This is a genomic window from Nocardia exalbida NBRC 100660, from assembly GCF_000308575.1.
Classification (GTDB): domain Bacteria; phylum Actinomycetota; class Actinomycetes; order Mycobacteriales; family Mycobacteriaceae; genus Nocardia; species Nocardia exalbida.
On record NZ_BAFZ01000061.1, the window covers coordinates 167,924 to 225,594 of the forward strand.

22 protein-coding genes and 1 pseudogene (2 of these 23 running past the window's edge) are annotated in these 57,671 nt (G+C 69.4%); 10 read left to right on the plus strand and 13 right to left on the minus strand.

The annotated features are described in order from the left end of the window. The 5 genes from ON29_RS14800 to ON29_RS36405 form a co-directional block, all read right to left on the minus strand. Positions 1 to 126, minus strand: partial view of a hypothetical protein gene (locus ON29_RS14800; RefSeq protein ID WP_040866820.1) — the 5' portion only. Its footprint begins 75 nt before the window's first position; 126 of the gene's 201 nt are visible here — the first part of the coding sequence; the start codon lies at positions 124 to 126; the stop codon falls past the left edge of the window. Positions 127 to 299: 173 nt separating this feature from the next. Then, positions 300 to 725 (minus strand): MerR family transcriptional regulator, encoded by a 426-nt coding sequence (locus ON29_RS14805; protein WP_040866821.1) that lies wholly within the window; start codon positions 723 to 725, stop codon positions 300 to 302. Between the two features lie 9 nt (positions 726 to 734). Further along, positions 735 to 1,289 (minus strand): class I SAM-dependent methyltransferase, encoded by a 555-nt coding sequence (locus tag ON29_RS14810; RefSeq protein ID WP_040866822.1) that lies wholly within the window; start codon positions 1,287 to 1,289, stop codon positions 735 to 737. An 87-nt stretch (positions 1,290 to 1,376) separates the two neighbouring features. Beyond that, positions 1,377 to 2,135, minus strand: coding sequence for an SDR family oxidoreductase (locus ON29_RS14815; RefSeq protein WP_040866823.1), 759 nt, complete (start codon positions 2,133 to 2,135; stop codon positions 1,377 to 1,379). A gap of 248 nt (positions 2,136 to 2,383) precedes the next feature. Continuing rightward, positions 2,384 to 2,551, minus strand: coding sequence for a hypothetical protein (locus ON29_RS36405; protein ID WP_169332575.1), 168 nt, complete (start codon positions 2,549 to 2,551; stop codon positions 2,384 to 2,386). Positions 2,552 to 3,100: 549 nt separating this feature from the next. Between ON29_RS36405 and ON29_RS14820 the strand changes: the two genes are divergently transcribed. Beyond that, positions 3,101 to 3,859 carry a hypothetical protein gene (locus tag ON29_RS14820; RefSeq protein WP_157172782.1) on the plus strand — a complete coding sequence of 253 codons (759 nt, stop codon included), beginning with the start codon at positions 3,101 to 3,103 and terminating at the stop codon, positions 3,857 to 3,859. A 114-nt stretch (positions 3,860 to 3,973) separates the two neighbouring features. Continuing rightward, positions 3,974 to 4,621 (plus strand): annotated as a pseudogene (locus ON29_RS14825) (dienelactone hydrolase family protein); the annotation flags it as partial. Here ON29_RS14825 and ON29_RS14830 read toward each other — a convergent pair. Genes ON29_RS14830 through ON29_RS14840 form a run of 3 tightly spaced genes read right to left on the minus strand, consistent with a single transcriptional unit; the run spans position 4,602 to position 7,979 of the window. Beyond that, positions 4,602 to 5,705, minus strand: coding sequence for a CapA family protein (locus tag ON29_RS14830; RefSeq protein ID WP_085994881.1), 1,104 nt, complete (start codon positions 5,703 to 5,705; stop codon positions 4,602 to 4,604). The pseudogene ON29_RS14825 and the gene ON29_RS14830 sit on opposite strands and share 20 nt — an antisense overlap. A 53-nt stretch (positions 5,706 to 5,758) precedes the next feature. Continuing rightward, on the minus strand, positions 5,759 to 7,414 hold the full coding sequence (locus ON29_RS14835) for an enoyl-CoA hydratase-related protein (protein WP_040866826.1): 1,656 nt from the start codon (positions 7,412 to 7,414) through the stop codon (positions 5,759 to 5,761). Between the two features lie 34 nt (positions 7,415 to 7,448). Further along, positions 7,449 to 7,979 (minus strand): hypothetical protein, encoded by a 531-nt coding sequence (locus tag ON29_RS14840; protein WP_040866827.1) that lies wholly within the window; start codon positions 7,977 to 7,979, stop codon positions 7,449 to 7,451. Positions 7,980 to 8,801: 822 nt separating this feature from the next. Here ON29_RS14840 and ON29_RS14850 point away from each other — a divergent pair. After that, a complete protein-coding gene (locus ON29_RS14850; protein WP_040866829.1) occupies positions 8,802 to 9,578 on the plus strand; it encodes an MHYT domain-containing protein in 777 nt (258 codons plus the stop codon). A 160-nt stretch (positions 9,579 to 9,738) separates the two neighbouring features. Next, complete coding sequence (locus ON29_RS14855; protein ID WP_040866915.1) at positions 9,739 to 10,707, plus strand: TIGR03557 family F420-dependent LLM class oxidoreductase; 969 nt, start codon at positions 9,739 to 9,741, stop codon at positions 10,705 to 10,707. Between the two features lie 108 nt (positions 10,708 to 10,815). Here ON29_RS14855 and ON29_RS14860 read toward each other — a convergent pair whose 3' ends face one another. Together ON29_RS14860 and ON29_RS14865 are read right to left on the minus strand one after the other, a co-directional pair. Further along, positions 10,816 to 12,447, minus strand: coding sequence for an FAD-binding oxidoreductase (locus tag ON29_RS14860; protein WP_040866830.1), 1,632 nt, complete (start codon positions 12,445 to 12,447; stop codon positions 10,816 to 10,818). 33 nt (positions 12,448 to 12,480) lie between these two features. Continuing rightward, positions 12,481 to 13,563, minus strand: coding sequence for a cupin domain-containing protein (locus ON29_RS14865; RefSeq protein ID WP_083863504.1), 1,083 nt, complete (start codon positions 13,561 to 13,563; stop codon positions 12,481 to 12,483). Between the two features lie 307 nt (positions 13,564 to 13,870). Here ON29_RS14865 and ON29_RS14870 point away from each other — a divergent pair, with 307 nt between their 5' ends. The 4 genes from ON29_RS14870 to ON29_RS14885 all read left to right on the plus strand — a co-directional run bounded on the left by ON29_RS14870 (position 13,871) and on the right by ON29_RS14885 (position 50,757). After that, a complete protein-coding gene (locus tag ON29_RS14870) occupies positions 13,871 to 22,978 on the plus strand; it encodes a non-ribosomal peptide synthetase (protein ID WP_051175209.1) in 9,108 nt (3,035 codons plus the stop codon). A gap of 160 nt (positions 22,979 to 23,138) precedes the next feature. Beyond that, positions 23,139 to 24,506 (plus strand): wax ester/triacylglycerol synthase family O-acyltransferase, encoded by a 1,368-nt coding sequence (locus tag ON29_RS14875; RefSeq protein WP_051175210.1) that lies wholly within the window; start codon positions 23,139 to 23,141, stop codon positions 24,504 to 24,506. A 186-nt stretch (positions 24,507 to 24,692) separates the two neighbouring features. Beyond that, complete coding sequence (locus ON29_RS14880; protein WP_157172786.1) at positions 24,693 to 25,145, plus strand: pyridoxamine 5'-phosphate oxidase family protein; 453 nt, start codon at positions 24,693 to 24,695, stop codon at positions 25,143 to 25,145. A 1,153-nt stretch (positions 25,146 to 26,298) separates the two neighbouring features. Continuing rightward, the gene (locus ON29_RS14885; protein WP_051175211.1) at positions 26,299 to 50,757 is read left to right on the plus strand and encodes a non-ribosomal peptide synthetase; all 24,459 of its coding nucleotides are present in this window, start codon (positions 26,299 to 26,301) and stop codon (positions 50,755 to 50,757) included. Positions 50,758 to 51,185: 428 nt separating this feature from the next. Here the strand turns inward: ON29_RS14885 and ON29_RS14890 are convergent, their stop codons facing one another. Continuing rightward, the gene (locus ON29_RS14890) at positions 51,186 to 53,021 is read right to left on the minus strand and encodes an acyl-CoA dehydrogenase (protein ID WP_040866831.1); all 1,836 of its coding nucleotides are present in this window, start codon (positions 53,019 to 53,021) and stop codon (positions 51,186 to 51,188) included. Between the two features lie 216 nt (positions 53,022 to 53,237). Continuing rightward, a complete protein-coding gene (locus ON29_RS14895; RefSeq protein WP_169332576.1) occupies positions 53,238 to 54,467 on the minus strand; it encodes a TetR/AcrR family transcriptional regulator in 1,230 nt (409 codons plus the stop codon). A 217-nt stretch (positions 54,468 to 54,684) separates the two neighbouring features. Here ON29_RS14895 and ON29_RS14900 point away from each other — a divergent pair, with 217 nt between their 5' ends. Together ON29_RS14900 and gnd are read left to right on the plus strand one after the other, a co-directional pair. Continuing rightward, a complete protein-coding gene (locus tag ON29_RS14900) occupies positions 54,685 to 55,206 on the plus strand; it encodes a MarR family winged helix-turn-helix transcriptional regulator (RefSeq protein WP_051175212.1) in 522 nt (173 codons plus the stop codon). Positions 55,207 to 55,576: 370 nt separating this feature from the next. After that, positions 55,577 to 57,022, plus strand: coding sequence for an NADP-dependent phosphogluconate dehydrogenase (gene gnd, locus ON29_RS14905; protein WP_040866833.1), 1,446 nt, complete (start codon positions 55,577 to 55,579; stop codon positions 57,020 to 57,022). Positions 57,023 to 57,086: 64 nt separating this feature from the next. Here gnd and ON29_RS14910 read toward each other — a convergent pair whose 3' ends face one another. Then, on the minus strand, positions 57,087 to 57,671 hold the final stretch of the coding sequence (locus tag ON29_RS14910) for a heavy metal translocating P-type ATPase (protein WP_040866834.1). 1,374 nt of this gene lie beyond the right edge of the window; the window shows 585 of its 1,959 coding nt (coding positions 1,375–1,959); its start codon lies off the right edge, out of view; the stop codon is at positions 57,087 to 57,089.

The following is a 57,671-nucleotide window of genomic DNA, read 5'->3' on the forward strand; positions in this document are numbered from 1 at the left end:
AACCGCGACCACGAGGTCGCCGCCCGGCTGGACCACTCCCGCTTGGGTGAGGGTGCCGTACCCGACGACGGATTCGCCGACATGATCGGCGAGTTCCGCCGCGGGAATTCGAATTGTCCTGCTCACGGGGCACCTCTATCGAGTCGAAGTGTCACTGGCTGCTGTGTGACTGTTCGCAGGAATCGATCCTAATCCGAGAAAGCGGACGCAGAACCCTTCGGTCGCCACCGAAGCGCAGCGCGCCGACCCCGCGGGCGCAAACTCCGTCGTCAACGCGGAATTCGGTGCGCCATAACGATTTACCCCCGCGGCCTTGACCGGTTCGTGACCAGTGCGAGCGCCTCGGCGACCTCGGCCTGGAAGTGCGGGCATTCGCGAAAGTCCTCGGAGGCGCAATCGAGAGCGTGCGAGACGGTCTCCAGCGCGGCGGTGGCCGCGGCGATGCGGCGGACGAGCCGAGTGCGGTGCGCACGCAACAGCTCGCGGCGAGCGGCCCGGTCGGACGCCCCGGCGAACAGCGCGGCGAGTTCCTCCAGCGACAAACCCACTTGCTTGCCGAGCAAGATCATCGCCACGGTCTCGTCGTCGTCGTCGTGATATCGACGCCGGCCCGCGCCGTCCCGCCGCGGCGCGAGCAATCCCACCTCCTCCCAGTGCCGCAGCACGTGGGGGGCCAGACCGAAGCGCGCCGCGAGTTCACCGATGGACATGTCACCGCCCGCCATACCCGCACTCTAGGCGGCGCGGGCGCTGAGCCGCACGTACAGCCCGATCGGATGCCACCGCGGACGTACCGGCTCTCGCCGTACCGTCGCGGCCTCGAACGACCGGCGCAACGCGCTCTGCGCGGCCGCCGAGCGCACGAACCGGAAATCGTAGATCGCCGCGGTGCCGCCGGGGCGCAGCACGCGTGCCAGCTCGGCGCTCGCGCGGTCGACCTCCGGCCACTCGTGCATGCTGAGACTCGAGACGACCACGTCGAAGCTGCCGTCCGGGTAGGGCAGCGCGGCGACGTCACCCACCGAGAGCTCCGCCGCGCCACCGGGGAGCGCCGCATCGGCGAGCTCGATCATGTGCGGTGACAGGTCCACGCCGTGCAGCCGCAGGTCCGGCCGTCGAGAATGGAGCTGCGCCAGCAGTTTTCCCGGCCCGGTCCCGACGTCGAGTATGCCCGCGCCCGGTCGTGCCGCGGCGTCGATGTCGGTGGCGATCCGCCGGTACAGACCCCCGAGCAGGCGAGAAGCCCGCTGGTCGTAGTCTCGGCTCTGCTTTTCTCCGAACGTTGTCATGTTTTCCTCTCTCGCAATGCGTTCAGCTTGCGAGTTGAGGTCGACCTGAAGTCAAGGGAAAGCGAGCCCGCGGTCTGTGCGCGCAGGTTACGGCTGTGCCGGGTACTTCTGCTCGAGCCATTGCTCGAAAGTAGGCCCGGCGAGGATCGCGCCAGGCCCGGCCAAGAGCGCACCACCGGCCAGCAATTCGTGATCCGGGTCGCCGGTGTCGACGATCTCTTCCACCCGAGCCGGTTCGCCCCGCCGAGCGGCCACCTCGGCTACGGCTACGGCCAGGTCGAACTCCTCCGGCCCGGCGATCTCGACGCGCTCGGGGGCGGTCTCCGCGACGGCCAGTCGCGCCAAATGCTCGGCGACAGTTCGGGCGGCGACGAGCTGAGTCCGGTACTTCGGGACGTAGGCGGTGTCGCCGCGAGTGGTCCAGTCGAGCATCATCTCGGTGAATTCGTGGAACTGGGCCGCGCGGAGGATCCGCACGGGCACCGGACCCTCGCGGTAGGCGTTCTCCTGGGCGAGTTTTCCGGCGTAGTGCCCGGCGGTGAAAGAATCGATGCCGATGATGGAGACCACCGCGATCCGGCGCACCCCGGCGGCGGCCGCCGCATGCTGCACGTTTCGCGCGATGGTGCGGAAGAAATCGGTCACCGCATGGGTCTCGGTGGTCGTGGCGTTCACCGCGTCGATCACGACATCCACCCCGGTCAGCGCCCCCGCCAAACCGTCTGCGGTGTAGACGTCCACGCCGGTCGCTCGGCTGATCCGCACGACCTCGTGACCCTGGTTCGCCAAGACGTCGATCACGTCCCGGCCGACCCGCCCGCTTGCACCGATGACCGCTATCCGCATCGCCTACTCCTTCGTCTCACTGGTTCATCGAGTGGACGAAGTGGCGAGGCGGGGTGTGACACAAGGGGCGTGCGTCACAGTGCCGCCGCGACGGTCGATCCACGTGCGGCGGCAACTACTGTGCTGTGCCTCCCTACTTCGATTCGTGCTGGAGCCGACGGGACAACGCCGGTTGTCGAGATGGAAAGAGGCCTCGGGCCGAGGAGTGCGACCCGCCTCGCCTCGGCGCGGCCGCACACCAGGCGCTGTCAGATGCACCAGACGACGCTGCCGAGCGGGAAGCAGAGCACGACGGAGCCCCAAACCGGCGTCGCCAGATCCGATGGCGTTTCGGCGGAAGCGGCGGGAGCCGCGAGGACACCCACGGAAACGGCCATTGCGGTCGCGGCGAGAACTTTCGTGATTCTGGTGGTCATTATGCATCCTTTGACTCGAGTGAAACTTATCTCTGACTCACGGATTTCATGCTTCACCTTAAGGCCGATGAGCACCAGGCAAAGAAATGTCAAGGTCCCCGGCGTTGCGTAACAGGAAGATCACCATTGGTGCGCTTTTCGGGGTAGTGGACCCGAATGTCGGCCTGAAACATACCGCAAGATTTCTAGGGCCCCATCCAGCGCCCTAATTGTGCACGCCATGAACATACGCGGATGTTCGCACAATGGAGACCGGCGTTGCCAGGTGGTGGCGTGTGCGCGATGGTCTCCGGTCGGTGCGGCTGCTGCGGTCGGCGTCGGTGGATGGCTGATCGGCGAAGGGGCGACGCACGATAACGGGGATCGTTACCCGACCGATGCGGCCCGCGCCCCTGCCGTACCGTTTCAGCCTGGGTGCGCCCCAGTTCGCTGTCGACGCCGGAAGCCGGAACTCTCGGTCGGTAGGTCGGGGGCACCGCATTGCGACACTTCCCACTGGCGGTGAGCCGTGCCCGAAATCGTCCGGTTGCGCGACCCTAAACTGAGACAATGGTGCAGCCAACGCCCTGGCAGTCGAAGGAAACTCCAGACGGCCAGCCCGCCAAGCAGAACTGGGCGGAGAGGGGCGCCGTACCGGCAAAGGCGATTTCGGTCGCGCTGCGCGGGTATTGGGGCTACGTTTGGGCCGCGGCCGGAAGCCTCGTGACGCTGATTTTGCTGTTCCAGCCGTGGATGACCGCGCGCGGCGCGGATGGCAGCGTGAGCACCAACGCTTTCGGCCGGATGCAAATCACCACACGGTTCATGAACGTCTGGTCCCGCTCGGGGCCGCGTCCGGCCCAGATCACCGGCTTCTGGGCCCTGCTGGCCTGTGCCGCCATCGTCATCACGATTCTGGTGATCGTGATCAACCTGCGTCTGCGCCTCGTCGCCCTCAGCCGGCTCGCGACGCTGTCCTCGCTGGTCTCCGCGCTGCTCGTGTTGTTCACCGTGCTCTACATCAACAGCAAGGGCGGCGACATGAAGGCCATGGTCGGACGCCGTACGGACCTCGGCGGCCAGATCGGATCGCTGATGAGCTGGGCGTTCGGCAACGGCAGGCTCGTCGTGCCGGGAATCGGGCAGGTCGCGTACTCGTCGGCGGGTTTGACGCCGTGGGCATTGATCGCCGGCGCGACGTCGCTCGGCTCGGCGGTCGCCGCGCTCGCCCAGTGGATCCGCAACAGATCCGGCGGTCTTTTCGCTGTCCCGTGGCGTGTCCAGGTCATTTCATCGAAGCCGGCGGCCGAACCCGAAGACACGGAATAACCGTCGGCTGTCGGCGGTAGCCGAGCCGTCCTGCGATTCCTCCTCTTGCGTACGACGGGCCTGGGGAGTACCCCGGATACCAGGAGGTGTTCGATGCCGTCCGCACCCCGGTTCCCGACGCGGACAGAAGAAGTCATCGTGCCGTCGGAATACGCCCGATCGGCCGGGATACTGGCCGTGCCTGCGGACAGCACCGCCGTGATCGCGTTCGCGCACGGCAGCGGCAGCGGCAGGCGAAGTCCGCGAAACCGGTTCGTCGCCGAGGAACTGAACCGGGCGGGGTTCGCGACGATGCTGGTCGATCTGCTGACCGCCGAGGAGGAGGGCGACCGCGCGCGCGTCTTCGACATCCCGCTGCTGGCACATCGCCTGGTCGAGGTGACCCACTGGTTACGGACGCGGCCGGACGTCGGCGGCCTGCCGACCGGGTATTTCGGGGCGAGCACCGGCGCGGGCGCGGCACTGTGGGCGGCGACGGAACCCGGGACCGAGATCGCGGCGGTCGTCTCCCGGGGCGGTCGACCGGACCTGGCGGGTTCGCGCCTGGGGTCGGTCCGCGCACCGACGCTGCTGATCGTGGGCGGTGACGACAAGTGGGTGCTGGAGGTCAACCGGGAGTCCCAGCTGCGGATGCCGTGTCCGAGCGAGCTGGATATCGTCCCTGGCGCGACACATCTGTTCGAGGAACCCGGCGCACTCGAACAAGTCGCCGACCTGGCGGTCCAGTGGTTCCACCGCCATCTCACCGTCGTGCTGCACTGACCACCACAGGCAGACCGTCGGATCGGGGCGCTACGCGGGTGCCGAAGCCACGGCTGATGTCCTCGATCTTCTCGCACAACCAGCGGGATTCGCTGCGCGGAGCCCATTCCAGGCGCATGTGCCGCACGCGCAGCGGAATCAGCCGGACCTCCGCCGAGCCGGTATCGAGTGATACCAGATACAACGGATGCAGGTCGGCGTGGTAGCGCTCGTGGCCGCGGATGCCTTCGTAGTCGTCGATAACGTCGCCGCACCCGTACAGGATCGGTTTGCCGCGGTAGATCTCGATCGGACGCGGGTGATGGGCGGAGTGCCCGTGCACCACGTCGACTCCGGCGTCGATCAATCGATGCGCGAACTGTATTTCGGTTCGCGTGACGTCGTAACCCCAATTCGGTCCCCAATGCACGGAGACGATGCCGATATCGTTGTCGCGCTTGTGTGCCGCCACCTCTGCCGCGACATCCTCGGCGGCCGCGGCCCCGGGAGAGTAGCCCACTCGCCACAGCCCCGGCCGGTTGTCGCGTGCCGACCAGGATTCCGGCACCCCGCTCGAACCGGCGGCGACCGAGACGATCACCACGCGGCGGCCATCGGTGAGTTCCACCGTGGCGGGCGCACGGGCGCCCGCCAGGTCCGCCCCGGCTCCGGCGCGGCCGATATTCGCGGCGTCGAGCGCCGCGAGGGTGTCGGCCATCCCGGGGATTCCGAAATCGAGGACGTGATTGTTGGCCAGCGCGCAGACCACCGGTGCGATCGCGGTCAACGCGGGCATGTTGTCCGGATGCATCCGGTAGTGGATGCCTTTCGCGGGCGCGAACGCGCCGTCCGCGGTGATCGAGGTCTCCAGATTCAGCAACCGCACCTCGGGGGCGATGCGGGCAAGGATGGGCAGGACATCACCCCACAGTTGCCCGTAGGCGACCGGATGGGTGAACTCGCCGTACGCGCGTTCGGCCAACTCGACATAGGTTCGCGCGTCGTTGACATATCGTTCGCGCAGCCTCGGGTTGCCGGGGTGCGGCAAGATCTGGTCCACACCCCGCCCCAGCATGACGTCGCCGCCCAGCAGCACGGTCGCCATAGATACCATTTTCGATCATCGCGATGGCGATGTGAACGCTTGCTCGTCGATTTTCACGAGCCGGTTCCGGCTGCCGTTGGGTGATGTGACTTCTTGTAGACGAACTCTTGCCGCTTGCGGCGGAATTCGTTCCGGTCGAGAAAGATGTCCTGCGCCATTCGCCGCAGCTCGGCGGCCTCGACGGAATTCAGGTCGATCGAGCGAGGTCGTTTCGCGGCCATGATCGCCGCCCACCGGGCCGGATGGGCGCATTCGTCGGCGAGTTCCGCCACCCATTCGCCGAATCGCCCGCTCGGCGCCACCGCGTCGATCATGCCGAGGTCGACGGCGCCTGCCGCGTCGAGGGGCTGACACTCGTTCAGCAGCCGATGAGCGGATGCGCTGCCGACCCGCCGCGGCAGGGTGTAGGTGTGGAACTCCGAGCCCGACAGTCCGATCGTCCGGTAGTGCGGGTTGAACACCACTGCTTCGGTGGCGACAACCAGATCAGCGCTCGAGGCGAGCATGACACCGCCCGCGCCGGCATTGCCGGACACCGCGGCCACCGTGACCTGGGTCGAACAAGTCAGGACCGCCCGGCAGACGTTGTTGATGGCCAGCAGGTTGCGCCATGTCTCGCCCTCGGGATCGCCGGACCATTCCACCGCGTTCAGATCGATGCCGTTGCTGAAGTACGGGCCGGTGTTCGCGAGCACGAGCACCTTCGTGTCCCGCGCCGCCGCGTGGGTGAACGCCGCGAGCAACCGGTCGCATCGGGCGGTGTCCATAGCACCGTTGTAGAAGTCGAAGTCGAGGTATCCGATGTCGCCCTCGCGCCGGTACCGGATCTCCCGGCGAGGGCCGGTCGGCGCGCACGGTATCGCCTGCACCGGGAATCCGGTCGCGGCCAGGACCCGAACCGCTGGTCCTTTACACGACGGCCGGTCACCGGTGCGGGGCTGCAGGCGGCCGATCCAAAGGCCCGCGTCGCCGCAGGCGACTTCGATGGCGTGGTCACTGCGGCCGATCACAGTGCCCGGTGGCGCTTGGGGATCGACCTGCCCCAGGAAGGCGTCGTAGACGAGCACCGGTGCGCCGCCGATGATCGCCCCCGCCCCAGGTGAGCCGTCACCAGCGTGCACGACGCTCAGTATCTCGACGGCGGCGTCGCTCCAGCGGATCGCGCGGTCGTTTCGACGCATCGCGGGCCGGGGCCGGGCCCGGGCCACGGGACGCGGTGCCTCGGCCTGCGGAATGGGGGAGCGGGGTGGCCCTGCGGCCTTGTCGAGCGCTTCGAGCAGGCACTCGATCGCGGCGTCCGCGACCACGGTGTTGTAGACGGCGGACTTGCGTTCGGCCGGTAACGGGAACACCCGCGTCGACCAGATCGGCCCGGCGTCCATTTCCTCGACCGCGGTGAGTGCCGTGACGCCCCACAAGGGTTGGCGTTCGCTGATCGCCCAGTCCAGGGAATGGGGGCCGCGGTCGCCCACCGGTCCGGGATGAACGATGATGCACGTCCATTTCGAATGGACGTCGGCGGGTATTTTCGTCGTCAGATAGGGGCAGACGACGATATCGAAGCCGTTCGATTCGACCGCCGCGCGGATATCTGTTGCGCAATGCACGATTTCGGTCCGGATGGGGCGGCCGGACCGGCGAATCGCGAGTGCGGCCCGTTGGGTCAGCCCATTGTTCGCACTGGCGAGAATCAGTACTCGCTGTGTCATCGCGGGGTCTTCCGGGCCCGCGTCGCCGGGTGGATCACCTGCTGGACATCGAGAGCAGCTGTTGCGGGTCCTCGGCGTAGACGGTGGCGATGACGTTCGCTCGTGCGGCGAGATCCCGGGCGAGATCCCGGATCTCGTCCGATGCGTCCGGGTCGGTGTCGATCCGGGCCAGTAGATCTCGGGTGTGGATCGCCGTTGTCTGCGCGCAGCGCCGCAGGCGCGCTTTCGCGACGGTGTCGAGCGCGACGGGACTGAGGTAGCGCTGAATGTGCTCACCACGGTCGGTGATCTGGTTGACGACCGGTTCGGTCGCCGCGTCGGTGAGCCATCGTTCCGCGTCGGCCGTGATCTCGAAGACGAGATCGTGGTCTCGGATGTCGGTGGGATTCGCGGATGTGGTCAGCAGGGCCATGCTCGCTCGCCCGATCGCCAGGAACCCGCTCATCGCGTGCGCGAGCAGGACATGCGGGTTTGCTGTGGGCAACTGATGTAGACGTTGCCCGACGACGGTGACCCAGCAGGCGAGGTGTTCGGCTCCGGTGTCGATCGACGTCGCAGTCGGCATAGCGCGACAATACGCCGTTACCCGGGTGAGACATACGAAGAAACGCTGAAAGTTCGCCAGATGTCGTTGATCGCATGAAGGAAAGGGTTCGGGCGACCGCTGAGTCCGCTTGTCGCACGGCGGAACCAGCGTCTCGCTCGCCCCCGCGTTCGTGTCTCCGCCCGACGACGGCCCAGCGCGTTCCGGGGTGTGGCAGGAAGTGCCGGAGCGGTCGCGGGCTATCGCGGCGAGGTGATGGCAGTGCTCCGCCGATGGGTTAACTGCGATTGTGCCGGTCGCCGTCTGCCGAAAGAGTCGGCCGCTGTTCACGAATCGACATGTGCACGTGCATCCGGAAACGGGTTCGTCTGCCGTTCGCGGCACTTCGACGTATGACCTGAGGCCGGTGGCGGGCTGTGCCGGGGTCGGATGCGGCGAGAAACCGCGACAGTGGTGGATCGTCGGCCGCCCTGCGGCAAATTTCTGGTTCTCCCGGGGCAACCGGATCGACAGCTGTGGTGTCGTCGCAGATCTGGTCGTCATGCAAGTGCCGGACCGGCGGCCGTGTGCGGTGGCGGGCGTGACCCTCGACCGACATGCGCGCTCGTGATGGCACTCGGAAGCCAGCTGCTAGCTGAATGGAGGCTTCCGCGGCCGGGTGGTGCAGAGTGGATCGGCAGGCGAACGTTTCGGCCGAGTTTCAACGCATTTCCCGCTATCCGAGACTCATCCTATGTTTTTAAAGAGGATAGTAGTACTCTAAACCATCTACCTGCAGTTTCACTATGTGAGATTCGGGCGTCCTCCGGGCGATGCTCGAATCTATCCAGCGAGGAGTGTCGCGTGCTGGAAATCGACCACTTCAGCCACGGATGGCTCACACCCATCGTCGCCTATGTCATGTCGTTCACCGGTTCATTGCTGGGATTGCGATGCATGGCCAGGTCCCGCAGCGGTTCCGCCCGGGACGGCTGGTTGCTCGCCGCGGCGGTCGCGATCGGCGGCACCGGGATCTGGGTCATGCACTTCATCGCGATGCTGGGTTTCGCCATCGACGGCGCATCGATCCGGTACGACGTCCCGATCACCCTGATCAGCGCGCTGATCGCGATCGGGGTGGTCTGGATCGGACTGCGCATCGCCCATCAGCGGACGCTGGGGCCGCTGGCGCTGTTCTCCGGCGGCGCGGTCACCGGTCTCGGCGTCGGTGCGATGCACTACGCGGGCATGTACGCGATGAAGTCCGACGCGATGATCGGCTACGACGGACGGATCGTCGCGTTGTCCATGGTGATCGCCGTTGTCGCGGCGACCGCCGCGTTGTGGTTCACGTTGCACGTCCGAGGCACGGCCGCGACCGTCGGCGCCGCGCTGGTGATGGGTGTCGCGGTGTCGGGCATGCACTATACGGGCATGTTCGCGATGCATGTCCACGAAACCCAGCACATGCATCCACCGTCCGGGGCCGGCGCGACGCAGTTGCTCACCCCGCTGATCGTGAGCATCAGTCTGGTTACCGTGCTGCTATTGCTCCATCTCGGCGTCACCGAGGTCGACGACGAGAACACTTATGTCCCGCAGGGCAGGCATGCCTCCAGCTACTGGCCGACTCGCGATTGAACGAACCCCGGTCTCCTGTCGGGTGACGCGGTGGCTGCCGCCGGGAGCGGACCTGCCGCGTACGGGTGCGGCGAGGTTTTCGCTGCCGGATGCGGGGTAAGCGCGCCGAGAGCCGGTTGCCGAGATGACCGGCCGCTCCCAGCCGAAGCAGGAGGTGGCGATGCGCATCGGGTACAAACTGGCGGCCGAGGCTTTCGGCCCGAACGAGCTTGTCCGCCAAGCTGTCAGGGCGGAGGAGGCCGGGTTCGACTTCGTGGAGATCAGCGACCACTTCCACCCCTGGCTGGACAACCAGGGGCATTCGCCGTTCGCCTGGAGCGTGCTCGGAGCGATCGCGGCGAAGACCGAGCGGATCGAGCTCGCGACCGGCGTGACCTGCCCCATCCTGCGATACCACCCCGCGATCATCGCGCAGGCCGCGGCCACTTTGGCGATCATGTCCGGCGACCGTTTCACCCTCGGCGTCGGTTCGGGCGAACGTCTCAACGAACATGTCGTCGGCCGTGAGTTCCCACCCGTGCGTATCCGGCAGCGGATGCTTCGCGAGGCCCTCGAGATCATCCGTTCGCTCTGGAGCGGCGGCTACCGGTCCTATGACGGGGAGTTCCTGACCGTCTCCGATGCTCGCGTCTTCGACCTGCCCGAGACGCTCCCGCCGATCGCGGTCGCCGGTGGCGGGCCGGAGGCGGCCCGGATCGCGGCCGAACTCGGTGACGGCCTGTTCGCCACCGAACCGAAGCCCGAACTCGTCGACAGCTATCGCGCGGCGGGCGGCACGGGGCCCCGATACGCGGAGGTCGGCATGGCGTGGGCTCCCGACGAGGAGACGGCCGCGAAGGCGGTGCTCGATACGACGCGCTGGGCGGTGACGGGATGGAAGGTGATGAGCGAGTTGCCGAACCCGGTCAATTTCGCCGCCGCGACGACCACCGTCCGCTTGGAGGACATTCTCGACAACTTCGCCTGCGGTCCCGACCCGGCCCGCTACCTCGAGGCCGCCAAACAGTACACCGACGCGGGCTTCGACCACCTCGTGATGCAGAACGCGGGACCCGACCCGGACGGCTTCCTCGACTTCTACCGCCGTGAACTCGACAAGCCGCTGCGGGCTCTGACGCCGAGCGCCTGAGCCCGAGCGATCCGGCCGCGTCGATCGCGGCGCCGACGCTTCGGCCGGGGATGCGGTCCGGCCTACCCGGAGGTCGCTCGCGCGGCGCTCCTTCGGGGCCGGGCCTGCTCATCGGGCCTTCGGTGCGGGCGGGTGAGGGGCCGGGTCGATCAGGACGCCGGGATTGAGTATTCCGGCGGGATCGAGCGCCGATTTCGCCGCCCGCAGTGCCGCGGCGAAAGGTTCAGGCCGCTGGCGGTCGTACCAGGGGCGGTGGTCGCGGCCGACGGCATGGTGGTGGGTGATGGTCGCGCCGCCGACGTGCAGTGCCTCCGAGACGGCGGTCTTGATCTCGTCCCACTGCTCGACGGTCCGTCCCCAGCGGCCTGCGGCGTAGATGCCGAAGTAGGGCGCGGGCCCGTCCGGGTAGACATGGGTGAACCGGCAGGTCAGCACGCCGGTCACCCCGGCGGATCGGAACGCGGCCGCGGTCGCTTGCTGCACTGCCGCGCGCAGGGCCTCGAATCGATCCCAGGTGCACGCGGTTTCGAAGGTCTCCACGATCATGGACTGGGCCGCGAGCGCGTCGCGCTGATAGGGCATGCGAAGGAACGACGAGCGCCACGTGTCGGCCGCGCCCGCGCGCGCCGGGTCTCGCTCCGAGTCGGTGGTGCGGATCCCGTCCGGAACGGCGCCGCCGTGCTCGCGGCAGATCTGCGCCGCCCGGCGCATCGGTTCGTCCACGGGGTGGTCCGCGGACTCGAATCCGAGGACCAGCACTCCACCGGCCGCCTCGACGCCCGCGTTGATGAACGCCTCCACCGGATCGAGCAGTCGGCAGTTCGCCGGATACAGCGCGGACTGGGCGATGGCACGCGTCGCGGCCACGGCCGCGCCGTAGTCGTCGAACACCACCGAGGCTCCGGATCGCCGGTGCGGACGATCCTGCACGCGCATCCACGCCTCGGTGACGACCCCGAGGATGCCCTCCGATCCGAGGAACATCCGGTCCGGCGAGGGTCCCGCGCCCGACGCGGGAAGCCTGCGCGATGCACTGATCCCGGCCGGGGTCACCACCCGCATCGATTCGACCATGTCGTCGATGTGGGTATAGACGGTCGCGTAGTGGCCGCCCGCGCGGGTGGCCAGCCAGCCGCCGAGCGTGGAGAACTCGAACGACTGCGGGAAGTGCCGAAGCGTCAGGCCCTCCGGCCGTAATCCCGCCTCCAGCGCCGGACCCAGAATGCCCGCTTGGATCCGCGCCGCCCGGCTGGTGCGGTCGAGTTCGATGATCCGGTCCATGCGGCCGGTGTCGAGGGCCACGGCCCCGGCGTAGGCGTCGGCGCATCGGGGTTCGACACCGCCCACCACCGACGTCCCGCCCCCGAACGGCACCACGGCGACACCCGCGCTCGCGCACCAGTCCAGGATGTCGACCACGTCCTGCTCGGCGCGTGGCCGCAACACTTGATCGGGTACGTGATCGACTCGGCCGAGCAGATTGCGCACCACGTCGCGAAACGCCTGCCCGTTGCCGTGCGCGACGCGATCGCCGAGGTCTTCCGAGGCCAGGGCGGCCAGGGAATCCGGCACCCGGACGCGGGGCGCGGGCACATCCAGCGACGTCGGGTCCGGCGCGTCGTGCACTGTGAGATCGGCCGTCGGGAGCAGGGCCGCCACGCGCTTGGTCAGCGCCTCTCGTTCGCGGCCGGTCACCGCGTCTTCCCGGTTGCCCCATCCCCACCATGACCTCGTGGCCATCTCGGCTCCATTTCGCAGAACGCGCGGCCTCGGCTACGGGGCGAGCGCGTTGTTCCGGGTGACGATCAACGGGTCGGTGGGAGTGAAGGGCAGGTCGGGGAGGGCGTCGAGAGCGACGCCGAAGGTCGCGGCGAGCACCTTGCGGGAGTAGGCGCTCATCGAGGCACGGTAGCCGATGTCGGCGGGTGTGGGTTGGTCGAAGAAGATCAGCAGGTGGATCTCCGGTGCGTCCACGACCTCGATGTGATGCGGATAGGCCCGGGGGACGAAGTACACCTCGCCTTCGTGCACGGTGTAGGTGTCCAAGGCGCCGTCCGGGTCCATGATCGTCATCCGTGCCGAGCCGCGGTGGACGTAGCCCATCTCGGCGGTCACGGGGTGCCAGTGCGGTTCGCGCATACCGTCTTCCCGGACCCGTAACGAGTACATCGATATGTCGTGCAGTGCCGGCCAGAACTGCGCGCGGGCGGTGCGCGCGGAGCCGACCGGCGAGTCCACCTGCGCGGGCATCGCCTCGAGGGCGAAATGGTGCGGGTCGCCGAAGTGGGCGGTGGATGGGATGTCGGGGTCGCCGTCGCGTTTCACCACGAACTTCGCGCTGGTGTCGCGCCGGATCTCGGCGAAGTCCTCGGCGGGCAGGTCGTAGGTATTGCCGAGAACCGAATCGGTCATCGCGCCGAGGGCGGCGCTGAAGCCGAAGTCCTCCGGTCGTTCGTGGCGGAAGGCCAGGATGAATTCCGCCTCGCTGTCGCCGACGTTCTCCACGTGGTGCAGCGCGCCGGAATCGATGTGGAACATCTCGCCCGCGCGCACCAGGAACGAGGAGACTCGGCTGCCGTCGTCCAGGACCGAGACCAGTGCCCGCCCCGCTGTGCAATAGGTGAGTTCGGTGGCGTTGGCGTGCCAGTGCGGTTCGCGGATGGCGCCCGGTGCGAGCGTCAGGCGTTTGATCGACAGCCCGCTGAGGATCGGGAAACTGTCGGCGGTGAGTCGGGTGAGTGAGCCGAGTTCGCTGCGGTAGATCTCTTCGCCCTTGCGTAGAGAGGCGACATGAAGGGATGGACTTCGCACGGTTCCTCCTCGCTCGCGGTCAAAGGATCGTTCCGGTTCGATCATGCCGGTCTCGGCGCGTGAACTCCCCAGGAAACCCGGAGTCGTAAGGCGGAAAACCTCGGTCATCCGAGGTGATTTACATCACATTTATTACGTGCAGAAATGAATGTACTTCACATCACACCATGTCGTAGCCCGAAGTGTGCCGGGGTACCCCTGTTACCTTTCCCAACCTGGGCGCGCCGACCCGCGCGGAGTTCGCTAAGGTCCGATCCGCACGCTCGGGTCATGGTTCACGCATTTGAGGCACTGCTTCTGGCTCCATAGCCAGAGCGGACAGTGATCGACCAGAGAGTGAACTCGCCACCGTATGACCACGACACGCCGTTCCGCACGTCGCGCCCAACATTCACGAGCACGCAATCTCCTGTTCCCGCAACTGCTTACCGCCGCGGTGGATACGGCGTTCGATTCCGTGGCTGTCCGGTACAATCCCACGGGCGATCCGGCGGATCAGCGTGAGCTCAGCTACCGGGAGCTGGACGAGGCGTCCTCGCGATGGGCCCGCTACCTGATCGGGTTCGGCGTGGGGCCGGGAGACTTCGTCGCGGTGGCCATCACCCGCTCGGTCGAGTCGGTGCTGGCCGTCTGGGCGGTCGCGAAGACCGGCGCCGCCTACGTGCCCATCGACCCGTCGTATCCGGCGGAGCGAATCGCGCACATGCTCGCGGATTCCGGCGCGGCCGTCGGCCTCACCACCTCGGCACACCGGGCCGCACTCGCCGCGCCCGGGATGGAGTGGATCGAACTCGACTCCTTGGTCCACCGGCGGCGAGCCGCCGCTGAGCCCGGTCATTCGGTCTGCTATCTGGATCGGCCGCGTGCGCTGACCGAACAGCACCTCGCCTACGTGATCTACACCTCCGGCTCGACGGGCAAGCCGAAAGGCGTCGCGGTCACCCACGCCGGCCTCGCGAGCCTGGCCGAGCACGAGATCGCCGCGCGGGCGGTGACCAGCCGCTCGCGTGTCTCGCACCTGTGCACACCGAGCTTCGACTTCTCGGTGATCGAGATGCTGCTCGCCTTCTCGGCGGGCGCGACTCTGGTCGTGGCGCCGCCCACGGTGTTCGGCGGGGTCGAGCTGGCCGATCTGCTGCGGCGCGAGCGCGTCACGCATCTGTGCATCACCCCGGGAGCGCTCGAATCCATCGAGCCGGCCGGACTCGACGATCTGCAGGCCATCCTGTGCGGTGGCGAGCGGGTGAGCCCCGAACTGGCCGCCCGGTGGGCGACTGGCGACCGGTCGTTCTACATCGTCTACGGCCCCACCGAGGCCACCATCTTCGCCACCGGCACCGAGGCTCTGCGCGCGGGCGGCGCGACCCATATCGGTACTCCGGTACCGGCGCTGGGCGTCCATGTTCTCGACGCGCGGTTGCGGATGGTGCCCACGGGCGTGATCGGGGAGCTGTATCTGTCCGGTCCCGCGCTGGCAGAGGGCTATCTCGGCCGACCAGCGCCGACCGCCGACCGGTTTGTCGCCAATCCGTTCGCCGCGGTACCCGGCGCGCGCATGTATCGCACCGGTGATCTGGTACGGCGCACCTCGGCAGGACTTCTGGAACATCACGGCCGGGTGGACTTCCAGGTCAAGATCCGGGGGCTGCGGATCGAGCTCGGTGAGATCGACAACGCGCTGACCGCCCACCCCGACGTCGACTACGCCGCGACCCTGGGCGCCACGCTGCCCTCCGGTGGCGCGGCGCTGGTGTCCTACGTGCTGCCACGGGTGGACTCCACTGCGTGCGGCAGCGGCCGGGTGGCGCTGGACACCGACGAACTCATCGAACTGCTCGCGAAAACCCTTCCCTCCTATATGGTTCCGGCCGCGATCACGGTACTCGACGAACTACCGCTGACGCCGGTCGGCAAGCTGGATCGCGCCGCGCTGCCGGAGCCCGTGCTCACCGCCAGGCAGTTCCGGGCGCCCGGCACGCCGACCGAGCGGGCGGTGGCCGAAGTCTTCGCCGCGCTGCTCCTGCCGCCGGGCGCCGCCGAGCCCGGTCGCGTCGGCGCGAACGACGACTTCTTCGAGCTCGGTGGCAATTCGCTGATCGCGACGCAGGCGGCCGCGCGGCTGGGCGCCGCACTGGGCGTCCGCGTTCCGGTCGCGCTGCTGTTCGAGGCGTCGGTGGTGGCGAAACTCGCCGGACGCCTGGACGAACTGGGCCCGGGGGCGCATTCCGTGCCGCGACCGATGGCTCGACCGGAGCGGGTGCCGCTGTCGTTCGCGCAGCGGCGGATGTGGTTCCTCAACCGGTTCGACCCGGCCGGAGCGAGCAACAACATCCCGCTGGCGGTGCGGTTGAGCGGGCAGCTGGACGTGGACGCGCTGCGGGCCGCGATCCGGGACCTGGTGCAGCGGCACGAGGTGCTGCGGACCAGCTACCCCGAGCACGAGGGGATGGGCAGCCAACGGGTGCACCCGATGACGGATCCGGTCGCGGTACCCGAACTGCCGGTGCTCGACGTCGCCGAAGCCGAGATCCCCGAGCGTACGGTCGCCGCGGTGATCGAGGGCTTCGATGTCACGGCGGCGCCGCCGATCCGGTTGCGCCTGCTGCGCTCCAACGAGACCGAGCACGTACTGGTCTGCGTGGTCCACCACATCGCCGCGGACGGCTCCTCCATGGGCCCACTGACCGCCGACCTGATGACCGCGTACTCGGCCAGGGCCGCGGGCCGCGCTCCCGCCTGGACGCCGCTGCCCGTGCAATACGCGGATTACACGCTGTGGCAACGCGAAATGCTCGGTGCGGAAAGCGATCCGGACGCCCTGTTCGCCCGTCAGCTCGGGTTCTGGCGGGAGCGGCTCGCCGAGCTGCCGCCACGGCTGGACCTGCCCGCCGACCGGCCGCGCCCCGCGGTGTTCTCGGGCCGGGGCGCCACGCACGAATTCAAGATCGACGCGACGGTGCACGCGGCGCTGAACCGGCTGGCACACCGAAACGACGCGACGTTGTTCATGGTCGTGCACGCCGCGTACGCCGTCCTGCTCGCCCGGCTGTCGAACACCCGCGACATCACCGTCGGCACGCCGGTGGCCGGCCGCGGCGAGGCCGCGGTGGACGGCCTGATCGGCATGTTCGTCAACACCCTCGCGCTGCGTACCGAGGTCGATCCGGGCCACACCTTCGCCGAGCTGCTCGAGCGGGTGCGTACCCGCGACCTCGAGGCGTTCGGGCAGGCCGATGTGCCGTTCGAACGTCTGGTGGAGGTGCTGGACCCGGTGCGGTCGAGCGCCCATCACCCGCTGTTCCAGACGATGCTGACCTTCCAGAACTTCGCGCAGGCGACGCTGGAACTGCCCGCGCTCTTGGTCTACGCGCTGGACTTCACGCTGCCGCTGACGAAATTCGATCTCGAACTGACCGTGGTGCCGCACGAGGACGAGCGGACGCCGCTGGGGATCTCGGCGGCGTTCACCTATTCCACCGAGCTGTTCGACGAGGCGACGGTGGCGGGGTTCGCCCGGCGGCTGTGCGGGATCCTCGCGGCCGTCGCCGATTCGGCGGACCAGGTGGTCGGGGAGATCGAACTGCTCGATGCCGCGGAGCGCACCGCGATCCTGGGCAAGTGGAACGAGACCCGCCACCAGGTCCCCTCGGGTCTGGTGCTCGACGGGTACCGGCGTGCGGTGCGGCGGCATCCGGACGATGTGGCGGTCGTCCACCTGGACCGGCAACTGACCTATCGCGAGTTCGACGAGCGGGTCAACCGGCTCGCCCGGGTGCTCATCGACCACGGTGTCGGCGCGGAAACGCTGGTGGGACTGGCGGTTCGGCGTTCGCTGGATCTCGTTGTCGGCATGTACGCGATTCTCACCGCCGGTGGCGCGTACGTTCCGCTGGACCCCGATCATCCCGCCGAGCGGATAGCGCACGTGCTCGACGCCGCCCGCCCCGTCTGTGTGCTCACCACATCCGCCGACGCGGTGCCGATGCCCGGCCACGTCGCCATCCTGCGGCTGGACGCTCTCGGAGCCGATCAGCGCTCGGGCGCTCCGCTGCGTTCCGAGGAGCTGACGCGCACGGTGCTGCCGGAGCATCCGGCGTACGTGATCTTCACGTCGGGCTCGACCGGACGCCCGAAAGGTGTGGCGGTCTCGCACAGGGCGATCGGCAACCAGATCGAGTGGATGCTCGCCCAGTACCCCATGGGACCGGGGGAGGCGTACCTGCAGAAGACCGCTGCCACCTTCGACGTCTCGTTGTGGGGCTACCTGATGCCGCTGCGGTCGGGCGCGAAGCTCGTCGTCGCCGAACACGACGGGCACCGCGACCCGGCCTATCTCGCCGCGACCATCGCCGAGCACGGCGTCACCGTCACCGATTTCGTGCCGTCGATGGCGACGGAGTTCGCCGCGCACGCGGCGGCGGAAAGCCTTGTGACACTGCGGCATCTGTTCCTCATCGGCGAAGCTCTGCCGCCGGAGACCGTGCGCGCGATCCGGTCGGTCACCGGTGCGCAGGTGCACAACCTGTACGGCCCCACCGAGGCCGCGGTGTCGGTGACGTACCAGCCCGCCGGGACGGGCGACGCGACGACGGTGCCGATCGGCAGGCCACAGTGGAATACCCAGGTCTACGTGCTCGATTCGCGCCTGCGGCCGGTGCCGCCCGGGGTTCCCGGCGAGCTGTACCTCGCCGGGGACCAGCTCGCCCGCGGATATGTGCGCCAGGCGGCACAGACCTCGGGCCGTTTCGTCGCGAACCCGTTCGGCCGCGGCACCAGGATGTACCGAACGGGCGACCTGGCCCTCTGGCGCGCCCCCGCCCCTGGCGAGCCCCAGCGACTGGAATACCTCGGGCGCACCGATTTCCAGGTGAAGTTCCGCGGACAGCGGATCGAGCTCGGTGAGATCGAGACCGCGCTGCTCGCACAACCGTCGGTGAGCCAAGCGGTCGCGGCGGTGATGCCTTCGGCGTCGGGGGAGCGGCTGGCGGCGTATGTGGTCGCGTGCCCCGGGCAGATCGTCGACCGCGACGAACTCGCGACCGCGATCTCGGCGGTCCTGCCCGCGTACATGATGCCCTCCGCGCTGGTGGAACTCTCCGCTCTGCCGCTGAACGCGAGCGGCAAACTCGATCGCAAGGCGCTGCCCGCACCGGCGGTCGAGGTCAGGGCGTTCCGGGCCGCTCGCAACCCGGTGGAACGGGCGGTGGCGCAGGTGCTGGCCGATCTGCTCGGCGTCGAGCGAGTGGGTATCGATGACGACTTCTTCGCGCTCGGCGGCAATTCGCTGCTCGCGACCCGCGCCGTCGCGCGGATCAACGAGGCGTTGCGATCGCAGGTCACCGTGCGCGACCTGTTCGAGGCACCCCTGGTCGCGGCGCTTGCCGCGCGGGTGGAGGCCGGTGGCGCGGGCCCTGCTCGTCCGCCTTTGGCGCGGTCGCGACGGCCGGATCGGGTCCCGCTTTCGCTCGCCCAGCAGCGGATGTGGCTGCTCAATCGCATCGACCCGGACTCTCCCGCCTACCACCTGCCCTTCGCCGTCCGGTTGACCGGCGTCCTCGACCCGACCGCACTGAGCCACGCGGTCGCCGACGTGATCGAACGGCACGAAGTGCTGCGCACCCGCTACCCGGTCGACGCCGACGGGCAGCCGTATCAGGAGATCCTTCCGTCGCGCGCGGTCCTTCCCGGCGGCCTCGCGGTCGAGCACGGCGTCACCGATGTCGCGGACACGGTGAACGAGCTGATGTCCGCGGGCTTCGACGTGACCGCGGCCGCGCCCGTTCGGCTCCGGCTGTTCAGCGCGGGCCGCGATCATCTGCTCGTCATCGTGACCCACCACATCGCGGCGGACGGATCGTCGCTCGCGCCGCTGGCCCGTGACCTGGTGACCGCCTACTCGTCCCGTCTCGCGGGCGCCGCGCCGGACTGGCCACCCCTGCCGGTACAGTACGCCGATTTCGCGATCTGGCAGCGCGCCGCCGTGGGATCCGAGGACGACGGTCGATCCATTGCGGCACAACAACTGTCGTATTGGCGCGACCAGCTGGCCGGCTTCGCGGGGCCGCTGGAGCTGCCGACCGATCACCCGCGCCCCTCGACCGCATCGACGCGCGGCGCGTCGATCGGCCGCACCATCCCGGCGCGGATCCACGAGCGGCTGACCCGGATCGCGCGCGACCACGACGCGACGCTGTTCATGGTGGTGCACGCGGCGCTCGCCACGCTGGTCGGACGCCTGTGCGGCGCCACGGACGTCGTGATCGGTACCCCGGTCGCCGGTCGAGGCGACCGCGCACTCGACGACCTGGTCGGGATGTTCGTCAACACCTTGGCGCTGCGTGTCGAGGTCGATCCCACCGCGACCTTCCACGATCTCGTCGACCGGACCCGGGACACGGCTCTCTCGGCATTCGCCAACGGCGACGTGCCGTTCGAGCGTGTGATCGAGGAAGCCGCCCCCGCGCGCACCGGAGCACACAACTCGCTGTTCCCGGTGATGCTGTCGTTCCAGAACATCGAGCGGGCCACCCTGGAGCTGCCGGACCTGACGATCACCGCCGTCGGCAACGGCGAGGTCACCGCGAAATTCGATCTGCACGTCGTCGTCGAGCCACGGCTCGGCGACGACGGCCGGTCGGAGCTGGCCGTGACCTTCACCTACGCCACCGAACTCTTCGACGAGCCGACCGTCCGCGCCTTCGCCCGCCGGTTCGAGCGCATCGTGTCCACGGTCGCGGAAGATCCCTCGGCGCGGGTGTGGGACATCGACATTCTCGACGAGGACGAAGGTTTTCCGGCGATAGCGCGATCGTCCGAGGCTGCGAATGCCCCGGCAGCGACGCTGCCCGAGCTGATCGGTGCGCAGGTCAGGCGCAGGCCCGAGGCGGCGGCCGTCCGATTCGGTGCCGCCACGCTCGGCTTCGGGGCGCTGCAGCGGCGCGCGAATCGCATCGCCCGCGCGCTGATCGCGGCCGGAGCGGGCCCCGAAACCGTTGTGGCCGTCGCGGTGCCGCGCACCGAAGACCTGCCGGTCGCGCTGCTCGGGGTGCTCACGGCAGGCGCCGCCTACCTGCCCATCGACCTCACCTATCCGGCGCAGCGGCTGGCCTTCGTCCTCGCCGACGCGGCGCCGGTGTGCGTGCTGACCACCGCCGCCGAGCGCCCGGCGCTCCCGGACGCCGAACTGCGCACCGTCTTGCTGGAGCAGACGGCGGAGTTCGCCGACGATCCGATCACCGACGCCGACCGAATGGCGCCGCTGCTCGCGGACAACCTGGCCTACGTCATCTACACCTCGGGCTCGACGGGCGTGCCGAAGGGTGTCGGCGTGACGCACCGCAACGCGGTGCGGCTGTTCACCGAGGCGCAGCCGCTGTTCGCCTTCGGCGAGCGTGACGTCTGGACGCTGTTCCACTCCTTCGCCTTCGACTTCTCGGTATGGGAGCTGTGGTGCGCGCTCGTGACCGGCGGCACCGTCGTCGTGGTCGACTACGCGACATCGCGCTCACCGGAGCTGTTCCGCGAACTGCTCATTCGCGAGCGGGTGACGGTGTTGAACCAGACGCCGTCGGCCTTCCGCCAACTCGTCGAAGCCGACCGCGACGCCTCGCCCGCCTCCGGGGAATTCTCCCTGCGGTACGTGATATTCGGCGGTGAGGCGCTGGATCTGCGGCACCTGCGACGCTGGTCCGAGCGCCATCCGGGGGACACGCCGCGACTGGTCAACATGTACGGCATCACCGAAACCACCGTGCACGTCTCCTTCCTCGAGGTCGGTGCGCACCTGATGGACACTCCGGCCAGCCTGATCGGCCGGGCACTGCCCGGGCTGGACACCTACGTGCTGGACCTCCGCCTGCGCCCGGCGCCGTTCGGTACTCCCGGTGAGATCTATGTCGCGGGCGCTCAGCTGTCCCGCGGTTACTCGGGGCGGCCCGGGCTCACCGCGACGCGGTTCGTCGCGAATCCGTTCGGCCCGCCGGGATCCCGGATGTACCGCTCGGGCGACCTCGCGCGCTGGGGCCGGTTCGGCGACGACGCCGGGCTCGCCTACACCGGTCGCGGCGACCAGCAGGTGCAGTTGCGCGGCTTCCGGATCGAGCTGGGCGAGATCGAAGCGGCGCTGCTGCGCTGTCCCGGCGTGTGCCAGGCCGTCGCGCTGGTCCGGACCGATCCCGCCCTCGGTGATCAGCTCGTGGGCTACGTGCTACCCGAGCCGGGCGCGCGGCCGGACCCGGCCGAATTGCGCGGTCGGGTGGCCGAATACCTGACCGGTTACATGGTGCCCGCCGCGATCGTCGTGCTCGATGCCATCCCGCTGACCCCGAACGGCAAGCTCGACCGGCGGGCCCTTCCCGCGCCCGAATTCCGTACACGTGAATTCCGCGCTGCCGCCACCCCTGTCGAGGCGACCGTTGCCGCCGCCTTCGCCGCCGTGCTCGGCGCCGAGCGCTTCGGCATGGACGACAACTTCTTCGAACACGGTGGAAACTCCCTGCTCGCCGCGAAGCTGACGCTTCGGCTGTCGACCGCGCTCGGCACTCGGATTCCGGTGATGCGGGTGTTCACCGCACCCACGCCCGCGCAGCTGGTCGCCGACCTGGCCCGCCGTGCGAGCGGCGCGGTGGAGACCGAAGCGGCCTTCGACATGCTGTTGCCGCTGCGCCCCGGGGGTTCGGCCGCGCCGCTGTTCTGCGTGCATCCGGTCTCGGGAATCTCCTGGTCGTATGCCGGCCTCGCCGCCTACCTCGACCCCGAGCGACCCCTGTACGGTCTGCAGACGCCCGTGCTCGCGACCGACGAGATGATGCCGGCTTCGATCGAGGAATGGGCCCGCCGCTATATCCGGCTGATCCGCTCGCAACAACCGTCCGGTCCCTACCATCTGCTCGGCTGGTCCTTCGGTGGCGTCATCGCGCACGAGATGGCGGTGCAATTGCAGCGCGAGGGCGAGCAGGTCGCGTTGCTCGCGGTGATGGACAGCTACATGGCGGACCCACCGGGCACCCCGCCCGGCGACGCGGGCAAGGTGCCGGTGGCCGAGTTGATCGGCGGTTTGCTCGGTGAGCAGGCCGGCGACCTCGGCAATGTCGCGGATGTGGACTGGGCCGCGCTTCCCCAGAAGATGACCGAACTCCCCGAGCCGTTCGCGTCGTTCGGCTCCGACCGCGTCACCCGGATCCTCGACGCGGCGGTGCACTCGGTGGCGCTGCGCAGCGCCTATGACCCGCCCGTGTACCGCGGCGACGTCGTCTACTTCACCGCCGCGCTCGACGATCCGACCGGAACGGTCGGCGCGTCGATCTGGAGCGAGGTCGTCGACGGGCAGGTGCACAACCACGCCGTGGCGACGACGCATTGGCGAATGACCACGGCATCCGGTCTGGCCCGGATCGCCGAAGTGCTGACACGGGCGTGGCATGCGGGCGAACCGGAGGGGGAACGCCCGGTCCGCCGGTGAATCAGCGGCGCGGCCGGGCTTCGGCGGCGGCCTTCGGCCGGATCCACCGACGGTGTGACCGGCGCGGAAGCCGGAGTGCCCTGCTTTCGGTGACCTTCGGCCATCATCTCGCCCGGCGCTTCGCGCCATGCTGAGAAGACGAACCGGAATGAGCATGCCCATGACAGAACTACGGCCCCTCGATTCGGGCTTCATGGAACTAGAGGACTCCGACCGGCATATCAGTCTCGGAATCGGCGCGGTGGCGATCATCTCCGGCGCTCCACCGGCCAGGGGTGAGTTCGGCCGCATCCTCGCCAGGGGAGTGCGGCAGAACGCGCGCCTGCGCCAGAAGGTGCGGCGGGCGCCGCTGGACCTGGCCACGCCGGTGTGGGAGGACGACCCGAATTTCGACCTCGCACACCACATCCGATGGACCGCGCTGCCCACGCCGGGTGACGAGCGCGCGCTGTGTGAACTGGTGGCCACGGAGCTGGAGGAGCGGCTCGATCGCGACCATCCGCTGTGGCAGTGCGTCGTCGTCGAACACCTCGCGGGGGACCGCTGGGCGCTGCTGGTCAAAGCGCATCACAGCCTGGTGGACGGCGTGTCGGGTCTGTCGGTGTTCCGGAGTCTGTGCGACGCCGTACCGGGAGAGGCCGAGAACGCCGCGCCCGAGCCGCGAAGCCGTGCCGCGATGCGGTGGCTCGACGTGGTGCGAGGTGTGACGCGGTTGCCCGTCGTCGTGCCGCGCTCCGTCGCCGCCGTGACGCGCGGTCTGACACCGCTGGTGTCCGCCGTCGTGTCGCCCGCCGCGGAATGTTCGCTCAACGGACCCATCGGACGCCAGCGCCGGTACGTCGTGGCCCGGGCCGCCCTGTCGGACGTCCACGAGATCCGCGCGGCGTTCGACGTCACGGTCAACGATGTCGTCCTGGCCGCGGTCGCCGCCGCTTATCGCGACCTGCTGGTCGGCCGCGCCGAGCGGCCCGCTCCGGACAAACTGCGCGTTCTCGTCCCGGTGTCGATGCGATCCGAGCAGGCGAGATCCACGCTGGACAATCGTGTTTCGGCGATGCTGCCATTCCTGCCGATCGATGTCGCCGACCCGGTGGAGCGGCTGGACGTGATTCGGCGGCGGATGACCGGACACAAGGCGCGCGGCGAAGCGCAAGCGGAGAATTCGGTGCTCGCGCTGGCGGGGCGGCTCCCGTTCGCGCCCATCGCGTGGAGTCTGCGTCTGCTGGCGCGGTTTCCGCAGCGAACCGTCGCCGCGCTGGTGACGAACGTGCCCGGCCCACGCGAGCGGTTGACCGTGCGGGGGCACGCGGTAACCGAACTGCTGCCTGCCGTGCCCATCGCCATGCGGTTGCGCACCGGGATCGCGGTGCTCAGCTATGCGGGGCAACTGACGTTCGGGATCACCGGGGATTACGACACCGCGCCCGATATCGCGGTGCTCGCCGAGGGCATCGAGCGGGAGATCAAGCGGCTCCGCGAGCGTGCGGGGCTCCGGCGACCGTTCCGGCCGGAGGTGACCGGGCCGTGAGGAGTATCGGTCGGCGGGTGGCTCGGGCCGCCGCAGCGCCCGCCGGGAGAGGACCGATCGGGGACTTTCTGCCCTGTCCGGCAGTAGGACCCGGTGATGGTATGGGAGGCCGTGGTGTCGAGTGAAGACCGGAAAGCGAGGTCGTTGCCAGGTGGAAACACGCGCGATATGCCTGGGCACGGGATCATGATCGCCTCCGGCGGCCGCGTCGCGGACAACGGCATCCCCGGCCGCACGATGGTCGAGATCGACCGTGACGAGGCGCTGCGGCTGCTGGCCGGCGTGGCCTACGGGCGCGTGGTGTTCACCCGTGATGCGCTCCCCGCGATCCGCCCGGTCAACCATTACGTCGACGGTGGTGCGGTCATCGTGCGCACCCGGGTCACGTCGCGGCTCACCGACACCGTCCGTACCGATCCCTCCGTCGTCGTGGCCTATGAGGCCGACGACATCGACGCGGTGAGCCATGTGGGCTGGTCGGTCGTCGTCACCGGCCTGGCCAGGCCGGTCACCGACCCCGCCCGGGTCGCGCGCTACACGCGGCTGCTGCGACCGTGGGCCGAGGGGATGATGGATACGGTCATCGCGATCGAACCCACCATCGTCACCGGCTTCCGGCTCGTCGAGGAACAGCGTTAGGCCGCAGCGAGCGACGGTAGTTCGGATTTACCGAACCATCATCCCGAGAATTATTTGTGGGCATATCAGGCGAGGTCCTGCGCGGGTTCCGACCCCACGCGCGAGTTCGTCGCGGGAATAACACACTCCATGGCGGGTGTGCACGCTCGGCGCAGCGCGGTGGGTGTTTGTGCCTGCCGAACGCCGGTCGCGCACATGCGGACTCGCGCCGATCGGCGGAGCCGATTCGCGGTCTGACCGGCCGGATACCCCTCGGCGGCCTGCCGCGGGCCGGCACCCGCCTTCGACCCGTGCGAAACCTGAGCGCTGAAACGCCCGTGTTCGGCGGCATCTCTTCGGAGGAGACGCCGCCCCCGGCGTGAAATCAGAATCACCAGGTACCTGATTCCAGGCAGAACTATGTTCTGAGAATTTGCATTCCGAGATATATCTCGAGTCGAGTTGCATTGACGAGCATTCGGAAATGTGCCCGCCGGATCGGAATGTAGTAAAGGCGCGTGGGTGGTACCTGAATGGGTGATTGCCAATATATTGCTATTGGGATGCACATTCCCTTGTGGTGCAATCGATCGAGCTGGCGGACCGGCTGTCGGCACACGCTGTCCACCCGGTGGATGGCGACGGCCCTCCCGACTTGATTCCGGCCCCTGCCCGGGATGTACGATGCCCGATCGCGGGTGGTTCTCTCTGGATCCACCCGCTCGCACCAGGCACTTCCATGAGCGGTACGGGCGCGCGGCGGCTCCGACGCGCGGGCGGTGTCACGGCCGTATTGCTCGAAACGAGATTCGAAACGCCCGGCCTCCGTGCGGAGCTGGGAGCTTTGATACCACTAGACTGACCCGAGCTGCTGTCAGATAGCTTGTCCCGCCAGAGTGGCGATGCTTCACGGTAGATTCAAAAGTTCTGTTTTCAGATTTTGAGACGACTGAAATGCCGACAAACGGGAGGTGTGGAAGTCGCCGTAGATGTCCGATTCGTGCCGGACACCGGCGGATCGAGCTACCCGCGAAACCTGAACGGCGCGGCGCAGAGCAGGGGTGGCGCCGCTTCGAAGTAGACGAAGTGCATACAAAGCCAGATTTCGGATGCGGTGGGCCGACGTCCTTCCGTCGTGCCTTCGCGCGTCCGGGTATGAATAAGGGGTCATGCGATGAATCTGAAGTCAGACGGAACCGCCGACGGCGATCAGGGGCTGATTCCGCTCTCGAGTGCGCAGTACGGTATGTGGCTCGCGGACCATATGCCCGGTGGACCGGCTGTCAACATCGCACACTGCGTCGAGATCAAGGGCCCGGTGGACCACGACGTGTTCGCGCGGGCGGTGAACGCCGGCGGGCACGAAACCGAGTCCCTCGTGGTGCGCGTGGTCGAATCCGATGGTCGGCCGTATCAATTCGTCGACCGCGGCATCATCTACGACGCGCCGGTGCTGGACTTCAGCGATGCGGAGGATCCGGTCGCGGCGGCGATGGAATGGATGCGCCGCGACTACAACACCAAGGCAGTCGACCTCGGCCGCGACCGGCTCACCGAGACGAGGCTCATCCGGGTCGGTGCGGACCACTACTTCTGGTACGGCCGCGCGCACCATCTGGTGATCGACGGGTACGGCGCCTTCAACAGCCTGACCCGGATGGCCGAGCACTACAACGCGCTGCTGGAGGGCAGGCCTCCGACGCGACTGGACGCGGCGAGCCTGCGCGACATCGTCGAAGCGGAGCGGGCCTATCGCACCAGTTCGCGCTTCGAGGCGGACAAGACATTTTGGCTGAACAAGGTTTCCGACCTCCCCACGCCGGTGAGCTTGTCCGGCCGCACGGCCCGTTTCGGCAAGGTCGACCGCGTGGCCGGCTTGCAGCTGCCCGCCCACCTGTCCGACCGGCTCGACCGTTTCGCCGACGAGGTGAACGCGTCGGCCGCGCAGGTGGTGATCGCCGCGTTCGCCGCCTTCCTCGCCCGGATGACCGGTACCGAGGACGTCGCGCTGTCGCTGCCGGTGACCGCCCGCGTGACCAAGCGCCTGCGCAACGCCGCCGCGATGCTGGCGAACATGGTGCCGATTCGTTTCGCCGTGCACCACTCGACCACCGTGGAGGAACTGGTCCGCGCCTCGGTGTCGGAGATCGTCTCGGCGATGCGCCACCAGCTGTACCGGTTCGAGGATCTGCGCCGCGACTCGGCCGCGATCGACTCCGCCGCGAATTCGTTCGGCCCGATCGTGAACATCCTGTTCTTCGACTCCGAGATTCGTCTCGGCTCGGCCGTCGGCCGCTACCGCGCACTGACCTCCGGCGCGCTCGACGACCTCCAGCTCAACCTGTACCGCTCGGGCGCGGACGCCCCGTTGCTGATCGAGCTGCACGGCAATCCGAACCTCTACGGGCAGGACGAACTCGAGTCGCACGCCGACCGGTTCCTCGATTTCCTGCACCGGATGATGGACTCGCCCCTGGACACCCGCATCGGTGACCTCCAGCTCGTCGGACCCGCCGAGGAACTGCGCATCGTCGAGGAACTCGCCGGCCACGACGGCGAATCCCCCTCCGCCACACTGGTGGAGCTGCTGACCGAACAGGCGGCGGCCACGCCCTCCGCGGTGGCGGTGACCTCGGACGCCACCACGCTCACCTACCGCGAACTCGACGAACGATCCGATCGGTTCGCCCGCGGGCTCATCGCGCTCGGCGCGGGGCCGGAATCGTTGGTGGCCATCGCGATGCCACGGGACGCGGATCTGATCGTCGCCGTGCTCGGGGTGCTCAAATCGGGCGCCGGGTACCTCCCGCTGGACACGGCCCATCCGGCCGAACGGCTCGAATACGTGCTGGGCGACGCGAACCCGATCGCGGTGGTGACGAAGCGAAGCATGCGCGAACACGTACCGGGCGATCCCGGCCGCGTCGTGCTGTTCGACGACCTTCTCGCCGCGGAGCAGGCCGCGGGCCCGATCACCGATGCGGATCGGACCGGCTTGCTGCGCCCCGACCACCTCGCCTACGTCATCTACACGTCCGGATCGACCGGACGGCCGAAGGGCGTTTCCATCACCCACCGCGCCGTGTCCACCTATCTGGTGAACTCGTGCGCCGAGATCGGCATCCGGTCCGGCGATGTCTGGACGTTGTTCCACTCCTTCGCCTTCGACTACTCGGTCTGGGAGATCTTCGGTGCGCTGATCACCGGCGGCCGGATCGTCGTCGTGGACAGCCTCACCACCCGATCGCCGGACGACGTGGTGCGTCTGGCCGCGCGCGAACGGGTCACGGTCTTCAGCCAGACGCCGTCGGCGTTCTACCAGTTCGCGGCCGCCCGACAGCGCTACGCGCACGCCGGGGAGCCCGAAGGCGAGCTGTCGCTGCGGCTTGTCGTCCTCTCGGGTGAAGCTCTCGATCCGGCCGCGCTGGCCGACTGGTACGAGCACAACCCGAATCTGCCGGTCCTGGCCAACAGCTATGGAATCACCGAAACCACCGTCTTCGTCACCTACACCGGCCTCACACCGTACATCGCCGTTCCGGGCGCACCGAGCACGGTCGGCCCCGCGTTGCCGGGCTTGCGCACATATGTCCTGGACGAGCGCTTGCGTCCGTGCCCGCTCGGCGCCTGGGGCGAGATCTACGTCGCGGGAGCACAACTCGCTCGCGGCTATCTGCGGCGACCGGCGCTGAGCGCGGGACGTTTCGTCGCGAATCCGTTCGGGCTGCCGGGAGAGCGCCTCTACCGCAGCGGGGACGTGGCGCGCTGGAATCACAAGGGCGAGCTGGAATACCGCGGACGCGCCGACCAGCAGGTGCAGTTGCGCGGGTTCCGGATCGAGCTGGACGAGATCCGCAACGCGCTGCTGGGCCACGACAGCGTCGCCACCGCGGTCGTCGTCGTGCATCTGGCGGGTACGGAGGCCGCCCGGCTGGTCGGCTACGTCGTACCCGCCGTCGGCGCGAGCTGTGAGCCGGACGCCCTGCGCGCGCACGTCGCCGGGATGCTGCCGGAATACATGGTGCCGTCGAGCGTCGTCGTGCTCGAGGCGGTGCCACTGACCGTGAACGGCAAGGTGGACTACCGGGCGCTGCCCGAGCCGGTCTTCGATTCGGCCGCCGCGTACGTCGCGCCACGCACGGTGGTCGAGGAGTCGATCGCGGACGTCTTCGCGGAGGTTCTCGGCACCGACCGGGTGGGCGTGTTCGACAGCTTCTTCGAACTCGGCGGCAACTCGATCACCGCGACCAGCGCGGCCGTGCGCATCGCGGAGGTGACCCGGTGCGACGTGTCGGTCCGCGACCTGTTCGTCAAGCAGACCGTCGCCGAACTCGCCGCGCAGCTCGAGGACGGTAGCCGCTCCGGCAGGCCCGTACTGCGCGCGGCAACCAGGCCCGAGCCCATCCCGCTGGCGCCGGCGCAGAACAGGATATGGCTGGTCAATCAGACCGACCCGGCCTCGGCCGCCTACAACATCCCGCTGATCGTGCAACTGACCGGACGACTCGACACCGCGGCGCTGCGAGCCGCGCTGACCGACGTGATCGATCGGCACGAATCGCTGCGCACCGTCTACCCCGCCGTGAACGGCGAGGGAATCCAGGTCGTGCTGCCCGCCGACGAGGTCGTCGCCGGTCTCGACCTGACCCCGCGGCCGACCGATCCGGACGACATCGAGCAGCGGATCCGCGAGCTGGCATCGGTCGGGACCGATCTGCGCGAACGCGCCCCGATCCGGGTGGCGCTGCTGGCCACGACCGACCGCTCGCGACATGTGCTGGCCGTGGTCCTGCACCACATCTGCTGTGACGGATCGTCGCTGCGGCCGCTCGCGGTCGATGTCGCCGTCGCCTACGAGGCGAGGGTGCAGGGGAAGAAGCCGGACTGGGAACCCTTGAGCGTCCAATACGCCGACTACAGCGTCTGGCATCACAGCCTGCTCGGCGACCCGGACGATCCGGAGTCGCGAGCCGCCCACCAGCTGCGGTATTGGTCGCAGCGATTGGCGGGTATGCCTCCGGTCCTGGAGCTGCCCGCCGACCGTCCGCGCCCGGCCCGCCAATCCATGCGCGGCGACGTCGCGGACACCGTGATCCCCGCCGAGACCTTCGCCGGAATCGAGCGGCTGGCCCGCGCGGCCAACGTCACGACGTTCATGGTGGTCCACGCCGCGCTGGCCGTGCTGCTGGCGCGGATGTCGGGTTCGGCGGACATCACCATCGGCACGCCGGTCGCCGGCCGCGGCGAGCGTGCGCTCGAGCCGCTCATCGGCATGTTCGTCAACACCGTGCCGCTGCGCACCGAGGTGTCCTTCGAGGAGTCGTTCACCGAGTTCCTGGCGCGGGTCAAGGACATCGACGTCGATGCCTTCGCCAACAGCGACCTGCCCTACGAGCGTGTCGTGGACGAACTGCATCCGAAGCGGTCCATGGCGTACGCGCCGCTGTGCCAGGTGTATCTGGCGTTCGAGAACATGGACCGGGCGAGCCTCGAGCTGTCCGAACTCACCGTCGAACTGCTGGATCCCGGCGCCGAACCGGCGAAAGTGGACATCATCGTCACCGTCGCCGAGAACACCGCGGCGGGCGGCGATGTCGCGCTGCGCATCAACTACGCCACGGACCTCTTCGACCGGGAGACCGTCGAAGAACTCGCCGAGCGGCTGAACCGCATGCTCGACGCGTTCGTGTCGAATCCCCGGGCTCGGGTCGGCGAAGTGGATCTGTTGTCCGGTGTCGAGCGGCTCGGGTTGGTCCCGGCCTCCGGTGGTCGCGCCGAGAAGCCCCGGGTGCTGGCGGATGTGCTGCTGGTCGGTGATCGCACCGCCCCGGCCGTGGTGGCGGGCGCACGGGTGCTCTCCTACGGGGAGCTGGACGAGTGGTCGAATCGTCTCGCGCGAGTGCTGATCGACTGGGGCGTCGGGCCGGGGGACCAGGTCGCGCTGGCGATGGGGCGGTCGGTGGAGTTCGTGGTCGGTGTGTGGGCGGTGGCGCGTGCCGGTGCCGCGTTCGTCCCGGTGGATCCGCGCCACCCGGGCGAGCGGGTGGCGCACATGGTCGCGGACTCGAATGTGGAGGTCGCGCTCACCGTCGAGGCCTCGAGCACCCTGCTTCCCGGTCATGTGCGGCAACTGATCCTCGACCATCCGGGCACGCAGGCGTTCGTCGCGACGCAGTCCGCGGCCACGGTGACCGACGCCGATCGCGTGCGCGCCTGCCGGGTTGCCGACGCGGCCTACGTGGTGTACACCTCGGGCTCGACCGGCAAGCCGAAGGGCGTGGCTGTCACGCACGAAGGCTTGGCGAATTTCGCGATCGAGCAGCGTGAGCGCTATCGCGTCGATCGCAGGTCACGCGTGTTGCAGGTGGCCGCGCCCGGCTTCGACGCGGTGATGCTGGAGCTGCTGATGGCGCACGCGAACGGCGCCCTGCTCGTCGTGTCGCCGCCGGAGGTGTTCGCCGGGGCGCAGCTGGCGGAATTGATTCGCGCCCAGGAGGTTTCGCACGCGTTCGTGACGCCCAGTGTGCTGGCGACGATGTCGCCCGCCGGTCTCGATTCGCTGCGGGTGCTGGTGGCCGGCGGGGAAGCCGTGTCGGCCGAGACGGTCGCGGTATGGGCGCCGGGGCGGCGGCTGCACAACGGGTACGGTCCCACCGAGACCACCATCATGGTCGCGATCAGCGATCCCCTGTGCGTCGGCGACCCGGTCACCATCGGTGGCCCGATCCGCGGCGTCGACGCGGTGGTACTGGACGAACGGCTGCGGCCCGTCCCGGTCGGGGTGACCGGTCAGCTGTACGTCTCGGGCGTGCAGTTGTCGCGCGGGTACCTCAACCGGCCCGCGTCCACGGCCGCGACGTTCGTGGCCAACCCGTACGGCCCCGCGGGCACCCGCATGTACGGCACCGGTGACCTGGCGCGCTGGACCGCCGATCACACTCTGGAATACCTGGGGCGCACCGACTTCCAGGTGAAGATCCGCGGCCAGCGCATCGAACTCGGCGAGATCGAAGCCGTCCTCGCCGGACATCCGAGCGTCGCGGCAGCGGTCGTGGTGGGCGTGCAGGCCGAGAGCGGATCACGGCTGGCGGCGTACGTGGTGCCCGCGTCCGGCGCCGTCGAGACCGCGGAGCTGACGCAGTACGCGGCACAACGCCTGCCGTCGCACATGGTCCCGGACACGGTCATGGTGCTCGACACCCTGCCGCTGTCGTCGGTGGGCAAGGTCGATCGCGCCGCACTGCCGGAACCGGAATTCGCGCCCGCCGTGGAGTTCGTCGCGCCGCGCAACGCGACCGAGCAGATCGTCGCCGACATCTGCGCGGGCGTGCTGGGCATCGACCGCGTCGGCGTGCTCGACAGCTTCTTCGATCTCGGCGGCAACTCGCTGTCGGCCACCCGCGCGGCCGCGCAGCTCAGCGGCGCGTTCGGTGTCGAGGTACCCCTGCGCGCCATCTTCGAGACGCCGACCATCGGCGCGCTGGCCGAACGCCTGCGCAGTGCCGACACGGCGACCCGGGTGCCGCTGGCGCCGCAGGAGCGCCCGGAGCGGATCCCGCTGTCGCCCGCTCAGGCTCGCATGTGGTTCCTCAACCAGTTCGACACGAGCTCGCCGGTCTACAACATTCCGCTCGTCGTACGGATGTCGGGTGACCTCGACGTGGCCGCGATGCACGCGGCCGTCGCGGACGTGCTGGAACGGCACGAGGCGCTGCGAACCGTCTACCCGGACAGCGACAGCGGGCCGCATCAGGTGATCGTCCCGGTGGAAACGGCGCTGCCCCCGCTGACACCGGTGCCGGTCGCGGCCGGTGAGGTCGAAGCGCGCGTGGCCGCCGAGGTCACGGTGGGCTTCGACGTCACCACCGAAGTTCCGTTCCGGGTCGCGTTGCTGCGCAGCGCACCCGGCGACCATGCCTTGGTGCTCGTCGTCCATCACATCAGCTTCGACGGGTCCTCGCTCGCGCCGCTGGCCGCGGACCTGATGACCGCCTACCGGGCCCGGGTCCGGCGCCAGGCGCCGCAGTGGGCGCCGTTGCCGGTGCAGTACGCCGATTACGCGCTGTGGCAACGGAAGATGCTGGGCAGCGAGGACGATCCGCACAGCCCGACGGTCGCCCAGACGCGTTACTGGCTCGCGGCCCTCGCCGACTTGCCCGAGGTGCTGGATCTGCCGACCGACCGTCCGCGGCCGGCGAAGCAGTCGTTCCGCGGCGCGACGGTCTCGGCCGTCCTGCCCGCGGATCTGCATCGCGCGGTGGTCGCCTTGGCCCGCCGTCACGACGCGACGGTCTTCATGGTGATGCACGCGGCCTACGCGGCGTTGCTGGCGCGGCTGTCCGGCACCGGGGACATCGCGGTCGGCACACCGATCGCCGGTCGTGGCGAGCCGGGGTTGGACGGCCTGGTCGGCATGTTCGTCAATACGCTGGTGTTGCGGACCTACATCGCGCCCGGCGCGTCCTTCGTCCGGATCCTGGATCAGGTCAGGGCCACCGACCTGGCCGCGTTCGAGAACGCCGACATCCCGTTCGAGCGTCTGGTCGAGGTGCTCAATCCGCCGCGCTCCACGGCGCACGCGCCGCTGACCCAGGTGGGCTTCTCGTTCCAGAACATCGAGATCCCCACGGTGCGGTTCGAGGGCCTGACGGTCTCGGCACAGATGGCCGATCCGAGCGTGGCGAAGTACGACCTGCACCTGAATCTGGTCGACGCCTTGGAGCCGGATGGCGAACCGGGCGACATGGCAGTCGAATTCGGCTATGCGACAGATCTTTTCGACGAGGCGACGGTCGCGGCGATGTTCGACCGCTACCTGCTGTTGCTGCGCGCGATCGTCCTCGATCCCACCCGCGCCATCGGCGACATCGATCTGCTGACCGAGCAGGAGGCGCTGCGGATCGCGCAGCGGTCGAGCGGTGCGGCCACGCGGGCTCCGGCGGTGACGCTCGCGGACTTGTTCGCCGTGCAGGTCGCGCTGACTCCGGAGTACCCGGCGGTCATCGATGCCGTGAGCGGGGCGCGGCTGGATTACCGGCAATTCGGTGCGCGGGTGAATTCTCTGGCCCGTGCGCTGATCCGGCGCGGGGCAGGCCCGGAAACCGTGGTGGCGGTGGCGATGCGCCGCTCGGTGGATCTGCTGGTCACGCTGTACGCCATCCATGCGGCGGGGGCGGCCTACTTGCCGCTGGATCCGGACCACCCGGCCGACCGGGTGCGTGCCGTCCTGTCCGCCGCGCGGCCGGTCGCGGTGCTCACCCGTCCGGACGACCGGGCGAGTCTGCCCACCGGCGTGCCGGTCTGGGCACTCGGCGACCTCGAGGCCGAGCACTCGGACGGATCGGCGCTGACCGATGCCGACCGGACGCGGCCGCTGCGTCCGGAGGATCTGGCCTACGTCATCTACACCTCCGGTTCGACGGGTGTGCCCAAGGGCGTGGCCGTCCCGCACGCGGCGGTGGTGAACCAGTTGCGCTGGATGCGCGAGCACTACCGCCTCGGCGGCGACGACGTCATGCTGCTGCGCACGCCCGTGACGTTCGACCTGTCGGTGTGGGAGCTGTTCTGCGCGCCGACCTGTGGTGCGGCGCTGGTCGTCGCCGGTCCCGACGCGCAGAGCGATCCGCGTGAGGTCGCCCGGCTGCTGGCCGAGTACCGGGTGACCACGGTGGATTTCGTGCCGTCGTTGCTCTCGGCGTTCCTCGAGGTGGCCGCCGCGCGGCAGTTCCCGGCCCTGCGGCGTGTGTTGTGCATCGGGGAGGCGCTCCCGGCCGAAACGGTTCGCCGCTTCCGCGAATTCAGCGATGCCCGCATCGACAACCTGTACGGCCCGACGGAGGCGGCGGTCAGCGTCACCGCGCATCGGATCGACACGGTCGAGGGCGTGGCCGTACCGATCGGCGTGCCCGAGGCGAATGTGACCGTGCACGTGCTGGATTCGCGGTTGCATCCGGTGCCGGTGGGCGTCACCGGTGAGCTGTACCTGGGCGGTGTCCAGCTGGCTCGCGGATACCACGACCGTCCGGGCCTGACCGCGGCGACGTTCGTCGCCGATCCCTTCGGCGGCGCGGACGGCGCGCGCCTCTACCGCACCGGCGACCTCGTTCGCTGGGACGGGGCCGGCGACCTGCGCTACGTCGGCCGCGCCGACACCCAGGTGAAGGTGCGCGGCCTGCGCATCGAACTCGGCGACATCGAAGCCGCGCTGATCGCGCACGAGCAGGTGCACGCGGCGGTCGCACAGGTACGCGCCGACGGCGGCGAGCAGCGGCTGGTCGTCTACGTGGTCGCGGACGCGGCGCTCGACGTACGGCAGGTCCGGGGCTTCCTGCTGGATCGGCTGCCTGCCTACATGGTGCCGTCGTCGGTGACCCGGATCGACTCGATTCCGCTCAACGCCAACGGCAAGGTGGACTACCGGGCATTGCCCGAGCCGGACCCGGGTGTCCGGGAGTCCGAGTTCCGTGCGCCCCGGGGCCTGGTGGAACAGGCGATCGCCGGGGTCTTCGCCGAATTGTTCGACCGGCCCGAGATCGGCGCGGACGACAATTTCTTCGAGCTGGGCGGCAACTCGCTGGTCGCGACGCGCGCGCTGAGCCGGATCGGTGACGTCGTGGACGTGACCATTCCGGTGCGCGCGATCTTCGAGGCCCCGACCGTGTCCGGTCTGGCCGAGCGGATCGCCCGGTTGCGGGCGGTCCCGAGTCTTCCGGCGCCGACCGCGGCCCCGCGGCCGGACCGTATCCCGCTGTCGCACGCGCAGACCCGGATGTGGTTCCTCAACCAGTTCGATCCGGCGGCCCCCGGATACATTGTGCCGCTGGCGATTCGATTGGAGGGCGAGCTCGATCCGGCGGCCTTGACGGCCGCTGTCGGCGACGTCGTCGAGCGGCACGAGAGCCTGCGCACCATGTACCCGGCGGTCGACGGTACGCCCACCCAGGTCGTGCTGAACGCCGAGGACGTGCTGGCGACGTGCGACCTCACCCCGCAGGCGGTGGGCGAGCGGGAACTGCCGCACCGGCTGGCCGAGTTCTGCGGCACCGGATTCGACGTGGCCGCGGGCGTGCCACTGCGCGTGGCGCTGTACCAATTGTCCGACCAGGCGTGGACGCTGGCGCTGGCCGCCCACCACATCGCCTGCGACGGCTTCTCGGTGGCTCCGCTGGCCGCCGACCTGGTGACGGCGTATCGAGCGCGCTCCGGTGGTGCGGCGCCGGACTGGGCGCCGCTGCCCGTGCAATTCGCCGACTACGCCCTGTGGCAGCGTGCGGTCCTCGGCTCCGCGGACGACCCGGACTCGTACGTGGCCCGCGACATCGCCTACTGGCGAACCCAACTCGCGGGTGTGCCCGATCTGCTCGAGTTGCCGACCGACCGGCCGAGGCCGCTCGAACAGTCCCAGCGCGGCGCGGTGCTCCAGGTCCCCATCCCCGGGGAACTGCAAGGCCGGGTGGAAGCGCTGGCGCGGCGGTCCGGGGCCACCACGTTCATGGTGGTGCACGCGGCCCTGGCGGTGCTGCTGTCGCGGCTGTCCGGCAGCGACGACGTCACCGTCGGCGTGCCGCACGCGGGACGCGGCGACCGGTCGCTGGACGGCCTGGTCGGAATGTTCGTCAACACCTTGGTGATGCGGACGCCGATCACGCTCGACCAGACCTTCGCGAGCCTGCTGGACCAGGTACGGCGCACCGACATCGAGGCGTTCGACCACGCCACCGTGCCGTTCGAGCAACTGGTGGACGCGCTGAACCCGGTGCGCTCGACCGCGCACACGCCGCTGTTCCAGGTGCTGCTGGCCTACCAGAACATGGCGCGGGCTCGCGTCGAGCTGCCGGGGTTGATCGTGGAGAACGTGGACCCGGGCGACAGCGCGGCGATCTACGACCTGCTGCTGATGGTGAGCGAAAGCCACGGCACGCACAACGAGCCGACCGGCATGACGCTGCGCCTGACCTACGCCACGGACCTCTTCGACGAGGACACGGTGCGGCGCTTCGCCGACCGATTCGTCGGAGTGCTCGACGCCGCGGCTCGAAACGCCGAGGCCACCGTCGGCGAGATCGGATTGCTCGACGAGGCGGAGCGGTCCCGGGTGCTGGAACGGTGGAACGACACCGGAGGCTCCGCCGCACCCGGCCGTACGCTCGTCGATGTCTTCGACGAACAGGTCGCGCGCACCCCGGACAACACGGCGCTGCGACTTCCGGACGGCAGTACCTCGACCTACCGGGAGTTCGACGCACGGGTCAATCAGCTGGCCCGATGGCTCATCGCACGCGGCGCCGGGCCGGAAACGATCGTGGCGGTGGCCGTTCGCCGGTCGGCCGAACTCGTCACGGCTGTCTACGCGGTGGTGAAGGCGGGCGCGGCGTTCCTGCCGATCGACCCGGACCACCCGAGCGCACGGATCGCGCACGTGCTGGGCGCGGCCCGTCCGCTGCTGGTGCTGACGACCTCGGCCGATGGCGGCGGCCTGCCGGAGGGTTTCGAGTACGCGCCGATCGACCGGCTCGACGTGACCGATCTGTCCGGCGACCGCGTCACCGACGCGCAGCGGCGCACACCGCTGCGGCCGAACCATCTGGCCTACGTGCTGTTCACCTCCGGGTCCACCGGCGTCCCCAAGGGCGTGGCCCTGACCCATGCCGCCACCGTGAGCCAGTTGGCATGGGCGCAGCGGCAGTGGCCGCACGGAACATCCGACGCCGTGCTGTACAAGACGCCGATCACGTTCGACATCGCCGTGTGGGAGCTGTTCTGGCCGTTGCAGACCGGTGCGCACATCGTCGTCGCCGAACCGGACGGACATCGCGACCCCGCGTACCTGGCGGACGTCATCGCACGGCACCAGATCACCACCGTTCACTTCGTGCCGTCGATGCTCGATGTCCTGCTCGAATCCGCGGGCGTCGCCGAACTGCCCTCGGTCCGGCAGGTGTTCGTCGCGGGCGAGGCGCTGGCGCAACGCACGGTCGACGCCGCGGCGCACGTCTTCACGCGGGCGGAGGTGGTGAACTGGTACGGGCCCGCGGAGGCGGAGGTGGTCACCGCCCAGCGGTGCGCGCCGCGGGCGACGACCGCCGCGACGGTGCCGATCGGAGCGCCTGCCGCGGGCATGAAGGTCTACGTCCTGGATTCGCGGTTGCGGCCGGTGCCCGTCGGCGTGGTCGGTGAGCTGTACGTCGCGGGCGTCCAGTTGGCGCGCGGCTACCACGCGCGCGCCGGACTCACCTGCGCCGCCTTCGTCGCGAACCCGTTCGGTGCGGCGGGGGAGCGGCTGTACCGAACGGGTGACCTGGTTCGCTGGCGCAAGAGCGGCGAGCTGGAGTATCTGGGCCGCAGCGACTTCCAGGTGAAGGTGCGCGGTCAGCGGGTGGAGCCCGGTGACATCGAAGCCGCGCTGCGCGCGATTCCGCAGGTGGCGCGCGCGGTGGCCATCGTGACCACCGAACGCATCGTCGGATACGTGACATCGGTTCCCGGCGCAGTGATCGACGGCCGCGCGATCCGCGAACAGCTGACCCGCACGCTGCCGTCCTACTTGGTGCCGGACGGTGTGCAGGTGCTGGAGGCGATGCCGCTCACCGCCAACGGCAAGCTCGACCGGTCGGCGCTGCCCCGGCCGGTGTTCGACGACGGCGAGACCTTCGTCTCGCCGCGCACCGACACCGAGGCGGTGCTGGCGCGCCTGGTCGCCGAACTCACCGGCGCGGATCGGGTGAGTGTGACGGCGAACCTCTTCGAGATCGGCGTGAACTCGCTCTCCGCCGCCCAGCTCGCGGCGCGGGCCCAGGTAGCCGTCGGTGTCGATGTCGGCATCCGGGACGTGTTCGACGCGCCGACGATCGCCGCTCTGGCCGAACGGATTTCGATGCGGACCCGGTCCACGGTGGTTCCGCTGACCGCGCGGCAACGTCTCGGTGCGGTCCCGTTGGCGGCGGCGCAACGGCGGATCTGGTTCCTCAACCAGTTCGACACCGACTCGGCGGCCTACAACATCTGCTTCGCGGCCCGGCTGACCGGCTCGCTGGACACCGACGCGCTGCGGGCGGCGTTCCTCGACGTGGTGACCAGGCACGAGCCGCTGCGGACGGTGTATCCGCTGGTGGACGGCGAACCCTGCCAGGTCGTGCGGGATGTCGCCGCGATCGGCGCGGACGTGACGTTCGCGCCGGAGCCGGTCGACGGCGAGACGGAACTGGCCGACCGCATCCGGGAAGACGTCGAGGCGGGATTCGACATCACGGAGTCGGTGCCGGTGCGGGCGCGGCTGTATCGCAGCGCGCCCGACGCGCACGTGCTGGTGGTCGTGGTCCATCACATCGCGGCCGACGGCGCGTCGATGGCTCCGTTGGCCCGCGACGTGTTCGCCGCCTACCGGGCGCGGGTGAGCGGCCACGCGCCGCGGTGGGAACCGCTGGAGGTGCAGTACGCCGACTACGCGATGTGGCAGCAGGAGTTGCTCGGTGCGGAGGACGACCCGTCGTCGCTGATCGCGCGGCAGATCGGTTACTGGACCGACGCTCTCGACGGTTCCCCGGAGCTGCTGGCCCTGCCGACGGACCGGCCGCGCCCGGCCACCATCTCCACCGCGGGCGGCAACATCCGGTTCGAGATGCCGGCGCGGCTGCACGACGAGATCGTGCGGCTGGCCCACCGCGAGGGCGTCACCGTGTTCGTCGTCCTGCACGCGGCGCTGGCGATTCTGCTGGCGCGTACCGCGCACAGCGACGACATCTCGGTCGGCACCCCGGTCGCCGGTCGCGGCAGGCCGGAACTCGACGATCTGGTCGGCATGTTCGTGAACACGGTCGTGCTGCGCACGCGGATCGATGACGACCGGTCGTTCCGGGAACTGCTCGCCGAGGTGCGCGACGTGGACCTGGAAGCGCTCGCCCATGCCGACCTGCCCTACGAACGGCTGGTCGACGTCATCGGCCGTCCGCGTTCCACGGCGTATTCGCCGCTGTTCCAGGTGATGTTCGGGTTGCAGAACACCGGGGCGGCCCGGTTCGAGCTGCCCGGCATCGGTGTCGAGGTTCTCGACCCCGGTATCGCGCAGGCCAAGGCCGACCTCACCGTGCTGGTGACCGAACGCCGCGAGGGCGATCGGCCCGCCGGGATCGACGGCGAGATCATCTACGCCACCGATCTTTTCGTCGAGTCGACAGCGCATTCGCTGGCCGAGCGGTTCGTCCGGGTCCTCGAGGCGGTCACTTCCGAGCCGGCGCGGCCGATCGTGCGCATAGGTCTGCTGGGCGCCGCCGACACCGAACGCCTGGTGCCCGCGCGAGGCGGCGACGGCACACGGCCTTGCTTGCTGCCGGACCTGCTGGCCACGGCCGTTGCCACGGCCCCGTCGGCGGTGGCCCTGATCGGGGACACCGGAACCCTCACCTACGCCGAACTCGACCGCAGGGCCAACCGGCTCGCCCGCCATCTGATCGGCCGAGGCGCGGGACCGGGCGTGTTCGTGGCGCTGGCGGTGCCACGGTCGGTCGACTATCACGTCGCCATGTGGGCGATCGCGAAGACCGGCGCCACTTTCGTTCCGGTGGATCTGCGCTACCCCGTCGAGCGGATCGCGCACATGGTCGATGATTCCGGCGTCGCCATCGGCATCACGCTCGCGTCCGCGCGCGCGTCGCTGCCGGACGGCGTGCGCTGGTCGACGCTCGACGATTCCCGCACGGCCGACGAGATCGCGGGACAGTCCGACCGGCCGGTGACGGACGTGGACCGCGGACGGGCCCTGCGGATCGAGGATGCCGCCTACCTGATCTACACCTCCGGTTCGACGGGAACACCCAAGGGTGTGGTGGTCACGCACGCGGGGTTGGCGAACTTCGCGGCCGAGCAGCGTGATCGCTATCGGGTCGACGGGTCCTCCCGCGTCCTGCAAGTAGCGGCGCCCGCCTTCGACGCGGTGCTGCTGGAAGCGTTGATGGCACACGCAGCGTGCGCGACGTTGGTCGTCTCGCCGCCGGAGGTGTTCGGCGGCCCGGACCTGGCCGAGTTGATCCGCACGCATCGGGTGACGCACGCCTTCCTGACGCCGAGTGTGCTGGCGACCATGTCACCCGCCGGTCTCGAGTCGGTGCGGATGCTCGCGGTCGGCGGGGAGATGGTGCCCGCGGAGCTGATCGCCACCTGGGCGCCCGGACGGCGGTTGCACAACATCTACGGCCCCACCGAGACCACGATCGTGATCACGATGAGCGATCCGGTGCGGCCCGGCGATCCGATCGCGATCGGCGGCCCGATCCGGGGCGCGGAGGCACTGGTGCTGGATGCGCGTTTGCGCCCGGTGCCGGTCGGGGTCGCGGGGGAGCTGTACCTGTCGGGGGCGCAGCTGGCGCGCGGCTACCTCGGCCGGCGCGCGGTGACGGCTGGTGCGTTCGTCGCGAACCCCTACGGCGGGCCGGGTGCGCGGATGTACCGCACCGGCGACATCGTCCGCTGGACCGCGCAGTGCACCCTGGAGTACGTCGGCCGCAGCGATTTCCAGATCAAGATCCGCGGCCAGCGCATCGAACTCGGTGAGATCGACGCCGCGCTTCTCACGCATCCCGAGGTGGCCGCGGCGGTCACGGTCAGCCGCACGGGACCGAGCGGGCAGCCGCTGCTGGCCGCCTACATCGTGACCGAGACCGCGACGGCCGTCGACCCGGACGCCGTGCTCGACCACGTCGCGTCGGTATTGCCCGCGCACATGGTGCCGTCGGTGGTCACCGTGCTCGACCGCATGCCGATCACCTCGACGGGCAAGGTGGATCGGAAAGCTCTGCCGGAACCGGTTTTCCGAGCCGCCGGGGACGACGCGGCGGAGGCGTCGACGGAGGTGGAGCGCATCGTCGCGGCCGCGTTCGCGGACGTTCTCGGGATCGAGTCGGTCGGCGTCACCACCTCGTTCTTCACCCTCGGCGGCGATTCCATCCTGTCGATCCAGCTGGCTTCGCGGTTGAAGTCGGCGGGTGTCATCGTGACGGCGCGCGACATCTTCGAGCACAAGACCGTCCGTGGGCTGGCGCGGGTCGCCGCGGCCGCCGAACGGGTCTCGCTCGCGGAGTTGCCGGGCGGCGGCGTGGGCGAGGTCCCGTTCACCCCGGTGGTCTCCTGGTTCACCGAGCGTCTCGGCGCCGCCCCGCGGTTCGCTCAGTCGATGCTGGTGCGCTTGCCGCGCGACGCGCGAGTCGACGACGTGACCGCGACGGTGCGGGCAGTGCTCGAACAGCACGACATGCTGCGCGCGCGGCTGCGCGAACAATGCCTGGAGGTGCCGCCGCGCAGCGCCGCGGACGCCGCGAGCGCGGTGTTCACGCGCACCTTCCGCGCCGAGGAGACGCCGGGCAGCGAAGGTTTCACCGCGTTGGTGGAAGCGGCGCTGGGCGAGGCGTCCGACCGTCTCGACCCGGCCGCGGGCCGGATGGTGCAGGTGGTGTGCCTGCTGCCCGAACGCGGTGTGGACGCCGAAGCGCGCGCCCTCGTCGTCGTCCATCACCTGGCGGTCGACGGTGTGTCCTGGCGGATCCTGATTCCCGACTTCGCGACCGCCTGGCAGCAGGTCACGCAGGGACGCACGGTGGAATTGCCCGAACAGGGCACCTCCATGCGCCGGTGGGCGCACGCGCTGGCCGACGCCGCAGCGGCCCGCGCCGAGGAGCTCGAACTGTGGCACCGGATGGGCGCGGCCCACGATCCGCTGCTCGGCGGCGCGGTGCTCGATCCCGCCCTCGACACCCACTCGACCGTGCGCCATCTGACGGTGTCCCTCCCGGCGGAGGTCACCGCGGCATTGCTCGACGCGGTGCCAAGGGCCGCGCACGGCAGCGTCGACGACGCGTTGCTGGCCGGTCTGGCCATGGCGACGACACGCTGGCGGCACCGGCGCGGTATCGCGCACGCCGGTGTGAAAGTCCTGCTGGAAGGGCACGGCCGCGCGGAACAGATCGCCGAGGGCGCGGATGTCTCTCGCACGGTGGGGTGGTTCACCAACACCTACCCGGTGGCGCTCGACCTGAGCGGTGTCGAACCGGATGATCCGCGCGCCGCGGTGAAGTCCGTGAAAGACCAGTTGCGCCGCATCCCGGACAAGGGAATCGGTTACGGTCTGCTGCGCTACCTGCACGCGGGCACGTCCGACCGGCTCGCGGCACTGCCGGAGCCGCAGATCAGCTTCAACAACCTCGGCCGGGTCGGCGTCGATCTGACGACGCTGTCGGACCTCGCGTGGATTCCCACCGACGAGCCGTTCGACCGGCGGGGCGCCTTCGATCCGGACATGCCCGCGGCGGCGGTCGTCACGATCGACGTGAACATCGTGGACACCGAGGCGGGACCCCGACTGTCGGCGCATGTCGGCTACGCCTCCCGGCTGCTCGAGCACGCCGACGTGGCCGAACTCGTCGACGCGTGGGTCGACGCGGTGACCGGGATCGCCATGGCCGCCCGCGCCGACGAGGACTGGGGATTCTCACCCGCCGACGTTCCGCTCGTCGCGGTCACGCAGTCGGACCTGGACACGTTCGCCGGGCGCTACGGATCCCTCGGCGATGTCTGGTCGCTGGCTCCGCTGCAGGCGGGCCTGCTGTTCCACGCCGAACTCGCCGCCGGTGATCTCGACGTCTACACGGCGCAATCGACACTCGCCCTCGCCGGCGTGATCGACGAGGATCGGCTCGAGCGGTCCGCGGCGGCCTTGCTGGAGCGTCATCCCAACCTGCGCGCCGCCTTCGTCCGCACGGCCGACGGCATTCCGGCACAGGTGATTCCGGCGGCCGCTGTGGTGCGCTGGCGACGGGTCGATCTGCGCGACGGCACGACGACACCGGAGGAGCTGATCGAGGCCGAGCGGGCGGTCCCGTTCGATCCCGCCGATCCTCCGCTGCTGCGGTTCCTGCTCATCGCCGTGGCGCCGCAGGACTTCCGGCTCGTGCTCACGGCACACCACCTGCTGCTGGACGGCTGGTCGTTGCCGTTGCTGTGGCGCGAGCTGATCGGCCTGTACGCGGTGAACGCGCGCGCCGACCTGCTGCCCGCCGCGGCGTCGTACCGCGGCTACCTGGAATGGCTGGATCGGCGCGAACCATCCGCCGGTATCGAGGCGTGGCGCGAAGCCCTCGGTGAATTCACCGAACCCACGGTGGTCGCCGATGCGCACACGCACACGACGGTCGGCATCCCGGTCGACCTGGCGGTGGTCCTGGATCACGCCGCCACCACCGAACTGGTGGAATTCGCCCGGACACGGGCGGTGACCATGGCGACGATCGTGCAGTTCGCCTGGGCGGTGGTCCTGGGCAACCTGCTCGGCGTCGAGCGCGTGGTGTTCGGCGGCACGGTCTCCGGACGTCCCGCCGATCTGCCCGGCGTGGAATCGATGATCGGCTTGTTCATCAACACGATTCCGGTGCCCGTGCACGTCCCGCGGGCTTCGACCATCGAGGACGCGTTGCGGCGGTTGCAGGCCGACAACACCCGCCTGCTCGATCATCACGACGTCGAGCTGTCCCGGATCCTGTCGGCCGCAGGCGCTGCCCAGCTGTTCGACACCCTGGTCGTCTTCGAGTCGTACCCGGTCGACAGCAGCGGCCTGGGCGACGCGGACATCGACGGCATGCGGGTGGTCGCGGCGGACGGCAGCGATGCCGCGCACTACCCGATCACCGTGCAGGCCCACCAGACCGACCGGCTGCACGTCATGATCCGCTACCAGCGGGCACGCGTGGACGACCGGACGGCCGCGGGTCTGGCCGCCCGCCTCGAGACCGTGCTGCGCGCCATCACGAGCGATCCGCGGGCGCGGCTGGACAGGCTCGACCTGCTGTCCGCGGCCGAGCGCCGTGATCTGGTGCCCGCCAGCGGTGGCCGCGCCGAATCGCCCCGGTTGCTGGCGGAGTTGCTGTCCGCCGGTGCGGCGGTGGATCCGCATGCGGCGGCGGTGGTATCGAACGAATGCACGATGTCCTACGCCGAGCTGGACGCCTGGTCGAACCGTGTCGCGCGCGAGTTGATCGACTGGGGTGTCGGCCCGGGCGACCAGGTGGCGTTGGCGATGGCGCGGTCGGTGGATTTCGTGGCAGGCATCTGGGCGGTCGCCAAGACCGGGGCAGCGTTCCTGCCCGTGGATCCACGGAATCCGGCAGAACGCGTCGGGCACATGGTCGCCGACTCGCAGGTGCGGGTCGCGATCACGGTGGGCGCGTCGCGAGAGCTGGTACCCGGCCCAGTCCGGCGGCTGGTGCTCGACGATCCCGAAACCCGGAAGGCGATCGAGGCGCGGTCCGCGGCCGCGGTGACGAACCGGGACAGGGTGCGGAAACCGCATCTTCGCGACACGGCCTACGTGCTGTACACCTCGGGCTCGACCGGCACGCCGAAGGGCGTCGCCGTCACCCACGAGGGACTGGCCAATTTCGCCGCGGTGCAACGTGATCGCTTCGGCGTGGACACCCGGTCGCGGGTGCTGAACGCGTCCGCTCCCGGTTTCGACGTGGTGGTGCTCGAGCTGCTGCTCGCCCATGCCAACGGCGCGGTGCTGGTGGTGCCGCCGCCGGACGTCTTCGGTGGCCCGGAACTGGCGGAATTCATCCGCGCGCAACGTGTCTCGCACTCGTTCATGACGCCGAGCGTGCTGTCGACGATGGACCCGGAGGGGTTGGATTCCCTTCGCGTGCTGATGGCGGGCGGCGAGGCGGTGACACCGGAGATCGTCACGCAGTGGTCGCCGGGACGGCGACTGCTCAACGGATACGGTCCGACCGAGACGACGATTCTGGCCGGCATCAGCGATCCGCTGTATCCCGGCCAGACCGTCACGATCGGTGGTCCGATCCGCGGGGTCGAGGCCGTGGTGCTGGACGCGTGGTTGCGTCCGGTGCCGGTCGGCGTGGTCGGCGAGTTGTATCTCGCCGGAGTGCAACTGGCCCGCGGATACGTGAACCGGCCGGTGGCGACATCGGGTGCGTTCGTGGCGAATCCGTTCGGCGCGCCGGGAGCACGCATGTACCGCACCGGAGACCTGGCGCGCTGGACCCCGGAACACACCGTGGAATACCTCGGCCGCGGTGACTTCCAGGTCAAGATCCGCGGTCAACGCATCGAGCTCGGTGAGATCGAAGCCGTTCTCGCCGGAGAGCCCGGTGTGGAACACGCGGTGGTCGTGCTGCGCAAAGACGAGCGCGGCGTCGGCAGGCTCGTCGGCTACCTGGTCGGCTCCGAGGACCTGGATCCGGAAGATGTCCGGGCCGCGGCGCGGCTGCGGCTGCCCGCGCACATGGTGCCCGACCTGTGCATGGTGCTCGCCGAATTCCCGCTCACCCGAACCGGGAAGCTCGATCGCCTGGCGCTTCCCGCACCGGAGTTCTCGGCGGCGCGGGCCTGGACCGATCCACGGACCGAAACCGAACGGCACGTCGCGGAGGTCTTCGGCAACGTCCTCGGCATCGACCGGGTCGGAGCCACCGACAGCTTCTTCGACCTCGGCGGCAACTCGCTGTCGGCGACGCGGGTGACCGCCCAGTTGGGGACCGCGCTCGGGGTGAGCGTCGGCGTTCGCGACCTGTTCGAAGCGCCCACGGTCGCCGAACTCGCCGCCCGGCTGGACAACTCCGAGCGGACCGTCCGGGTGCCGCTGGTGGCGCGCACCCGTCCGGCGCTGGTGCCGTTGTCGCTGGCACAGCAGCGGATGTGGTTCCTCAACCAGCTCGACACCTCCGTCGGCGCGTACAACATCCCGCTGGTGATCCGGCTGACGGGCGAACTCGACATCGACGCGCTGCGCCGTGCGTGCGAGCTGGTCATCGAGCGGCACGAGTCCCTGCGGACCAAGTTCCCGATCACCGACGGGACGCCACACCAGGTCGCGGTCCCCGCCCGGGAGGTCCCGGCCGGGCTGACCGCCGTCCCGGTCGAGGCGGAGCGGCTGATGGAGCGCGTGCTCGCCACCGTTTCGGCGAGCTTCGACGTGACGCAGGCGCCGCCGCTGCGCATGGAATTGCTCCGGCTCGGCGAACACGAGCACGTCCTGGTGATCGCCGTGCACCACATCTGCGCCGACGGGCAGTCCATGCTGCCGCTCGTGCGGGACGTGGCGGTCGCCTACCAGGCGAGCAAGCAAGGGACGGAACCGATCTGGCCTGCCCTCGCGGTCCAGTACGCGGACTACACGCTGTGGCAGCGCGACGTACTCGGTGACGAGCACGATCCCGGCTCGATCATGTCCCAGCAGCTGCGCTTCTGGAAGGACACGCTCGGCGGGCTGCCCGAACTGCTCGAGTTGCCCACCGACCTGCCGCGCCCGCCGGTGGCGTCCATGCGTGGCCGGACAGTCGATTTCGAGATCTCCGCTTCGCTGCGGGAGCGCATCGGCGCGGTCGCGCGCACGGCGAACGCGACGGTTTTCATGGTGATGCACGCCGCGCTGACCGTCCTGCTGTCGCGGCTGGCCGGGGTCGGCGACGTCGCGGTGGGCACCCCGGTGGCCGGACGCGGGGAGCGCGAACTCGATGATCTGATCGGCATGTTCGTCAACACCCTCGTGCTCCGGTCGCGGGTGTCGTCGCACCAGTCGTTCGCCGATCTGCTCGCGGCGACCCGTGACACCGATCTGGCGGCGTTCGCGCATGCCGACGTGCCCTTCGAGCAAGTGGTGGAGGCGCTCAATCCACCCAGGTCCACCGCGCACCTGCCGCTGTACCAGGTGACCCTCGATGTCCAGAACCTGAGCGCGGCCGCGTTGAAGCTGCCCGGGCTCACCGTCGAACCGGTCGAGAACGGATTCGAACCGGCGCAGGCCGACCTGAATCTGAACCTGGTCGAACGCGCCGGCGGCCACGGGCAGCCGGACGGCATGCGGGCACGCCTGACCTACGCGACCGATCTGTTCGTCGAGGAGACGATGACCCGGTTCGCGCAGGCCTACGTGCGGATCCTGGAGGAGGTGACCGCTGATCCCGCGATCGCGGTCGGGGACATCGACCTCGCGGGCCCGGCGCAGCGCCGCGAGCTGCTCGACGCGGCCGGTAGCGCCGGCGTCGCGGTGGCGGACACGACACTCGCGGAGCTGTTCGCCGCCCAGGCCGCCGCGCGACCGGACGCGATCGCGGTGACCGACGGGGCGTCCCAGCTGACCTACGCGGAGCTCGATCGGCGCGCCGCCGCGGTGGCCGCCCGGCTCGCCGAGCACGGAGTGCGCCCGGAATCGCTGGTGGCCGTGGCCTTGCCACGCACGGTCGACCTGGTGGTGGGCCTGCTCGGCGTCCTGCGCGCCGGCGCGGGATATCTGCCACTGGATGTGGCGTATCCGTCGGAGCGCCTGCGGTTCATGCTCGACGACGCTCGTCCGGCCGCGGTGCTCACTTCGGCGGGCATGTCCGCGGCGGTGCCGGAGTGCGCCGCACCGGTACTGCTCGTCGAGGACTGCGCGGACGCTTCCGACCCGGCGGTGGTATCGGGTGCGCGGCCGGGCAACGTCGCCTACGTGATCTACACGTCGGGATCGACGGGCCGCCCGAAGGGCGTGACGGTCAGCCATCGGGAAGCGGTCACCCTGTTCACCAACGCGGCCGAGCGATTCGACCTCGGACCCGACGACGTGTGGACGATGTTCCATTCCTACGCCTTCGATTTCGCGGTGTGGGAGATCTGGGGCGCGCTGCTGTCCGGCGGCAAGGTGGTCGTGGTGGATTACGACACCTCCAGGTCGCCGGAGACGTTCGTGGAGGTCGTGGCCCGGGAGGGCGTGACGGTGCTGAGCCAGACCCCCTCGGCGTTCTACGGATTCGCCGAGGCCGAGCGCCGCTATCGCGAAGCCGGTTGTCCCGCAGGAGATCTCGCTCTGCGATACGTCGTCTTCGGTGGTGAGGCGCTGGACGCAGCCCGGCTGGACGACTGGTTCGCCGCGCATGCGCCGGGATCGCCGCGGCTGGTCAACATGTACGGCATCACCGAGACGACAGTGCACGTGACGTTCTGCGAGGTCACGCGGACGGGCGCGACCGGAATCGGCGCTGCGCTCCCGGGGCTGCGGGTGTACGTCCTCGACGACCGGCTGCGTCCGGCGCCGATCGGCGTCGCCGGCGAGATCTACGTGGCCGGTGGACAGCTCTCGCGAGGTTATCTGGGAGCAGCGGCGCTGACCGCGGGCCGATTCGTGGCCAACCCGTTCGATCGGGACGGCACCCGGCTCTACCGTTCCGGGGACGTGGGCAGGTGGCGGAAGTCGGCGAGCGGGCTGGAACTGGTGTACGCGGGCCGGGCCGATGCGCAGGTGCAGTTGCGCGGCTTCCGCATCGAGCTCGGCGAGGTGGAATCGGCGCTGCTGCGCCACCCGCTCGTCACCCAGGCCGCGGTCACCGTGCACCGGCACGAGCGTGGCGTGGACCAGCTGATCGGCTACGTCGTGGGCGCGGACGGCGAGCGGATCGATCCGGCCGAGGTTCGCGAGACCGCCGCGCGGGTGCTGACCGGCTACATGGTGCCCGCGGCGATCATGGTGCTGCCAGCGCTGCCCTTGACGGTCAACGGCAAGCTCGATCGAAAGGCGTTGCCCGCTCCCGAGTTCGAGGAATCGACGTCCGCGTTCGTGGCGCCCCGGACGCACACCGAGAAAGTGATCGGCGAGGTCTACGCGCAGGTCCTGGGTGTCCAGCGTGTCGGGATCACCGACGGATTCTTCGATCTCGGCGGCAACTCGCTGCTGGCGACGATGGTGGTGACCGAATTGCGCACCCGCGGCGTGACGATCCAGCTGCCGTGGATGTTCGACGACGCGACGCCGCGAGCGCTGGCGGCCAGGGCCGACGGCACGGCAGGCGGCTCGGGGCTGCAAGTGTTGCTGCCGCTGCGCGCGCACGGCCGGAAACCCGCGGTCTTCGCGGTACACCCCGCAGGCGGGCTGGCCTGGTTCTACGGCGGCGTGGTCGAGCATCTGCACAAGGACCGGCCGGTCTACGGCTTGCAGGATCCGCACGTCGTAGCGGGCGAACCAGGTGCGCATTCGGTCGACGAACTGGCGGAACGCTATGTGGCCGAGATACGCCGAGTGCAGCCGAGCGGACCGTATCACCTGCTCGGGTGGTCGCTGGGCGGCGCGATCGCGCACGCCGTCGCGGTCCGGCTCCAGCGCGCGGGTCAGCAGGTCGGCATGCTGGCCATGATGGACAGCGCCGTGGGCGACTCCGAGGCGCTGGCCGCGTCGATGAGCGCCACCGTGAGCGAGCCCGCGCCGGGTGAGTTGCTGGCCGATCTGCTCGGTGGCTGGCGTGAGCTGTTCGATCTCGGCGGCGAGGTGGCGGCGGACACCCATGAGCAGGCCTGGGCGGTGATCCGCGCGCAGGTGACCGCCACCGGGATGTTCACCGCCGAACAGGTCGATCGGGTGATGGAGAGTTTCGAGACCGCCACGGCCATCGCCCAGCAGTACCGGCCGGACGTCTTCGACGGCGACCTGGTCTTCTTCACCGCAGGCAAGGACCGCGCCGACCACGACGCCGCCGTGCGGACGTGGCGGCCGTTCGTCACCGGCGACCTGCGCAACACGGTCGTCGACGCACGACACCTCGAATTGACCCACCCGGACGCATTGGCCGTCATCGGCCCGATCCTCGAAAGGTTCTTGAACGAATGCTGACGACTCTCGACCGACCGGCCTGCTCGGGATCGACGTCGGGCGAGCGGAGACGGACCGGCGACGTATCCGTGCCGTCGTCGCGGAAGTGCACGATCGGGACGAGCGCCTGGCGCGGTGCTGCGAACTACTCGGCAGGCATGGTCTCTTCGCACGAACCCGGCAGGACCTGAGCCTGCGCGGAACGGAGTTGCACGAGATCTACGCCGTCCGGACGGAGACCGTTTGACGCGTCCCGCGACCGGTGCGCCGCGGCAGTGTCACCGATCGAAGATGTTCGACCCGGCACGGGAACAGTCCGGAACTTCCGGACTGTTCCCGTGCCGGGTCTGCTCTCCGCGGTCGCACGTCCCCGCGCGGTTTCCCGTGACCGCACTCCGCTGCTGAGTCGTCGTTCCGGCGACGCCTCGGCCGTCGCGGCCCGGTCCGGGTCAGAACGCGGCTTCGTCGAGATCCATGACGCTGATGTCGACGTCGGAGATAACCGACCATTCCGCGCTGAGGTGCGGCAGGACCGTCTTGGCGAAGAACGACGCGACGGCGACTTTGCCTTCGTAGAAGGCGCGGTCCTGCTCTCCGGGGCCGGCGTCGAGTGCGGCCGTGGCGATCTCGGCGGCGACGATCAGCCGCCAGGCGACGAGGAGGTCACCGACGGAGAGCAGGAAGCGAACGGAGTTCAGCCCGATCTTGTACAGCTCGGTGGGCTGTTGCTGGGCGGCGAGCAGGTGCTGGGTGAAGCGGCCCGCCATGTCCTGGACGTCTTCGAGCGCGGTGGCGAGCAGGATCTTCTCCGCCTTGAGCCGGCCGTTGCCGTCGGTGGATTGCGCCGTGTCGCGGATCTTGCCCGCGAGGTGGGCCAGTGCGACGCCACGGTCGCGGGCGATCTTGCGGAAGAAGAAGTCCTGCGCCTGGATGGCGGTGGTGCCTTCGTAGAGCGAGTCGATCTTCGCGTCGCGGATGTACTGCTCGATCGGGTAGTCCTGCAGGAAGCCGGAACCACCGAGGGTCTGCAGCGACTCGGTCAGGTACTGGTAGGCGCGATCCGAGCCGACACCCTTGACGATCGGCAGCAGCAGGTCGTTGACTCGCGCGGCCAGATCCGCGTCGGCACCCGAGATGTGTTGCGCGACAACGTCGTTCTGATGGCCTGCGGTGTAGAGATAGATCGCGCGCAGCCCCTCGGCGTACGCCTTCTGCATCATCAGCGACCGGCGCACGTCGGGGTGCCGGGTGATGGTCACCTTCGGCGCGGCCTTGTCCGCCATCCGGGTGAGATCACTGCCTTGCACGCGTGTCTTCGCGTATTCCAGGGCGTTGAGGTAGCCGGTGGACAAGGTGGCGATGGCCTTGGTGCCCACCATCATCCGAGCTTCCTCGATGACTTGGAACATCTGCGCGATGCCGTCGTGTACCTCGCCGACCAGCCAGCCCTTGGCGGGGATGCCGTGGCCGCCGAAGGTGACCTCGCAGGTGGCCGAGGCCTTCAGGCCCATCTTGTGCTCGACGTTGGTGACGAAGACGCCGTTGCGCTCGCCCAGCTCGCCGGTCTCGTGGTCGAAGTGGAACTTCGGCACGAAGAACAGCGACAGGCCCTTGGTGCCCGGTCCGGCGCCCTCGGGGCGAGCCAGCACCAGGTGCATGATGTTTCCGAACAGGTCATCGGAGTCGGCGGAGGTGATGAACCGCTTGACGCCCTCGATGTGCCAGGAGCCGTCCTCCTGCTCGACCGCCTTGGTGCGGCCCGCGCCGACGTCGGAACCGGCGTCGGGCTCGGTCAGCACCATCGTGGCGCCCCAGTTGCGTTCGGTCATGAACTGGGCCCAGCGCCGCTGCTGCTCGGTGCCGATGCCATAAGTGATGTGGGCCATCATCGGTCCGGTCAGGTACATGTAAGCCGCGGGCTGCGCCCCGAGGACGAATTCGGTGATCGCCCAACTGACCATCGAAGGGGCGGGCACGCCCCCGACACCCTCGGCCTTGCCGACGCGCCACCATTCCGCGTCGTACCAGGCGCGCACCGCCTTCTTGAACGACTCCGGCAGGCGCACCGAGTGGGTGGCCGGATCGAAAACCGGCGGGTTGCGGTCGGTGTCGGCGTACGGTTCGGCGACCGGTCCTTCGGCCAGGCGCGCGGCCTCCGCCAGCATCGACCGCACGGTGTCGCCGTCCAGGTCGCCGAATGCTCCGGTCCGGAGGATGTCGTCGAGTCCGTACACCTCGAACAGATTGAACTCGAGGTCGCGCACGTTGCTCTTGTAATGGCTCACGGGCCAATGCCTTTCGAGAAACGGCCGGTGTACCGGCAAGGGATTCGGCGGGTGCGCGCACCAGCGATCACCCACGGCACACTGTGCGGCACCGATGACCCGAAAGCAATCTCATGTTAATGACCACTAAGTAAATGGTCGCATGTCCGACAGTGTTCTATCCGCTGCTAGCGTGCAATTGGCTGAGCTAAGTTAATAACCACTAAGTGGCATAAATCACTGCGGGGAAACGCGGCCGGGGATTCCGGCCGTTTCGATCCGCTCTCCGATGGCCACGAGAACATCGACGAGATCGGCCCTGCGCCGGAAGCGCGGGTTGCGGACGGCATCGATGACGACGGTGGTGACGGCTCGGCTCAGCACCCGCGCGGCCGGAGCGGGCAGGTCCGGCCGCACGGCCTGCAGCATGCGGGCCCACTGGGCGATGCCGTCCAAGCGCACCCTCCGGTAGCGCTGCACCGCGTCTCCCGGAAGGTGCCGGGTCTCGCTGACGGTGATCGCCAGCAGATCGGGCTCGTCCACACCCAGTTGCGCGAAGCTTCGCATCAGTGAGCGCATGGATTCCTCGGCGCTGCGGCCCTCGGCGATCGCCCGGGCGAGCAGCAGCCGAAGCCACTCGTCCTGGCGCCGGACGATCTGGTCCAGCAACTCCGCCTTGCTAGAGAAGTGGTGATACAAGGCGGGTCCGGTGACCCCGACGGCCGCGCCGATGTCTTCGATTCCCACGGCGGCATACCCGCGGGTGCTGAACAATCGCGCCGCCTCGGCAAGCATCCGCTCCGACCGCAGCGCTCGATCCAGCGCGGTGTTGCCGGTCTCGGTGCGCGGTGGCCGGTTCGGTGCGGGGCCGGCCGGGTGCTCGGGCATTTCGGTGGCGATCACCGCCGCGACGGCGGCGTCGAGCACCTGTGCGGCAACCGGCGCGGGTAGCTCGGCGCGGTGGTAGGAGGGACTGACCGCGATCGAGAGCACGCACCAGCTCAGCAGTTCGACATCCGCGCCGCTGAGCTCCGGTCGGCGCACGCCGATGGTGTGCCGCAGATAGCGGGTGATCCGCGCGGCGCGGACCAGCACGGCGGTCTTGTCGGCGGCGGTCAGGTTGCGGAACTCCAGCTGCCACAACCGCGGCAGGCCGCGCAGTTCCAGGGCCACCCGGACCAGTTCGGCGAGCACGGCGTCACCGGAGTCGTCGGTGCGATACGCGGCGTCCAGCCGGTCCAAGGTGTCGTCGAGCCCCACCAGCAGGCACTGGCCCAGAAGCTGCTGCTTGTTGCGGAAGTGCCGATACAGCGCCGTCGCCGAGATACCGACCGCCGCGGCGATGTCGGCCATCGTGGTGCCGTAATAGCCGCCGTGCGTGAAGGCGTCGACCGCGGCGTGCAGGATCATCTCGCGCCGATGAGGTGGTCTCCGCCGTGGCTGTGCGCCGTTCGCCTGTGTGCCCATCGCGGTCAGTGTCGCGTATCGGAGGGTCCGCGGCGGTGCCGGGCCGCCTCCGCGCGCGATCCGTTCGCCGGTATGCCAGGGGAGATCCGGCGCGGCCACCCATATGTATGACGATGTCGTCATAGCCGACGTACGGCTTCTACTGTCGAGTAGGCTTCCCGCAGCTATCACCAGCCCGTGGATCGTTATCGATCAGGTAAGCAGAGGGAGCCCGCCCGTGAGCGCTGACACCGCGGACGCCACAGCACTGTCGAGCATGGCGGCCCGCCTGCGCATCGCGTCGACCGTGATTCTGCGGCGCGCCCGGAGGGATCCCGATGAACGGCGGCTGTCGGCGACGCAGTGGGCGGTGCTGGGACGTCTGCACCGATACGGCGCCTTGGCCGCGGTCGACCTGGCGCGGCTGGAGATGCTGCGGCCGCAGACGATGCGCAATGTGGTCGACGGGCTGCGCGATCAGGGCCTGATCGTCGGTGTGCGCGATCCGGACGACGGGCGCCGGGTGAATCTGACCCTCACCGACGAAGGCCGGGCGTGGGTGTGCGGACACCAGGCGTCCGCGAACGACGCTCTGGCGCAGGCGTTGTCCGAGAGCCTGCGGTCCGGCGAGCTGCACAAGGTCGGCGAGGTCCTGGATCTGCTCGAGCGCATCGCCTACGGTGATCGCGGCCCGGAGGCGTTGATCGGCGGCGGTCCCGGCCTCGACGACGAATCGCCTCGCGCGGACTGCCCCCTATGACCCGGCCGCCGGGTGCGCGGGGGCGGCAGGCGGAGTGAGCGCTCGGGTCCAGAGGTCGACGATCACTCGGCCGCACTCGTCCGCGGTGCGGCCGGCCGGTGGATCGAGGACCGCGCCGGGGATCTGCGCCTCCACCGCCTGAACGAGCAACATGGCGGTCAACGCCGGGCCGGTGCCGTCGACGGCTGGTGGGTGAGGTCACGCCGCCGGGCGGCCAGGTGACCGCGCCGAGCGGCTCACGCTGCCCTCCGTGCCCGCTGCGGCGGGGCGGGTAAGTAAGGTCTGAAGCGTCGTGGAACGGACGCCACGATGCAGCCGCCGAACAGTTTCGCGCGGACGCGCCGCCCTGTCGAACGAAGAGAGCTGATTGATGCCGACCTCTACAGCGCGTGCACAGATCGGGGTCACCGGTCTGGCGGTCATGGGTAGCAACATCGCACGGAACTTCGCCAGGAACGGCTACACCGTCGCCCTGCACAACCGCACCGTCGCCAAGACCGACGCACTGCTGGAGGCGCACGGCGACGACGGCGACTTCGTGCGGACCGAGACGATCGAGGAGTTCGTCGCCGCGCTGGAGAAGCCGCGCCGGGTGCTGATCATGGTCAAGGCAGGCGCCCCGACCGACGCGGTCATCGAGGAACTGGCGGCCGCGATGGAGCCGGGCGACATCATCATCGACGGCGGGAACGCCCTCTACACCGACACCATTCGGCGGGAAGCCGCGATGCGCGAGCGCGGGCTGAACTTCGTCGGTGCCGGTATCTCCGGTGGCGAGGAGGGCGCGCTCAACGGCCCCGCGATCATGCCGGGCGGACCGAAGGAGTCCTACGACTCGCTGGGGCCGCTGCTGGAATCCATCGCGGCGAAGGTCGACGGTACGCCCTGCTGCACCCATATCGGTCCCGACGGCTCGGGGCATTTCGTCAAGATGGTGCACAACGGCATCGAGTACGCCGACATGCAGCTGATCGGCGAGGCCTACCACCTGTTCCGTGACGCGCTCGGCTTCGACGCGAAGCAGATCGCCGATGTGTTCACCCAATGGAACTCCGGTGACCTGGAGAGCTACCTCGTCGAGATCACCGCCGAGGTGCTGAATCAGGTCGACGCGAAGACCGGCAAGCCACTGGTCGACGTGATCGTCGACGCGGCGGAGCAGAAGGGCACCGGACGCTGGACGGTGAAGTCCGCGCTCGACCTCGGTGTGCCGGTGACCGGCATCGCCGAAGCGGTATTCGCCCGGGCACTGTCGGGCTCCCGTGCGCAGCGCAAGGCCGCGCAGGGTCTCGCCTCCGGCCGGTTGGCCGAAAAGCCCACCGACGTCGAACAATTTACCGAAGACATCCGGCAGGCGCTCTACGCTTCGAAGGTTGTGGCCTACGCCCAGGGCTTCGACCAGATCGCCGCGGGCAGTGCGGAATACGACTGGGGTCTGCGCCCCGGCGACCTCGCGACGATCTGGCGCGGCGGCTGCATCATCCGCGCCCGTTTCCTGAACCGGATCAAGGAAGCCTACGACGAGAACCCGGCGCTGCCGAGCTTGATCCTCGCGCCGTACTTCCGCGCGGCGATCGAGACCGCCATCGACAGCTGGCGCCGCGTCGTGGCCACCGCGACCCTGCTCGGCATTCCGGTGCCCGCGTTCGCGTCGTCGCTGTCCTACTACGACGCCCTGCGTGCCGAGCGCCTCCCGGCCGCGCTCACCCAGGCGCAGCGTGACTTCTTCGGCGCGCACACCTACGAGCGCGTCGACGCCGAAGGCAAATTCCACACGCTCTGGAGCGAGGACCGCAGCGAGGTTCGCGCCGACTAGCCGGTCGCGCTGCCGCAGTGCGGGAATCGTTCCCGCACTGCGGCATTGCATGCCGGGTCCGGTGTCAATCCGGTGTCCCGGCGGCTCGTTCCCACGCCGTCCGGCGGAGCAGGCGTAATCCGTTGAGCCCGACGATGACGGTGGAGCCCTCGTGCCCGGCGACGCCGAGCGGGAGCGGCAGGGTTGCGGCGAGGTCCCAGACGACCAGCACGCCGATGAAGGTGGCGGCGATGGCCAGGTTGGCGACCACCACCCGCCGCGCCTGCCGGGACAACGCGATCACCGCCGGGATCGTCGTCAAATCGTCGCGCACGACGACGGCGTCCGCGGTCTGCAAGGTCAGATCGGATCCGGCCCCGCCCATGGCGATGCCGACCTCGGCCGCGGCGAGGGCCGGGGCATCGTTGATGCCGTCGCCGACCACCGTCACCTTCCGCCCGTCGGCCTGCAGGTGGCGCACCGCGGTCACCTTGTCGTCGGGCAGGAGTTCGGCTCGTACGTCGGTGATGCCGACCCGGGCGGCGAGCCGGTCGGCGGTGGCGGCGTTGTCGCCGGTCAGCAATACCGGCGCGGCGCCGGTGATCTCGGTGGTCGCCCGCACCGCCGCCGCCGCTTCCGGCCGCGGCCGGTCGGTCAGCGCGAATACCCC

What these genes read in the sequence shown, in the direction of transcription:
- ON29_RS14805 (WP_040866821.1), bottom strand. Translation starts at nt 725, where the DNA reads ATGGCGGGCGGTGACATGTCCATCGGTGAACTCGCGGCGCGCTTCGGT.
- ON29_RS14810 (WP_040866822.1), bottom strand. Translation starts at nt 1,289, where the DNA reads ATGACAACGTTCGGAGAAAAGCAGAGCCGAGACTACGACCAGCGGGCT.
- ON29_RS14815 (WP_040866823.1), bottom strand. Translation starts at nt 2,135, where the DNA reads ATGCGGATAGCGGTCATCGGTGCAAGCGGGCGGGTCGGCCGGGACGTG.
- ON29_RS36405 (WP_169332575.1), bottom strand. Translation starts at nt 2,551, where the DNA reads ATGACCACCAGAATCACGAAAGTTCTCGCCGCGACCGCAATGGCCGTT.
- ON29_RS14820 (WP_157172782.1), top strand. Translation starts at nt 3,101, where the DNA reads ATGGTGCAGCCAACGCCCTGGCAGTCGAAGGAAACTCCAGACGGCCAG.
- ON29_RS14830 (WP_085994881.1), bottom strand. Translation starts at nt 5,705, where the DNA reads ATGGCGACCGTGCTGCTGGGCGGCGACGTCATGCTGGGGCGGGGTGTG.
- ON29_RS14835 (WP_040866826.1), bottom strand. Translation starts at nt 7,414, where the DNA reads ATGACACAGCGAGTACTGATTCTCGCCAGTGCGAACAATGGGCTGACC.
- ON29_RS14840 (WP_040866827.1), bottom strand. Translation starts at nt 7,979, where the DNA reads ATGCCGACTGCGACGTCGATCGACACCGGAGCCGAACACCTCGCCTGC.
- ON29_RS14855 (WP_040866915.1), top strand. Translation starts at nt 9,739, where the DNA reads ATGCGCATCGGGTACAAACTGGCGGCCGAGGCTTTCGGCCCGAACGAG.
- ON29_RS14860 (WP_040866830.1), bottom strand. Translation starts at nt 12,447, where the DNA reads ATGGCCACGAGGTCATGGTGGGGATGGGGCAACCGGGAAGACGCGGTG.
- ON29_RS14865 (WP_083863504.1), bottom strand. Translation starts at nt 13,563, where the DNA reads ATGATCGAACCGGAACGATCCTTTGACCGCGAGCGAGGAGGAACCGTG.
- ON29_RS14870 (WP_051175209.1), top strand. Translation starts at nt 13,871, where the DNA reads ATGACCACGACACGCCGTTCCGCACGTCGCGCCCAACATTCACGAGCA.
- ON29_RS14875 (WP_051175210.1), top strand. Translation starts at nt 23,139, where the DNA reads ATGACAGAACTACGGCCCCTCGATTCGGGCTTCATGGAACTAGAGGAC.
- ON29_RS14880 (WP_157172786.1), top strand. Translation starts at nt 24,693, where the DNA reads ATGATCGCCTCCGGCGGCCGCGTCGCGGACAACGGCATCCCCGGCCGC.
- ON29_RS14885 (WP_051175211.1), top strand. Translation starts at nt 26,299, where the DNA reads ATGAATCTGAAGTCAGACGGAACCGCCGACGGCGATCAGGGGCTGATT.
- ON29_RS14895 (WP_169332576.1), bottom strand. Translation starts at nt 54,467, where the DNA reads ATGGGCACACAGGCGAACGGCGCACAGCCACGGCGGAGACCACCTCAT.
- gnd (WP_040866833.1), top strand. Translation starts at nt 55,577, where the DNA reads ATGCCGACCTCTACAGCGCGTGCACAGATCGGGGTCACCGGTCTGGCG.